49 protein-coding genes (1 of these 49 running past the window's edge) are annotated in these 57671 nt (G+C 67.1%); 24 read left to right on the top strand and 25 right to left on the bottom strand.

Translation table 11 applies throughout. The features are described 5' to 3' along the window. Window positions 1–706, bottom strand: the 5' portion of a protein-coding gene (locus tag VFC51_02285) for an alpha/beta hydrolase (GenBank protein ID HZT05831.1). Its footprint begins 62 nt before the window's first position; the window shows 706 of its 768 coding nt (coding positions 1–706); the start codon lies at window positions 704–706; its stop codon lies beyond the left edge, outside the window. Then, window positions 703–1893 carry an LLM class flavin-dependent oxidoreductase gene (locus VFC51_02280; GenBank protein ID HZT05830.1) on the bottom strand — a complete coding sequence of 397 codons (1191 nt, stop codon included), beginning with the start codon at window positions 1891–1893 and terminating at the stop codon, window positions 703–705. The genes VFC51_02285 and VFC51_02280 overlap by 4 nt, the downstream gene beginning before the upstream one ends. A gap of 122 nt (window positions 1894–2015) precedes the next feature. Between VFC51_02280 and VFC51_02275 the strand changes: the two genes are divergently transcribed. From VFC51_02275 to VFC51_02265, 3 genes are all read left to right on the top strand, one after another. Next, window positions 2016–2741, top strand: coding sequence for a class I SAM-dependent methyltransferase (locus VFC51_02275; GenBank protein ID HZT05829.1), 726 nt, complete (start codon window positions 2016–2018; stop codon window positions 2739–2741). Between the two features lie 315 nt (window positions 2742–3056). Further along, window positions 3057–4991, top strand: a complete 1935-nt coding sequence (locus tag VFC51_02270; GenBank protein HZT05828.1) for an ATP-binding protein — start codon at window positions 3057–3059, stop codon at window positions 4989–4991. 4 nt (window positions 4992–4995) lie between these two features. After that, a complete protein-coding gene (locus VFC51_02265; GenBank protein HZT05827.1) occupies window positions 4996–6144 on the top strand; it encodes a response regulator in 1149 nt (382 codons plus the stop codon). Window positions 6145–6202: 58 nt separating this feature from the next. Here VFC51_02265 and VFC51_02260 read toward each other — a convergent pair whose 3' ends face one another. From VFC51_02260 to VFC51_02245, 4 genes are all read right to left on the bottom strand, one after another. Then, a complete protein-coding gene (locus VFC51_02260; protein ID HZT05826.1) occupies window positions 6203–8761 on the bottom strand; it encodes a M1 family aminopeptidase in 2559 nt (852 codons plus the stop codon). An 87-nt stretch (window positions 8762–8848) separates the two neighbouring features. After that, window positions 8849–10288, bottom strand: a complete 1440-nt coding sequence (locus tag VFC51_02255) for a UbiD family decarboxylase (protein ID HZT05825.1) — start codon at window positions 10286–10288, stop codon at window positions 8849–8851. A 209-nt stretch (window positions 10289–10497) separates the two neighbouring features. Beyond that, a complete protein-coding gene (locus VFC51_02250; GenBank protein HZT05824.1) occupies window positions 10498–11013 on the bottom strand; it encodes a (2Fe-2S)-binding protein in 516 nt (171 codons plus the stop codon). Beyond that, entirely contained in the window at window positions 11010–11894 is an 885-nt protein-coding gene (locus VFC51_02245) for a xanthine dehydrogenase family protein subunit M (GenBank protein HZT05823.1), read from the bottom strand. Before VFC51_02245 ends, VFC51_02250 begins: the two co-directional genes overlap by 4 nt. 154 nt (window positions 11895–12048) lie before the next feature. On the opposite strand from VFC51_02245, the gene VFC51_02240 reads away from it, so the two are divergent. From VFC51_02240 to VFC51_02230, 3 genes are read left to right on the top strand one after another with little or no spacing between them, the layout of a single operon-like run. After that, window positions 12049–13806 carry an ABC transporter substrate-binding protein gene (locus VFC51_02240; protein ID HZT05822.1) on the top strand — a complete coding sequence of 586 codons (1758 nt, stop codon included), beginning with the start codon at window positions 12049–12051 and terminating at the stop codon, window positions 13804–13806. Beyond that, entirely contained in the window at window positions 13788–13994 is a 207-nt protein-coding gene (locus VFC51_02235) for a hypothetical protein (GenBank protein HZT05821.1), read from the top strand. Before VFC51_02240 ends, VFC51_02235 begins: the two co-directional genes overlap by 19 nt. A gap of 22 nt (window positions 13995–14016) precedes the next feature. Next, window positions 14017–15075: an LLM class flavin-dependent oxidoreductase gene (locus tag VFC51_02230; protein ID HZT05820.1), complete on the top strand. Its 1059-nt coding sequence runs from the start codon at window positions 14017–14019 to the stop codon at window positions 15073–15075. Here VFC51_02230 and VFC51_02225 read toward each other — a convergent pair. Further along, window positions 15044–16222 (bottom strand): acyl-CoA dehydrogenase family protein, encoded by a 1179-nt coding sequence (locus VFC51_02225; GenBank protein HZT05819.1) that lies wholly within the window; start codon window positions 16220–16222, stop codon window positions 15044–15046. The two genes, VFC51_02230 and VFC51_02225, sit on opposite strands and share 32 nt — an antisense overlap. Window positions 16223–16367: 145 nt before the next feature. Between VFC51_02225 and VFC51_02220 the strand changes: the two genes are divergently transcribed. Both VFC51_02220 and VFC51_02215 read left to right on the top strand, forming a co-directional pair. Continuing rightward, entirely contained in the window at window positions 16368–17516 is a 1149-nt protein-coding gene (locus tag VFC51_02220; GenBank protein ID HZT05818.1) for a hypothetical protein, read from the top strand. Between the two features lie 58 nt (window positions 17517–17574). Beyond that, complete coding sequence (locus tag VFC51_02215; protein HZT05817.1) at window positions 17575–18012, top strand: hypothetical protein; 438 nt, start codon at window positions 17575–17577, stop codon at window positions 18010–18012. On the opposite strand, the gene VFC51_02210 is transcribed toward VFC51_02215, so the two are convergent. The 5 genes from VFC51_02210 to VFC51_02190 form a co-directional block, all read right to left on the bottom strand. Further along, a complete protein-coding gene (locus tag VFC51_02210) occupies window positions 18006–19361 on the bottom strand; it encodes a heterodisulfide reductase-related iron-sulfur binding cluster (protein HZT05816.1) in 1356 nt (451 codons plus the stop codon). The genes VFC51_02215 and VFC51_02210 overlap by 7 nt on opposite strands. Then, on the bottom strand, window positions 19361–20626 hold the full coding sequence (locus VFC51_02205; protein HZT05815.1) for an FAD-binding oxidoreductase: 1266 nt from the start codon (window positions 20624–20626) through the stop codon (window positions 19361–19363). Before VFC51_02205 ends, VFC51_02210 begins: the two co-directional genes overlap by 1 nt. Window positions 20627–20653: 27 nt before the next feature. Continuing rightward, window positions 20654–22117 (bottom strand): FAD-linked oxidase C-terminal domain-containing protein, encoded by a 1464-nt coding sequence (locus VFC51_02200; protein ID HZT05814.1) that lies wholly within the window; start codon window positions 22115–22117, stop codon window positions 20654–20656. Between the two features lie 11 nt (window positions 22118–22128). After that, window positions 22129–22788 carry an alpha/beta fold hydrolase gene (locus VFC51_02195; GenBank protein ID HZT05813.1) on the bottom strand — a complete coding sequence of 220 codons (660 nt, stop codon included), beginning with the start codon at window positions 22786–22788 and terminating at the stop codon, window positions 22129–22131. Window positions 22789–22889: 101 nt separating this feature from the next. Then, window positions 22890–23558 carry a DNA-3-methyladenine glycosylase 2 family protein gene (locus VFC51_02190; GenBank protein ID HZT05812.1) on the bottom strand — a complete coding sequence of 223 codons (669 nt, stop codon included), beginning with the start codon at window positions 23556–23558 and terminating at the stop codon, window positions 22890–22892. A 211-nt stretch (window positions 23559–23769) separates the two neighbouring features. Between VFC51_02190 and VFC51_02185 the strand changes: the two genes are divergently transcribed. Next, the gene (locus VFC51_02185) at window positions 23770–24924 is read left to right on the top strand and encodes an ABC transporter ATP-binding protein (protein HZT05811.1); all 1155 of its coding nucleotides are present in this window, start codon (window positions 23770–23772) and stop codon (window positions 24922–24924) included. On the opposite strand, the gene VFC51_02180 is transcribed toward VFC51_02185, so the two are convergent. Further along, the gene (locus VFC51_02180) at window positions 24905–26398 is read right to left on the bottom strand and encodes an amidase (protein HZT05810.1); all 1494 of its coding nucleotides are present in this window, start codon (window positions 26396–26398) and stop codon (window positions 24905–24907) included. The genes VFC51_02185 and VFC51_02180 overlap by 20 nt on opposite strands. Window positions 26399–26594: 196 nt before the next feature. Between VFC51_02180 and VFC51_02175 the strand changes: the two genes are divergently transcribed. Next, window positions 26595–27023 (top strand): hypothetical protein, encoded by a 429-nt coding sequence (locus VFC51_02175; protein ID HZT05809.1) that lies wholly within the window; start codon window positions 26595–26597, stop codon window positions 27021–27023. Next, window positions 27013–27258, top strand: coding sequence for an Ada metal-binding domain-containing protein (locus tag VFC51_02170; GenBank protein HZT05808.1), 246 nt, complete (start codon window positions 27013–27015; stop codon window positions 27256–27258). The genes VFC51_02175 and VFC51_02170 overlap by 11 nt, the downstream gene beginning before the upstream one ends. A 61-nt stretch (window positions 27259–27319) precedes the next feature. Here the strand turns inward: VFC51_02170 and VFC51_02165 are convergent, their stop codons facing one another. After that, on the bottom strand, window positions 27320–28552 hold the full coding sequence (locus VFC51_02165) for an MFS transporter (protein ID HZT05807.1): 1233 nt from the start codon (window positions 28550–28552) through the stop codon (window positions 27320–27322). Between the two features lie 170 nt (window positions 28553–28722). Here VFC51_02165 and VFC51_02160 point away from each other — a divergent pair, with 170 nt between their 5' ends. Together VFC51_02160 and VFC51_02155 are read left to right on the top strand one after the other, a co-directional pair. Continuing rightward, window positions 28723–29457, top strand: coding sequence for a cyclase family protein (locus VFC51_02160; protein HZT05806.1), 735 nt, complete (start codon window positions 28723–28725; stop codon window positions 29455–29457). Window positions 29458–29564: 107 nt separating this feature from the next. Then, window positions 29565–30296 carry a YceI family protein gene (locus VFC51_02155; GenBank protein HZT05805.1) on the top strand — a complete coding sequence of 244 codons (732 nt, stop codon included), beginning with the start codon at window positions 29565–29567 and terminating at the stop codon, window positions 30294–30296. Between the two features lie 47 nt (window positions 30297–30343). Here the strand turns inward: VFC51_02155 and VFC51_02150 are convergent, their stop codons facing one another. Further along, complete coding sequence (locus VFC51_02150) at window positions 30344–30940, bottom strand: hypothetical protein (GenBank protein ID HZT05804.1); 597 nt, start codon at window positions 30938–30940, stop codon at window positions 30344–30346. A 35-nt stretch (window positions 30941–30975) separates the two neighbouring features. Here VFC51_02150 and VFC51_02145 point away from each other — a divergent pair, with 35 nt between their 5' ends. Both VFC51_02145 and VFC51_02140 read left to right on the top strand, forming a co-directional pair. Continuing rightward, a complete protein-coding gene (locus tag VFC51_02145; GenBank protein ID HZT05803.1) occupies window positions 30976–31296 on the top strand; it encodes a type II toxin-antitoxin system HicB family antitoxin in 321 nt (106 codons plus the stop codon). 178 nt (window positions 31297–31474) lie between these two features. Next, entirely contained in the window at window positions 31475–33628 is a 2154-nt protein-coding gene (locus VFC51_02140) for an ATP-binding protein (protein ID HZT05802.1), read from the top strand. 12 nt (window positions 33629–33640) lie between these two features. Here VFC51_02140 and VFC51_02135 read toward each other — a convergent pair whose 3' ends face one another. Next, window positions 33641–33856: a hypothetical protein gene (locus VFC51_02135; protein HZT05801.1), complete on the bottom strand. Its 216-nt coding sequence runs from the start codon at window positions 33854–33856 to the stop codon at window positions 33641–33643. An 80-nt stretch (window positions 33857–33936) separates the two neighbouring features. Here VFC51_02135 and VFC51_02130 point away from each other — a divergent pair, with 80 nt between their 5' ends. After that, window positions 33937–36054, top strand: a complete 2118-nt coding sequence (locus VFC51_02130; GenBank protein HZT05800.1) for a hypothetical protein — start codon at window positions 33937–33939, stop codon at window positions 36052–36054. Here VFC51_02130 and VFC51_02125 read toward each other — a convergent pair. Together VFC51_02125 and VFC51_02120 are read right to left on the bottom strand one after the other, a co-directional pair. Then, window positions 36051–36578 (bottom strand): PPC domain-containing protein, encoded by a 528-nt coding sequence (locus VFC51_02125; protein HZT05799.1) that lies wholly within the window; start codon window positions 36576–36578, stop codon window positions 36051–36053. The two genes, VFC51_02130 and VFC51_02125, sit on opposite strands and share 4 nt — an antisense overlap. 180 nt (window positions 36579–36758) lie before the next feature. Then, window positions 36759–38489 (bottom strand): peptide ABC transporter substrate-binding protein, encoded by a 1731-nt coding sequence (locus tag VFC51_02120; protein HZT05798.1) that lies wholly within the window; start codon window positions 38487–38489, stop codon window positions 36759–36761. A gap of 157 nt (window positions 38490–38646) precedes the next feature. Here VFC51_02120 and VFC51_02115 point away from each other — a divergent pair, with 157 nt between their 5' ends. Then, a complete protein-coding gene (locus VFC51_02115) occupies window positions 38647–39138 on the top strand; it encodes a hypothetical protein (protein HZT05797.1) in 492 nt (163 codons plus the stop codon). Window positions 39139–39166: 28 nt separating this feature from the next. Here the strand turns inward: VFC51_02115 and VFC51_02110 are convergent, their stop codons facing one another. Continuing rightward, window positions 39167–39538 (bottom strand): hypothetical protein, encoded by a 372-nt coding sequence (locus tag VFC51_02110; protein HZT05796.1) that lies wholly within the window; start codon window positions 39536–39538, stop codon window positions 39167–39169. Between the two features lie 176 nt (window positions 39539–39714). Here VFC51_02110 and VFC51_02105 point away from each other — a divergent pair, with 176 nt between their 5' ends. The 3 genes from VFC51_02105 to VFC51_02095 are packed head-to-tail and all read left to right on the top strand — an operon-like array spanning window position 39715 to window position 47011. Beyond that, window positions 39715–41895 (top strand): glycogen debranching N-terminal domain-containing protein, encoded by a 2181-nt coding sequence (locus tag VFC51_02105; GenBank protein HZT05795.1) that lies wholly within the window; start codon window positions 39715–39717, stop codon window positions 41893–41895. Beyond that, a complete protein-coding gene (gene cobO, locus VFC51_02100) occupies window positions 41892–42521 on the top strand; it encodes a cob(I)yrinic acid a,c-diamide adenosyltransferase (GenBank protein ID HZT05794.1) in 630 nt (209 codons plus the stop codon). The genes VFC51_02105 and cobO overlap by 4 nt, the downstream gene beginning before the upstream one ends. Then, window positions 42518–47011, top strand: a complete 4494-nt coding sequence (locus VFC51_02095; GenBank protein HZT05793.1) for a cobaltochelatase subunit CobN — start codon at window positions 42518–42520, stop codon at window positions 47009–47011. Before cobO ends, VFC51_02095 begins: the two co-directional genes overlap by 4 nt. A gap of 22 nt (window positions 47012–47033) precedes the next feature. On the opposite strand, the gene VFC51_02090 is transcribed toward VFC51_02095, so the two are convergent. The 4 genes from VFC51_02090 to VFC51_02075 form a co-directional block, all read right to left on the bottom strand. Beyond that, window positions 47034–47570: a carboxymuconolactone decarboxylase family protein gene (locus VFC51_02090; GenBank protein HZT05792.1), complete on the bottom strand. Its 537-nt coding sequence runs from the start codon at window positions 47568–47570 to the stop codon at window positions 47034–47036. A gap of 31 nt (window positions 47571–47601) precedes the next feature. Next, complete coding sequence (locus VFC51_02085) at window positions 47602–48609, bottom strand: protocatechuate 3,4-dioxygenase (GenBank protein HZT05791.1); 1008 nt, start codon at window positions 48607–48609, stop codon at window positions 47602–47604. A gap of 90 nt (window positions 48610–48699) precedes the next feature. Then, a complete protein-coding gene (locus VFC51_02080; protein HZT05790.1) occupies window positions 48700–49968 on the bottom strand; it encodes a Rieske 2Fe-2S domain-containing protein in 1269 nt (422 codons plus the stop codon). Window positions 49969–50040: 72 nt separating this feature from the next. Then, window positions 50041–51747, bottom strand: a complete 1707-nt coding sequence (locus VFC51_02075) for an ABC transporter substrate-binding protein (protein HZT05789.1) — start codon at window positions 51745–51747, stop codon at window positions 50041–50043. Between the two features lie 832 nt (window positions 51748–52579). Here VFC51_02075 and VFC51_02070 point away from each other — a divergent pair. Further along, on the top strand, window positions 52580–52966 hold the full coding sequence (locus tag VFC51_02070) for a multicopper oxidase domain-containing protein (GenBank protein ID HZT05788.1): 387 nt from the start codon (window positions 52580–52582) through the stop codon (window positions 52964–52966). An 82-nt stretch (window positions 52967–53048) separates the two neighbouring features. Here VFC51_02070 and VFC51_02065 read toward each other — a convergent pair whose 3' ends face one another. Continuing rightward, complete coding sequence (locus VFC51_02065) at window positions 53049–53924, bottom strand: arylamine N-acetyltransferase (GenBank protein HZT05787.1); 876 nt, start codon at window positions 53922–53924, stop codon at window positions 53049–53051. Between the two features lie 201 nt (window positions 53925–54125). Between VFC51_02065 and VFC51_02060 the strand changes: the two genes are divergently transcribed. Continuing rightward, the gene (locus VFC51_02060) at window positions 54126–54761 is read left to right on the top strand and encodes a cation transporter (GenBank protein HZT05786.1); all 636 of its coding nucleotides are present in this window, start codon (window positions 54126–54128) and stop codon (window positions 54759–54761) included. 396 nt (window positions 54762–55157) lie between these two features. Here the strand turns inward: VFC51_02060 and VFC51_02055 are convergent, their stop codons facing one another. After that, entirely contained in the window at window positions 55158–56072 is a 915-nt protein-coding gene (locus VFC51_02055) for a cupin domain-containing protein (protein HZT05785.1), read from the bottom strand. 455 nt (window positions 56073–56527) lie between these two features. On the opposite strand from VFC51_02055, the gene VFC51_02050 reads away from it, so the two are divergent. Together VFC51_02050 and VFC51_02045 are read left to right on the top strand one after the other, a co-directional pair. Beyond that, entirely contained in the window at window positions 56528–57205 is a 678-nt protein-coding gene (locus VFC51_02050) for a hypothetical protein (GenBank protein ID HZT05784.1), read from the top strand. Continuing rightward, on the top strand, window positions 57202–57671 hold a 470-nt coding region (locus VFC51_02045; protein ID HZT05783.1), incomplete at its 3' end, for a copper resistance CopC family protein. The genes VFC51_02050 and VFC51_02045, both read left to right, overlap by 4 nt.

Here is a 57671-nt window from a genome sequence, read left to right as displayed (position 1 = left end):
GGGCCGCGGACTCAACCACGACGCTGCGCGAGCGTGGCAGCTCGTCCGCATAGGCGCGGGCGTGCGCGGTGGACACCAGGCCATCGTGGGCGCCCCAGAGGATCAGCGACGGCATATTCGCGCGCCGGAGCCTGCCCCGGAGCTTCGGGGAGTAGGGAAACTGCCACGCCAGGCGCGCGGCGGCCACACGCGCGTGGAGAACGCCCGCCGCGCGTTCCGGAGGAACGACATTGGGGAGCCACTGGAGCGCCAGCGCGCCGTCTGGCTCACGGAACAGGAGCGGGCGAAGCGCAGGAGTCGGAAGCGCGAATTCGTCTGCCGGCAGCGCACCGTCGACGTGGAGGCCATATGCGTCGACGAGGATCAGGCGGCCGACGCGCTCCGGGTAGCGAACGGCCAGCTCGGCTGCCATCCACCCGCCCAGCCCGCAACCGAGCACCGCCGGACGATCGAGCCGTAGCTCCGACAGGAGATCGAGCAGCCAGAAAACCACGTCCTCGGGCTCATCGATGCCATCGAGATTCGTCGAGTCGTCGAATCCGGGGAGGGTCGGCGCGATCACGTGCGCGCCGCGCGAGAGGGCCTCGTGGCCAGGCGTCCACAGGTTTCCCAGCGTGTCATGCAGCCAGATGACGTCGGGGCCCAGGCCCGCTTGCAGGAGCCGGGTGGAGTAGCCGCCGATCTCCCGGACCGTCTCCTCCGTCACGCCGTGGCTCGTGCCAGCGCGGGCTCGATCGGGGTATCGACGTTGACGTCGCGCAGCGCGGGCATGACCTCGCTGGCGAATAGCTCCATGCTCGTGCGCGTCATCGCGTATGGCTGGTTGCCCACGGAAAAGTTGGGGAGGAGCGTCCCCAGCCCGGTGTGGCTGGCGATCTCTTTAATCCGGTCACGGACAGTAGCGGGGCTGCCCACGATGACAAAGCCCTCCTTTTGAATCTCCTCCCACGTCGAGAAGTTGCCCGGCCGCCCCTTGCGCCGCGCCTCGAGCAGCCCGAGCATGGATGCGACCGAGGAGTGGCCGGGGGGATGATTGAAGGTCTCCCGATTTCGGAGCAGGTTCTTGGCGTAGTACCAGAAGTGCGGCTCGTACTCCTCGACGGCGCGCGCATCCGACTCCGCGACGTAGATGCCCACGCCCCAGCCAATCTGCTCGTGCCGCGCCGTATAGCCCTCACGCTGGCACGCCTCCCGAAACAGCTCGGCCGTTCGTGCGCGCAGCGCGTACGGCGCGAGGGTTGGCAGCACCATGTACGTATAGCGCTGCTTCGCCACCCAGTCGATCGTCTCGTAGGAGCCCGAGCCCGGAATCCAGACCGGCGGGTGTGGTCGCTGCAGGGGCCGCGGCCAGACGTTCACGTACCGGAACCGGTAGTGCTTGCCCTCCCAGGCGAACGGGCCCGGCTCCGCCCAGGCTTTCAGGATCAGGTCGTGCGCCTCGTGGTAGCGCTCGCGCGCGTAGGTGGGGTTGACGTTGTAAGAGAAGAACTCGTTTCCCGTGCCGACGACTTGGCCGGAGACCACGCGCCCGCCACTGATCACATCCAGCATGGCGACCTCTTCGGCAACCCGAAGCGGATGGTCGTAGATGCTGAGCACGTTGCCGAGGATGACGATCTTGACGCGGGTGGTGCGCTGACTCAGGCAGGCCGCGATGATGTTGGGCGACGGCATCAGGCCGTACGCGTTCTGGTGGTGCTCGTTGACACAAACGCCATCGAAGCCGAGGGTGTCGGTCAGCGCGAGCTCGTCCAGGTAGCGGTTGTAGAGGTCGTGTCCGCGCTCGGCGTCGTAGAGGGTGTTCTCGCAGATCACCCAGGCGGTATCGTGCGTCTGCCCGAAGTCGTCGGGCAAGTATGGCCACGGCATGAGGTGGAACATGTAGAAGCGCACGGCTGACCTCCGGGATCGAACGGACGAGTCATGCGCAGTGTACCACCGTGTCCGGCGGCGCCGGCGCGTTCGGACTCCATGGGATATGATCGGCGACCAAAAGGACTGGAACGGAGGTTCAGATGCAGCAGCTCACGGGGCAGGCCTATGTGGAACGCTACGGCCACGCGTGGAACGACCCGTCCCTCGCCCGGGAATACGTGGAGCGGACCGATCGAGACGCAATGCAGCGGGCGGACGGCTTTCGGGTGATGGTGAGCCTGATCCCGTTCGCGCGAGAAGGATCCATTCGTGTCCTGGACGTGGGGACGGGTCAGGGCGCGGTCGCCGCCCTGGTGCTGGACGCGTTTCCGAACGCACGCGCCGTCGGGCTGGACGTTTCCGAGCCAATGCGCGATATCGCGAACGAGCGAATGGCGGCCTACGGAGAGCGATTTCGCTACCAGCTCGGGGATTTCATCGATGGAGATCTGCCCGCCGAGTTCCGCTCGTCGTTCGAAGCCGTGGTGTCGTCGCGGGCGATCCACCACCTGCCGGCCGAAAAGAAGCGGCGGCTTTACGCGGCGATCTACGGCGCCCTTACGCCAGGCGGCTGCTTTTTGAATCTGGACGGAATCCTCCCGAGCGACCCGTATCTGCGCGCGCGGTACCGCGACGCGGGGCGGATCCTGAGAGGGGAGCCCGTGGACGCCGACCCCGATCGGGGGAGCCGCGCGCCCACGCCTGGCCACTACTGGGACACGGTCGGCGAGCACCTCGGGTTCTTGCGGGATGCCGGCTTCGAAGCCGTCGATTGCTTCTGGAAGAGGCTTGGCATGACGCTGCTCGGAGGATATCGGCGCGCATAGGGCTGAGACTTGATGCGGACATGTATCGCCTGCGTTCTTAACTCGTTCTTATGGCACACATACGTCTCATTGCATGAGTTCGTAATGCTATCGTCACGCGACAATTGAGGTGTTTACGATTTTGTAATAACATTGCCCACGCAATACGGTGCCAACGACGCAGCATGTTCCGACGATAGTCACCAGCGTGCGGAAGGAGGGGTGACGGTTTGACGCCGCCAGCCTCACCCGTCGCCCGCCCGCCAAGCCAGCTGCCAGACCGGCGGCCCCTCGCGCGGCGCTGCGAAAGGACGTTTCGTGCGCATTAGAGCCCAAATGGCGATTACCATCCCCTCGCTCACGGTCGTCGCCATGCTGCTCACCGCGGCCGCCCTCATGTGGAACGGGACGAGAGCCCAGGTCGAGCAGGACGCCGTCGTGGTGTCGGCGGCGGTCGCGCAGCTCACGGACGAGGCGGACGTGGCGAGCTACCTGAATAACGTCGTGGCGACCGGTGCGGTGACCGCGATTCGCGTGGTGGACGCCGACGCCACCACGACCGCGATGAGCGGGCCACAGGCGAGCCTCAGCCCCCTGAGCGACTCGGATGCCCGGAGTCTCAACGACGCGATCACGCGTCGGGCGCCGGTGAGCCGGTTCGATGGCGGCACTGTCAAGGCGGCGGCGCCGCTGCTGAGCGTCCGAGGGGAGCCGCTGGGGGCCGTGCTCGCGACCCTTTCGCTGGGCCGCGTGGCCGCGGCCTTCGTCCACCAGGTCGAGCTGGCCGGCGGGCCGACGGTCCTCATGATTATCGTCGGCGGCGTCGTCTCGCTCTTCGTGGCCCGGTTCCTCAGCGAGCCCGTCGTCCGAATCGGGAAGGCCGGAGAGGCGCTGGACGCGTACACGTTCAAGCCTGACAGCGTGAACGATCTCGCCAAGCGGCCCAACGAGATCGGCACCCTCGCGCGGATTCTCCAGCGCATGGGCACGACCGAGGCGGGATGGCGTCGCTCCCTCGAGGCGCTTCGGCAATCTCGCGACGAGCTGGACCGCCGCGTGCAGGACCGCACGCGGGACCTCGCCGAAAAGAGCCGCCAGCTCGAGCTGGCGAACCAGCACAAGTCGGAATTTCTCGCCAACATGTCCCACGAGCTTCGCACGCCGCTGAACGCCATCATTGGATTCTCGGAGCTGTTGCTCGAGAAGAGCTTCGGCCAGCTCAATGAGAAGCAAGAAGTCTATCTTCGCGACGTGCTGAACTCGGGAAATCACCTCCTCGCGTTGATCAACGACATCCTCGACCTGGCCAAGGTCGAGGCGGGCAAGATGGAGCTGGATCGGACGTCATTTTCGGTGGTGGAGGCGCTCCAATCCGCGCTGTCGATCGTGCGCGAGCGCGCCGCCAACCACGCCATCACCCTGTCGATGAACGTCTCGCCCCAAGTGGACCTCGTCGAGGCCGACGAGCGCAAGTTCAAGCAGATCATGTTCAACCTCCTCTCCAACGCCGTGAAATTCACTCCGGACGCCGGGGCCATCACAGTCGAAGCGCAACCGGACGGGGACTATCTCCGGATCTCCGTCAGGGACACCGGCGTGGGAATCGCGGAAGCCGATCAGCCGCGGGTCTTTGAAGAATTCCAGCAGGTCGGCACCTCCTCACACGTCAAGCACGAGGGGACCGGTCTCGGCCTTCCGCTGGCGAAGCACTTCGTCGAGCTCCATGGGGGCGTGATGTGGCTGGAAAGCCAGCTCGGCAAAGGCAGCACGTTCTCGTTCACCCTGCCCCTCGTCCGTCGGGCGTCGGTGGACGAGCCAGCGGTTGCCGTGGAGCCTCCTCCGCTTGCGCGAGATGTCACCAAAGAGGTCGCCCGGGAAACGCACCCGGGGTCGCACCTCGTCTTGATCGTCGACGACGATGAGCGGAACGTGCGCCTGGCGCGCGACGCACTCGAGGTGCATGGCTTCCGCACGCTGGCCGCCGAGACCGCCGAAGACGGGATCGCCCTCACGCGGAGGCACCTGCCCGATCTGGTGCTCATGGACATCCAGCTCCCGGGGATGAACGGCATCGCCGCGGTCATGCACCTCAGGGCCGATCGCGCGACGGCGGACGTCAAGGTCGTCGCCCTAACCGCCTTTGCCATGAAGGACGAGCAGGAGCGGATCGCCTCCGCAGGCTTTGACGGGTATCTCACGAAGCCGCTGAACATCAAGGAGTTCCCGGTTCAGGTCCGAGAGCTGTGCAGCAGCCCGCGGCCGGTCGGATGACGTGATGGCCGAGACGGAATCACCTCGGGCGAAGATTCTCATCGTCGACGACGTTCCCGCCAACATCCGCATGCTGGAGGGGATTCTCGAGCCCCGCGGCTACGCGATCTCGACGGCGACCAACGGACGAGAGGCGCTCGACCGTATCACGAGCGATATGCCCGACCTGGTCCTCACCGACATCGTCATGCCCATCATGGACGGGTACGACCTGTGTCGGAAGCTGCGCAGTGCTGAGACGACCCGTCTGCTTCCCGTCATCATGATCACGGCCAGCGGCGAGCAGGAGAAGCTGAACACGATCGATGCCGGCGCGGATGACTTCATCGTCAAGCCCCTCAACCGCGCCGAGCTGCTCGCCCGGGTCCGCTCGTTGCTGCGGGTCAAGGACTATCAGGACCAGCTCAAGGCGAAGAGCCTGGAGCTGGCCGAGATCAATCGAACGCTGGAGCAGCGGGTGACCGAGCAAGTCACGGAGCTGGAGCGGCTGAATCAGCTTCGCCGCTTCCTCTCGCCACCGTTAGCCGAAGCGATCATGAGCGCGAATGACCAATCGCTCTTGGAGGACCATCGCCGGCACATCGCCGTCGTCTTCGCGGACCTGCGCGGGTTCACCGCCTTCTCCGAGACCGCGGAGCCGGAGGAGCTGATGGCCGTGCTGCGGGAATACCACGAGGCGGCGGGGGCGCAGGTTCGTCTCTTCGAGGGCACGGTGGGATTTTTCGCCGGCGATGGACTGATGGTGTTCTTCAACGATCCAGTGCCCTGTCCGGATCCCGCCGCGCGGGCCGTTCGTATGGCCGTCGGAATGCGACGGGAGCTGCAAGCGCTGGCGGCCTCGTGGCACAAGCGCGAATACGATCTCGGTTTCGGCGCGGGCATTGCCATGGGGTACGCCACCCTGGGCAAGGTGGGCTTCGAGGGCCGCTTCGACTACACGGCTATCGGCTCAGTGGTGAACCAGGCATCGCGCCTCTGCGCGGAGGCCGGCCCCGGGCAGATTCTGATCACCCAGCGCGTGCTCACCGACGTGGAACAGCTCGTGAACTGCGAGCATGTGGGCGACTTCGAGCTGAAGGGCTTTCACCGGAGCGTATCGGCGTACAACGTGGTCGGCGCGCTGGATCCGACGGCAGAAATCGTTCCCACCTGACGCTTGGCGAACCAGGATTCACCCTGGCGGCAGGCTCATCGCCTCCGGGGTCCAACCGCTAACGCCGCGCGAGAGCCTCGCCCAGTTGCGCCGCGAGCCGTTCCGCGGACGCTGAGTCCAGCCGCAGCCGCTCCAGCGCTTGCTGCGTGATCTCGTGGGTGTCGGACGCCTCCTTCGCGCGGAGGAACCCGTCCGCTTCGGACGCCAGCGGCCGCGGCGTCAGCTGCGCGATGCCGTTGATGATCCGCCCTTTCAGGAGCGCCTCGAGCGGGGCGATGTCCGAGTCCCACCGGTCTCGCACGATGGGCCACGCCGTCGCCCGCGCGTGCCGAGCCCCGAGGAGGCTCGCGAGCATGAGCCCCAGGTCCTGCGTGCGAATGAGCCCGGTGAAGCAGCCCTCCGCCGTGCGCGCGACGATGCTCGGGGCCTCGAACGCGGTGAGGCCGTCACGGAAACGTTGCTCTTCCTGCGCGTCGGACGCGGCGGACGTGCGCATCCGCTCGACGAACCGCTCGTACAGGCTGGCGTCGCCACCCGCCGCGGCAACGCGAATGGCCGCCGCGGCGACGTCAGGGTCGAGCCGCGAGCGACCGTCCAGGTGGGCATCTACGCGTCGACGAGCCTCCGCGAGGACTTCGGCGTCGCCCGCGACACGGCCAAGCATGCTGATGGCCGAGGCGCGCTTCTCGCGATCTTCCGTGGTGTCCGACGGCCGCGGGTCCCATCCCAGCGCTTCGAAAACGGGGGTGAAAAACCCTCGTACGAAGCGCTGGAAGGCGGGGCGGTCCTGGTCGTCGACCGCGTGGGTGAAGAGCCAGCCGATGGGGCCGGCGATGGCGTCGAGCACCGCGCGATCCTCCTCGCCTCGCAGCGCCTCGAAGAGCCCGAAAAGCTGGCGCAAGGGCGCCTTGCCGGCGCGGGTGAGGGCCCATTGGTTGTCGACCAGCATCAGCCGCTCCCCCGCGTCGAGCTGGCGAATCGAGCCGGCGAGCAGCTCGAGCGACCGGTCGTCCATGGCGTAGCGATAGAAGCCACGGGCGCCGGCGTTCGGGTGGTACCAGGTCGCGCCGGGAAGCTGCACGCGCGCACGCTCGCCGTCCATGAGGATCCGGTGTTCGTGAATCCCATCGCGCGTCCCATATTTGAAGACGACGGGGACGAGCCACCGCTGCGTTGTGGGCTGCGCCGCCGGATCGGCGAAGAACCGCGTTTGGTGGAGCGCGACGTCCAGCCCATCCCCACTTGCTTGCACGGTGCACGAGACCAGCGGGTGGCCCGGCTCGCGGATCCACGCGTTGGCGATAGCCGAGACGTCGCGGCCTGAGGCTTCGTCCAGCGCTCGCCAGAAGTCGTCGGCCGTGGCGTTCGACTCGGCGTGGCGGCGGAGGTACGCGCGTACGCCGTCGCGGAAGGCTTCCTCGCCGATGAAGCTCTCGATCATGCGCAGCACGGCCTGACCCTTGAGGTAGGTGATGGCATCGAACCGCTGGGCAGCCTCTTCGGCATTGCGGACTTCCATCGAGATCGGGTGGGTCGATACGAGCTGGTCGAGGTTGTACGCCGGCGTGGCCTCGGCAGCGATGTCGCGGCCGTACCCCCAGTCTGGGTTCAGGGCCGCCGTGGTCTTTTCACCCACGAACGACGCGAACGATTCGTTCAACCAGAGATCGTTCCACCACGCCATCGTCACCAAATCCCCCCACCACATGTGGGTCAGCTCGTGGGAGATGACGCTGAACGTCCGCTTCAACGCCGCTGTCGATGCCGTCGATGGGTCTGCCGCGAGGAGCTGCGTGCGATAGGTGATCGCGCCGGGGTTCTCCATCGCGCCGGCCTCGAAATCGGGAACCCCGATGGCGTCTAGCTTTTGATACGGGTAGGGGATGTCGGTGTACTCCTCCAGCCACTGGACGGACCGGACGTGGCTGTCGCGGGCGTACGTGCCTTTGTCCACGAGCCCTGGCGGCAGCCACACGCGTACCGGCAGCCCGGTGCGCGTGCGCGCCTCGTCGGTGCTGGCATAGGGGCCAACGGTGAAGGCGACGAGATAGGTCGAGATCTTCGGCAGCGGCGCGAAGCAGGTGAGCTGGCGACCGTCCGGGAGCCGTTCGGAGCGCTGGATCGGCGCGTTGGCGACGGCCGTGAGGGCTGGATCGTGCACCAGCTCCAGGGTGAACCGGGCCTTGAACTCGGGCTCGTCGAAGCAGGGAAAGGCCCGCCGCGCGTCCGTGGGCTCGAACTGGGTCGACGCGTAGCGCTGACCACCGTGGGTCGCGCGGTAAAGGCCGCGCAGCGCGTCCCGGATCTCGCCTCGCCACTCGATGGCGAGGGCATGCTCGCCCGCGGAAATCTCATCGGCGAAGCGCAAGGTCGCTGTCTCGGCCTCGGCGTCGTACTCGACGCCGGTCCAGTCGGGTCCGCCCGCCAGGCGAACGGCGGTGATGTCGAGGCCATCGCTGTGGAGCGTGACCGAATGGGACGGGCGGTCGAGGACGAGGTCGATCTGCTCGCGCCCGCTCACATCCCAGGTTTCGAGGTCCAGCTCGAAGTGGAGCGCGTAGTGCGACGGGCGCACGTCCTTGGCCAGGCGAAAATCCTTCTTGTTGCCAATCGCCATATCCTTCTCCGCCCCATCCGTCTTGGCGGCAAGGCGTCGGAACGGATGGGCTTGTCCCTTCAGTATGACAGTGGCGAGCGCCGCCTGCTATCGGCGGGCGGCCGGCGGCAGGAAGTCTGCCAGGTTGACGCGGTTCATAACCTCGGGCGGCACGAACGCTCGCTGCTCGTAAACGGCCGGCGCGCACGGTTTGGTGCAGTCGAGCCCCGCGCTGGTGCCGGTCGCGTAGCCGGTCGCGGTGGGGTCGAGGGACGTGGCTGGCATGGTCGGTACGACGATGACGTCGCGCGACCAATCGGTGCGGCTGCCGATTGCCCAGAGCACCTCTTGCTCGTCGAAGATGTCGACGTCTTCGTCGAACACGAATACGTGCTTGATCGACCCGTTTGCCGCCGCGAGGGTGGCCAGGATGGCCGAGCGGGGCTGCGAATCGTGGGTCTTGCGCATTTGGACGTACATGTGCGGCGGCGACGAAGGCGGGCGATACACGTTGAGCACCTGCGGAACGCAGCGGCTCACGACTTCATAAACGGCGCCCTCGCGGCGGAGCGCGCCGAGCCCGGCGCCCTCGTCCATGCCGCCGATGATCTCTGAGAACCAGTGCGGGTTCCGCCGATGCGTCACGCAGGTGACTCTCATATAGGGGTTGAGGCGCTGGCCGCCGTAGTACCGGGTGTACTCGCCGAACGGTCCCTCAGGCCGCCGTTCGCCGCGCGGGATGACTCCCTCGATCACGAACTCAGCGTCGGCGGGCACGAGGAAATCGTCGCCCAGCGTCTCTGACGGTACGAGGCGGAGAGGCTCGCCGATGAGCCCGCCGGTCGCGTCCCAGTGACTCTCGGGATAGCGGAGCTTGACGCCTGCCCCGAGATACATAGCCGGATGGTGGCCGATCCAGTAGGCCACCCGCATGTCCTCACCCCGGTCCTCGTACTTTTTCAGGTTCATCGCGTTGTGGCTCGAGGCGTTGGGGAAGACTCGGATCTCCTGTGGGCCGTAGAGCCAGCCCCGTTGGAGCGCGCAGTTGTCGATGCCAGAGTCCGGATCGTAGGTCGTGAGGAAGCCCATGGGAATGTACGGGCCCGGGTCCCATCCGGCGTGAACGAGCCCCGGCAGCTCGCGCACGTTGATGGCTTCGCCGGTCTTCACAACCTCCTTCACCGGTGCATCTTCTCGGCTGACCACGATGGGCTTGACTCGTTCCTCGCGCCGTTCGTGCATCTCGCGCCCAAGCCGCTCGCAGTCCAGCCCGACCGCGTACGCGCATCGCTTTCGGGTGGCGAACACGTTCATGACCACCGGCCACGGCGAGAGCGCCCCGTCGACAGTGCGGACCTTGTGAAAGACGAGGACGGGAGGCTCCCGCATCTCTTTCTGCGTCTTCACCGCGATGGCCGCGGCCTCCCACTGCGCGCTCACTTCCTGGTGAATGTGGATGACCTGGTCCGGGAACGCCTCTTCGTAGTCGATGAGAAAGGTGCGGAAGTCCTTCACCTGTCGCTCCTTCGCTGGCTCCAACTGTCGCATTCTACGGGGCTCCCGGACCCAACGCCAGGCGATGAGAAGCCGAAGGCGCCGTCGGTGATTCGGATCGTCCCTCCGGTGAGTTGGACCGAGTACGCCGACCCACCGATCACCGTCGCGCGATGACTCGGAGATCGAGCACTTCGTGGGAGTGCGGGTCGAAGCGCGGGATCGCGGGCATCCCCGGCGACGTTATCGGGCCGGCCGCGACGCTAGCGCGCGGGGGGCGAGGTGGTTGACCGCAGCGCTTTCGCTGCCGCCCGGATGGCGTCGACGATGTTGTAGTAGCCGGTGCAGCGGCAAAGGTTGCCGTCCATCCCGAGCTTGATCTCCTCGTCGGTCGGGTCCGGGTTCTCCTCGAGGAGCGTTACCGCCGCGAGGAGCATCCCCGGCGTGCAGAACCCGCACTGGAGACCGTGGTGCTCGTGAAAGGCCTCCTGAACGGGATGGAGCTTTCCGCCCCTCGCCAAGCCCTCGACGGTCAGGATCTCCGCCCCGCGGGCCTGGACCGCGAGCATGAGGCACGACTTGATGGGCTCGCCGTTCACCACCACGGTGCATGCGCCGCAGACGCCGTGCTCGCACCCAACGTGGGTGCCGGTAAGCCCGATATCCTGGCGGATGAAATCGGAGAGCAGCTTTCGCGGCTCGACGATCCGTTCGTATAGGAGCCCGTTGACCCGAAGCTGCACGGGCACACGCGGGACCGACGTCACGAGCTGGGTCATCGAACGCCTCCACCCTGGGCTCGATCGCGGGCGAGATGGAGCGCCCGACGCGTAAAAACCTCCGCCATCTCGCGACGGTACGCGGCACTTCCATGCACGTCCCCCTCGGGGTCACTGTCGGCCGCCGCCAGCCGCCCGGCCTCGGCGAAGAGCGAGGCAGATGGCTGCGCCCCAACGAGGAGCGTCTCCGCCCTTGACGCGCGCAGCGGCGTCGGCGCGATGCCGCCCAAACAGATCCGGCTGGCCGCAATCGTGCGGCGTTCGAGGGTCAGCGCAACGGCAGCCGATACGATGGCAAATGCGCCGTGCTGTCGAGTCAGCTCGAGGAAGGCGAATCCGGTGCCCGGCGACGGAGGAGGAATTCGTATCTCGATGACCATCTCGTTCGGCTCCAAAACGGTCGTCAGGACGCCGAGAGGGAAGTCCACGGCTTGAACGGTCCTCCTCCTGTGCGCGCTTGCGAGTACCAGCTCAGCATCGAGCGCGGCGGCCACGGTGGGGATCTCGGCAACGGGATCGGCGTGGGCGAGGCTGCCGCCGATCGTCCCGCGAAATCGAATCTGTCGATCGCCGATCAGCGGAACTGCCTCGGCCAGGAGGGGCGCCGCGCGCGCCACGTCGGGCGAGCGCTCAAGGGCACGGTGGCGGGTCATGGCGCCGATAGCGAGCCCGCCCGCCGTGTCCGCCTTCACGTACGCCAGCTCTCGGAGGCCGTTGATGTCGACGAGGTGACGCGGCCGGGCGAGGCGCATGTTGAGCAGCGGCATGAGGCTTTGGCCACCCGCCAGGATCTTCACGTCGTCCTCGCGGAGATCGTTGAGGAGGCCGAGGGCTTGGTCTACCGACTCGGGTGCGTGGTATTCGAATCGGGCAGGCTTCATTGCTGCTCCAGATGGCCCGAGGCACGGGCTTGGGGAAGGGCGCTGGCGCGAAGGCGCGGGCATTATAGCAGGGCGCGGAAGCGGCGGCGACGACGCGCCGGACCGATGGGATATAGTTCCCTGTCCAATTCTCTCATCGCCCGGGGGTATCGCATTGCGTCCTCTGCGCGGGTGTCCGGGTCGTCTGGCCGCATCGCTGATTCTTGGGATTTTCGCTGGCTGCGGCACGGTAGGTCCCGCAACCCCAGGACCGGAAGGCGCGGGTCCGGTCACCACGACACCCCCGCAGCACACGCTCGTCGTTTCTGTCAACAAGGAGCCAGCGTCGCTCGCGGCCTTCAGTCCCGCGGCAAGCGGACTCTCCACCGCGTTTCCGGTCCGGCCCTTCAACGCATTTCTCGAGCTGGTGGACGATCGCGCGGCGGCGCATCCGTATCTGGCCGAGAGCCTCCCGAAGCTCGGAACGGACTCGTGGGTTGTGTATCCGGACGGGCGAATGCAGACGACCTATCGTCTCAAGCCGAATGTCGTCTGGCACGACGGCGCGCCCTTCAGCGCCGCGGACCTCGTATTCGCCTATCGCCTGTACACGACCCCCGAGCTGGGCTTTGCGGCCGCCTCGACCGTGCCGATCTCCGCGATGGAAGATGTGGAGGCGCCGGACGATTCGACGCTGGTGATTCGGTGGAAGCGCTCATACCCGGGCGCGGGGGTCCTTCAGGTCGGCGGCTCGACCAATCTGGGGCTCCCACCCGTCCCCAGGCACCTCTTGGGCGACCTGTACGCCGACAGCCAGTGGACCACGCTCGCCAATCACGCGTATTGGACGGTGGGGTTTGTCGGGCTCGGCCCATTTCGTCTCGACCGGTGGGAGCAGGGATCATTCATCGAGGGCGTCGCCTTCGACGGGCACGTGCTCGGGCGGCCGCGGATCGATCGCATCCACATCGTGTTCATCGCGGATGCCAATGCCGCGGTCGCCAACGTCCGCGCCGGTACCGTGGATCTCGCAACGGAGGGATCACTCACGTTCGAGCAAGCCCTGGAGTTGAAGCGCGAGTGGGCGTCGAGCCACGCTGGCACGTTCCTGTGGACGGCGGCGTCGATCCGCCACTTCGTGTTCCAGTTTCGCCCCGAGCTGGTGAGCCCATCGGCTCTCCTGGACCTTCGCGTTCGAAAGGCGCTCATTCACTCCCTGGACCGCTCGGCCCTGAACGACGCCCTCTGGGGCGGCGAGGGGATTCTCCTCGACTCTATTTTCTCGCCCCGCGTCGAGTATTACCCGGCCATCGATGGAGCCGTGACAAAATACCCGTACAGTTTGTCGGCGGCTGACGGATTCATGACCGAGGCCGGGTTTCGCAAAGGTCCCGATGGCGTGTATACCGACGCGAGCGGCGCTCGGTTGGTGCTGGAAGTCCGGTCGACCGGCGGTGGAACGTCCGACACCGAGCGGTCGGTCGCCGCCAGCGGATGGCGGCAAGCCGGCTTCGATGCACAGGAAGGCACCCTGGCCGCGGCGCTGGCCCTCGACGCGCAGGAGCGCGCAAGCTTTCCCGCGATCAGCACGGCAGCGCAGAGCGCCACCGACACCACCATGTCCGCGGCCTTCACCACGCCTCAGATCGCGCGGCCGGAGAACCGCTGGAACGGGATCAATCGCGGCGCATGGTCCGACCCCGAGTACGATCGGCTCGTCGAGAGCTTCAATACCACGCTCGATCCGACCGAGCGGATCCAGCAGCGCGCCAGCATGGCGCGCGTCCTGAGCGATGAGCTGCCAGCGATCATGCTGTACTACAACCTGAATCCGGCCCCGTTCCTCGCTCGACTGACCGGTCCCGTCCCAACAACGCCCGACTCAACCGGCTACGTCGGGTGGAACATCCACGAATGGGAGATCCGCGACTGACCCGGCGTGGCGGCGGGGCCGCGACGTTGGTTGGCGAGCTGCCGATCCTCCCCACCTACTTCACGGCCGACCTGATCGCAGTGCGCAGCGGCGTGCGCGCGCTCGACGACATCGAGGGCCGACGCCATCGTGCCCGCGATCCCCTTTGGCTCGTGCAGGCGAACCTGCTACCTTTGGAACGTCAATGAGCAGCGTCGGATCGAGGCGGCCATGACTGGAGATCTCACGCTGAGCGCGGTCGACCAGTCGCCCGTGCGCAAGGGCGGAACGGCCGCGGACGCCCTCCGCGAGACCATTCGCCTGGCCCAGGTGGCGGACGAGCTGGGCTACGCGCGCTACTGGGTCGCGGAGCACCACAACAGCGGCGCATTCGCGGGCACGAGCCCCGAGATCCTGGTCGGCCAGATCGCCGCGGCCACGCACCGCATCCGCGTCGGCAGCGGCGGAGTCATGCTCTCCCACTATTCCGCCCTCAAGGTCGCGGAGCAGTTTCGCATGCTGGAGACGCTTTTTCCCGGACGGATTGACCTGGGCATCGGGCGCGCGCCGGGAAGCGATCAGCTCACGGCCGCGGCGCTGTCGTATCCACGTCCGCAGGTCGACATCCAGTACTTCCCCGAGCAGGTGGCCGATCTGCTCGGTTTTCTCCACGGGGTGGCGGATCCGGCGCACCCGTTCGCCAGGATCCGCGTTCAGCCTGGCGGAACGCCAGATTCGGTCCCCGAGGTTTGGCTTCTCGGCTCGAGCGACTACAGCGCTCAGCTCGCCGCGTTGCTCGGCCTTCCCTTCGCATTCGCCGACTTCTTCGGACACACCGCGGCGATCGGTCCGCGAGTCGCGGCCCTGTACCGCGAGAAGTTCCGACCCACCATGTTCGGCGATCAGCCGCGCTTGAACGTCACCGTGCACGTCGTGTGCGCGCCCACGGAAGAGGCGGCGCACTTCATCGGGTGGACCCGGCGATTCACCCGAGCAGCGCGCATGCTCGGGATCCGCGGGGGGATGCTCCCGCCCGAGGAAGCCGCGGCCTACCCGCTGCCGGACGAAGTGCGCCAGGCGATGGAAGAATCCGCCCGCGGTACCATCGAGGGCACGGGCGAGCAGGTTCGCCGCCAGCTCCTCGACGTCGCCGAGCGCTATGGAACGACCGACATTGGGGTCGTCACCAACTGCTTCGCGTTCGCCGACCGCGAACGTTCCTACCGGCTGGTGGCGGAAGCGTTCGGGATGGCCCCGGCTAGCCCCACCGAGGCTGCTCGTCGGGATTGATGCCCAGGTAGGTTTTGGCGACCAGCTCGTGGGTGAGCGCGGAGTTCGCCGGGTGGATTCGGCCCAGCCGCGCATCGCGCCACAGTCGCTCGAAGGGCGCCTGGCGGAAGATGCCGAAGCCACCGGCCAGCTCAAGGGCCTGGTCCACGACCCGCCAGCTCGACTCCACGGCGTCGTACTTCGCGGCCACGATCTTCGCTCCCCACATCGGTCCGTGGTCGACGCCGTTCGACCAGTCGTCCGCGATGCGGTCGAGGTGCGGACCGATTCCCTCGAGCTCGATCGCCATCTCCGCGACGTTGTGCTGGACTTCCGCGTGATAGTGCAGCGGACGCGATAGCCCGATGGACGTGCGCTTGCTCACGCCTTCGATGGTCATGTCGAACATCCGCTGGGCCAAACCGTAATACACGTTGGCGAAGCCGAGGAGCGCCCACGCGAACAACGCACCGACGAATTGGTCGATCCCGGCGCCCCCCGCGGGCACGACCCGGGCGATGTATCGGTCGGGAACGAACGCGTCTGTGAGGATGGTGTCGTCGCTCTTCGTCGCCCGCATTCCGAGCGTGTCCCACGTCTCGCGAATCGTCAGGCCGGCGGTGTCACGAGGGACGAAGGCGTGGACGATCTTGGGGGCCTTCGGGTCGCTGGCGTCCATCGCATGGACCCCGAGTCGCGTCCAGACAGGCGTCAGGCTACCAAACGACTTGTGCCCAGTGATCCGATAGCCGCCATCGGTCCGTTCGGCCGTGCTGGTGGACAGGAGGACTGGCAGGTCGTTGCCCGATTCCGCGTGGCCGGCCGCGAAGACCTCCCCGTTGCCCGCTTCCTGCAAGAAGGGTTCCATGGATTGGTCGCCCATGCGCAACACGTCGGCGAACACGCCGGTCCAGTAGATGTGCATGTTCATGGCGAGCGCCGTCGGCGCGGCATGGTAAGCCAGCGCGCGCTGCTCCTTGCACACCTGGGCGAGCGACAACCCTTTTCCGCCAAACTTCTCTGGGACCGCGATGCGCAGGTAGTCGGCTGCCCGCAGCTCGTCGAAGTCCTCCTGAAAGAATCGGTTCTCCCGGTCGTAGATGGGCGCCCGCTCGGCAAACCGTGTCAGCATCTGATCGCTCAGGATCTCGGCTTTCGGCGGTGGCATGATCGTTCCCTTTCTCTCCGATGGCGGACGTTCCAGCCGCAATGGAGCGATAGGATACGATGAATGCTCCACCGGTTCCAGGCGAATGGAATCACTCGATGCAGCTTTCACAGATTCGTTACCTCAGAGATTGGGGGTTGCCGTCGTGGACGCCCAAACAGTCTTGCAAAACGTGGGGTCGATCGCCGACGAGTTCGCGCGCGATCGGTCGAGTCGGCAGCTTCGACGCGATCTGGACCGGAGCGACTTCGACCGTCTGGCCTCGGCGGGCTTCCTGCTCGTCGGCGTTCCCCTCGAGCTTGGCGGCATTTGGGACGGCGCGTCGCGCTCAACGCGACCGGTTTGCGAAATCCTCCGTTCGCTCGCCCGGGGCGACTCGTCGGTCGCCCTGGTGTCGGCGATGCATCCGGCCGTGCTCTCCTTCTGGCTCTCCACGAGTCGCGCGCCGGAGCCCTTCGCAGAGGCGTGGGCTCACCAGCGCCAGATGACAGCAGAGCTAGCGCGGGACGGCGCATGGTGGGGGACCATCACGTCGGAGCCGGGGAGCGGCGGAGACGTGGCCGAAACGAAGGCCATCGCCGAGCTGGCTGATAACGGATCGGAATATCTTCTCACGGGCCAAAAGCACTTCGGGAGCGGATCCGGCATCACCAGCTACGTACTCACCAGCGCCGTTCCCCAGGGTGAGACGGAGCCCGATTGGTTCTATCTCGACGTCCAAGGCCGGTCGTGGGATGGGTCGACCGGGATGCGGCTGGTGGCGCCGTGGGATGGACACGGGATGACGGCGACGCAAAGTCACGCCTTCGAGTTCACCAAGTTCCCGGCCACGCGGTTCGCATGGCGGGGCGCCTGGCGATCGGTCATGGAAGCGACCGGCGGTTTCGTCGGCTGTTGCTTCACGGCCGTCATCGTGGGCATCGTCGACGCGGCGCTCGGTCTTGCACGGCGGCGTCTGGAGGCGAGGCGAGCATCTCTTCGCGCTGTCGAGCGCGTCGAGTGGGCCCGAGCGTCCGTCGAGGCATGGCTCGTCGAACAGGCGTACGAAGGGATGCTGCGGGCGATGGAGGCGCGCGGAGCAGCGCCCGAAAGCGTGAACTTCGGCAAGCTCGCGGTCGCGGAGCTGGCGGAGTCGGCCCTTCGCCGCATCTGCCGCGTCTTCGGGGGAGGCGTGTATGCGCGCCAGTCCCCCTTCGGGTTCTGGTTCGAGGATGTGCGCGCGCTCGGGTTTCTTCGCCCGCCGTGGGGCCTCGCCTACGACCGCGCGTTCGAGGACTCCTGGACGAGCGGGTAGGTAGAACGTTGCCGGTTGGCGCACAATGTCGGAGGCAACGAAAGGAGGGAGCTTCGCCATGTTGAGCAGGGTACTCGGCTCTGTCTTGGGACTGTTGGTGCTCGCTGTTCCCACGTCGCTTGCGACGGCGCAGGGGGCGCCGGTCGCGTCAGGAAATTCCGCCCTGGGGACCATCCTCGTCGATCAACACGGAATGACCCTCTACACGCTGTCATCGGATCAGCCGAGCGTCAGCACGTGCGCCGGCGGCTGCCTTGGACTCTGGCCGGCCGCCACCGTGGACGATGCGACTGCCGACACGCTTCGCCAGGGTGCGCCCGCCGATTGGCTGGACCTGAGCAGCTTCCTACGCGACGACGGCGGCGGAAACCAGCTCACCTGGGGCGGCATGCCCCTCTATCGTTTCTCGCGCGACGCAGCTCCCGGCGACGTCACCGGGAACGGAATCAACGCTTTTGGCGGAACCTGGGCCGTGGTGCAGCTCGCCGGTCAATAAGTCCGTGGGCTTGTTTCTTGGGAGGCCTCCCCCCGTGGGAGGCCTCCCGTCGCGTTCCGACGTTTCTCAAGACGGCCGCCGCGGATGGACGCGTCCAGAATCTGGATCGAGTGGAGCACGGGCGGATCCGCGCGGACCCGGTCCAGGGCAGCGCGGAGCTGGAATATACATCCTGAATTCCCGGTGGCGACCGCGTCCGGTCTGACGGAGAGAACGTCGCGAGCCTTTCGGTCCCCCAGCAGGCGCGCGGCCATCGGCTGCAACAGGTTGTAGACGCCGGCCGAACCGCAGCAGATCGCTGGGTCCGGGACCTCGACCAGATCGAGGTCCGGAATGCCACCCAGCAGGGCGCGCGGCTGATCGCGTACACGCTGCGCGTGCTGCAGATGGCATGCGTCGTGGTAGGCGACGCGCGCCGCGATTGGGTGCCGGGGGGCACGAGGCCCAAGCTCCACGAGCAGCTCCGTGACGTCGCGGCAGGCCGCGGCGAACCGCTGCGCGCGCTCCGCGTAGCGCGGATCGTCCTCAAGCAGTCGGGCATAGGCCTTGACCGCCGAGCCGCAACCGGCCGCGTTGCTGACGACGGCGTCGACCTGAAGTCCCTCGAACGCGTCGATCATGGCGCGCGCCATGGCGCGTCCACGTTCCTCTTCTCCGGCGTGGAGAAGCAGCGCGCCACAGCAGGGCTGCCGCGCCGGCGCGACGACCTCGCACCCCTCCGCCGCCAGCACGCGGATGGTGGCCGCGTTGACTTCAGAGAGGTACTCCCGCTGGACGCACCCCAACAGGAGACCGACCCGTCCACGACGCTCGCCCTTCGCGGGCGTGACCTCCGGTGTCGGGACTGGCCTGGTCAGGGGGGGCAGGAGGGCATCCAGCGCGCGGACCGTGCCCGGGAGCATCTCCAGGATGCGCATCCGCTTGGCAGCCGCCCGAATGCCCCCGCGAGCGTAGAGCACGAGGAGCGGGCGGAGCGCGCGAAGTCGGTCCGGCCGCGGAAACAGACTGAAGATCACGCGCCGAACAACGCGCTCACGCCACGACCGCCGCACCCCGCGCGCAACTGCGCCGCGCGCGAACTCGAGAAGCTGCTCGTAGTCGACGCCGGAAGGGCACGCCGTCATGCAGGCCATGCAGCCGAGGCAGGTGTCGAAATGGTGGGCCCACCGTGGCGTGATGGCCGCTTCGCCGTCGTCGGCGAGCTTCAGGAGGAAGATGCGACCTCGCGGCGAGTCGGCCTCCTGGCCCCAGAGCCGGTAGGTCGGGCACGCCGACAGACAGAACCCGCAGTGAACGCACGTGTCGATCAGCGCTCGGGGACCGGTCGACGGTCGGTCTGGCGCCGTCATCAAATCCCGCCAACAAAACGGCCCGGACTGAGGACGCCGCGCGGGTCGAGCTGCGCCTTGACCGCCCGCATGAGGGGCAGGGCATCGCCCGGTGCGCCCCAGGCGTCGACGCCCCGGGCCTCCGGTGGTCGGCGCAGAATCACGAGAGATCCACCGCGCTCCTCGACTGCGCTCCGAAGGGCCGCCAGAAGGGGAACGATCCTCGATCCTTCCGCACGAACTGCGACCAAGCCGAGCCCATGCGCCTGGATCACCGCGCGCCACGTTGCGCTGTATTCCCGCTCGATCTTGCCCAGGATGGACGCCACGATGGAGATGTCCGTCGGAAGCACCGAGATCTTGACGATGGCCGGGTCCTGGATCGCCCCTTCGGCGTTCTGGTCCCACAGGCGCTCGCGCGCCTGCCACGCGTGCGTCGGACCGGCTGCCGCGCGTATCGCGCCGCACAGTCCGGAGATCTCTTCTTCTTGCTCCCCGACGCCCTCGGTCGTGCCCTCCAGCAAGACGTCAGCTTCTGCCCCGGCGCCGGTTGCGAGGCGGATCTGGACGGCCGACGGCGTCAGCGGCGAGGCGCGAATACGGGCTGCGATATCGGCTATCTCGGCCGCCGAAGCGGGGCCAATGGTGAGGGTCCGCGTCTCGTGGGGAAGCGGGTGCAGGCGAAATGTCGCGCGCGTGATCACCCCCAGCGTTCCGAAGGCGCCAGTCACGAGCTTCGGGATATCGTAGCCCGCGACGTTCTTCACCACCTTGCCGCCGCTTTTCGCGACGGTCCCGTCCGCGAGCACGACGGTGGCGCCGATGACGAGATCTCGAAGTCCTCCGTAGCGCAGACGAAGAGCGCCGGAGTCGTTCGCGGAGAGGATGCCGCCCACCGTCGCCGTCCTCGGCCACAGCACGTCCACGGCCAGCCGCTGGCGATGCTGGGCCAGTCGTCGCTGGAGGTTCTCGACGGTACAGCCGGCCTCGACGGTCACCGTCAGGTCGGACCAGGCGTGCTCGAGGACCTGCGATAGTCGTGCCGTTGACAGGACCGCGTCGACGCGCTGGGGCGCGTTTCCCCACTCCAGCTTCGTTCCTCCGCCGCGCGGAACGACGGCGAGGTCGCGCTCTTCGGCGAGACGCAGCACGGCCGCGACCTGTGTCTCGTCCGCTGGATCGAGGAGGACTCCCGGCCCAGCTTCGAGGTCCAGGGCGCCTCGCTCGCGGCAATGGGCCGAGCCGAGGACCTCACGGCAGCGTCTTTCGAAGTCGGCGAGAGCCATGCGAGAGGGACCGGCGGCGCCCATGGCTCAGAAGCGCTCGGCCACGCCGGCCATCTCCAATGGGTGCGGCCGGAACTCGCCCGGCGCCTCACCGCAGAGGCGGGGGCGGGGGAAGACCTTCGTCGGGTTCGCGAGACGAAGCGGGTCGAAGGCGCAGCGCACGCGCTGCATCACGTCGAGGTCCGGCTCCGCGAACATCTGCGCCATCATCTCCTTCTTCTCCTCGCCCACGCCGTGTTCGCCGGTGATGGAGCCTCCTTGTGCGATGCACAGCAGGAGGATTCGTCGGGAGAGCTCCTCAGCAGCGCCGAGCTGGCCGGGGACGCGCGCGTCGTACAGCACCAGCGGGTGGAGGTTGCCGTCGCCGGCGTGAAACACGTTCGCGACCCGGAGCCCCGCCTCCGCGCTCAAGCGCGCGATTTCGTCGAGCAATGCGGGGAGCGACGTGCGGGGGATGACGCCGTCCTGCACGATGTAGTTGGGAGAGATCCGCCCGACCGAAGCGAAGGCCGCCTTCCGGCCTTTCCAAAACAGGGCGCGCTCGTCGTCTGTCTGGGCCACGCGGATCTCGACGGAGCCCTGCTGCCGACATAACTCCGCGACGCGAGCGACGTGGGCGTGCGCTTCCCGCTCCGGCCCGTCCACCTCCACCAGCAGCAGCGCCCCACAGTCCGGATAACCGGCGTGGACCGCGGCTTCGGCCGCCTCGATCGCCAGCCGGTCCATCATCTCGATCGCGGCCGGGAGCACACCCGCCGCGATAATGGCGCTCACGGCGGCGCCGGCGTGGCTCGTCGAAGCGAAGGCCGCGAGGATCGCGCGCGTGCAGGGCGGGCGCCGCACGATACGCAACGTGATCTTTGTCGCGATGCCGAGCGTTCCCTCGGACCCGACGAACACACCCGTTAGGTCGTAGCCCGGTCGGTCAAGGGCCTTTCCCCCGAGGTGAGCCAGTGACCCATCGGGCAGCACAACCTCCAGGCCCAGCACGTGGGTTGTGGTGAACCCATACCTCAGGCAATGCGCTCCTCCCGAGTTCTCCGCGACGTTACCGCCGATGGTGCAGACCGACTGTGACGACGGATCGGGGGCGTAGAAATAGTCCCGCCCGGCGACACGACCCGTGACGTCGAGGTTGACCACGCCCGGCTCGACGACGACCCGGGCATTCTCGAAGTCCACCTCGAGAATCCGGTTCATCCTCGCCAGGCTGACGACGATGCCGTCCGCGACGGGAAGTGCGCCGCCACTCAAGCCCGTGCCGGCGCCGCGCGCCACGAACGGGATCCGTTCCCGGCAGCACACGCGCAGGATCCCTTGGACCTCCGCGGTAGACCGAGGGAGCAGGACCGCGCGAGGGATGGCGCGAAAGTTCGTCAGGCCGTCGCACTCGTAGGCCCGAAGGTCCTCGGTCGCCGTCAGGATGCCCCGCGGGCCGACGACGGAGCGAAAGGACCGGATGGCCTTCGTGAAGGTGGCAGCGGAAGCCACAATCCCTCCGATCACTGGGCCGCGGCGGCGTCGGGAGACGGGAGGGCACGCCCAAAGAAATCTCGGGCGATCTCGATCAGGACCGGCTCGAAGCCGAGCCAGAAGTGATCGGCCCCAGGCACAATGCGGAGGCAACTCGGGTCCGGGAGGCGGCCGGCGTACGCCTCAGCGTCGCCCTCGACCAGGCGATCGCGGTCCCCGACGACGACGAGCATCGGACAGGCAAATGGATCGCGGGTCGGCAGTCCGTCGCGAAGGGGCGGCGCGACGCACAGGAGCGCCGCGATGTCCGGCGCTTCGCGGACGGCCGCGAGGGCCACCCGGCCGCCAAACGAGTATCCTGCCAGGCCCACCCGGGTGATTCCGGGTTGCGCGGCGAGGAACGCGAGGGCGCCGAGCAGATCCTTGGGCTCGTCGGCGCCGTTGGTGCGCCGACCTGTGCTTCCACCCACGCCGCGGAAGTTGAATCGCAGAGAGGCGAGGTTCGCCTCGTGCAAGCCCTGGCATATCGCCGCCACGACATTGTTGTGCATGCTTCCGCCCATGTCCGGATTGGGGTGCGCGACCACGACGCCCGCGGTGACTTGCGCTCCGTCCGGAAGCCACAGCTCGCCCTCGAGAAGGAGCGCGTCATGGCCCGTGGGCGGGAAACAGACAGAGGTGACCGGCACGAAGACCTCCGGATCGGACTCGGCTCACGCCATTCTAGCCCGCTTCCGCCATGCCGGCCCGAGTTGAGCGGCCCGAACGCGCCAGCCCCGCGGTCGAGCGTCTACGCGCGTGCGGGACGGAGCGCGCGTTGGGCCTCGCGCGTTTGCCGAAGGAAGTCCCAGAGGATCACCGAGGCGATGCTCCGATAGGGACGCCAGACCTCCGCGCGTCGCTCGGCCTCGGACGGCGAAGGGGCCTCCGTCACACGGTCCAGCACGCGGATCGCTTCACGGAGCCCGAGGTCGCCACCGGAGAAGACGTCGGGCCGGCCCAGGTGAAACAGCTGGAACATTCTTACCGTCCAGACGCCAACGCCGGGCAGGGCCACCAGGCGGTGCTCAATCTCGTCGTCGGTGAGTTCCTCGACATCATCCAGCGCGCCGTGTATCGCCGCTTCGGCGAGGGCGCGCACGTACCGAATCTTCGCCTGGGAGAGCCCAGCGGCCCTGAGGTCGTCCGGCGTCAAGGCGAGCACGCGCTCTGGGTGGATCTCGCCGCCGCATGCGTCGGAGAGCTTGCTCACGATGGACCGACCGGCGTAGATGGAGACCTGCTGGTGAAGAATCGTGCGAACAAGCGCCCCAAAGGGCGTCGCCATGACCTCGATAATGCGGTCGACCGGCTCGGCCGGTGCGACGGCATAGAGACCGGGGTCCTGTGTCCGCCATGCAACCCGCGCGGCAGACCACTCCCGGGTAAACAGCTTCACGGCCTGGACGATCTCGGCCACGCGCGCCTCACCTCCACGCGGCTGCGGACGGCTGCCCGAGGTATGGTGGGCGCGATCCGGGCGGGGTTATAGTCTGCCGGCGTCGCTCTCTGCCAGCCCACCCGGTAACGATGAGGGCGCGCGGTGCGCCGGCTGGGTCCGAGCAATGGTGCGAGGACACTGAACGCGACGCCGTGGCAGTGCGTGTGGATCTCGGCACCCTGGGGTACGAATGAGCGTGAACGCGCCGCCGCGCCCGCAGCCGCATGCGAGCACGAATTCGGTCCTCACGCTGCGCGACGTGGCGAAGACGTTTGGCAACGTCCGCGCCGTGGACGGGATATCCCTCACGCTCGAACAGGGCGAGCTCCTCACGCTGCTCGGGCCGAGCGGCTGCGGCAAGACCACCACGCTCCGCATGGTCATTGGGCTGGAGCGGTGCACGGCTGGTGAGATCGAGTGCATGGGCCGCGTCGTCGATTCACGGGAACGGCGGATCTTCGTCCCGCCCCACAAGCGGAACATGGGGATGGTGTTCCAGAGCTACGCCATCTGGCCCCACATGTCCGTGTTCGAGAACGTGGCGTATCCGCTTCGCGTTCGTAGGATTCGGGGCGCAGAGGTCCGGTCGCGGGTGACGCAGGCCCTGGGGCTCGTCGGGCTCGGAAGCCTGGGCGACCGGCCGGCGACGATGCTGAGCGGCGGCCAGCAGCAGCGCGTCGCCATCGCTCGGAGCCTCGTTTTCGAGCCCGACATCCTGCTCCTTGACGAGCCCTTCAGCAACCTGGACGCGCGGCTGCGCGAGCAGATGCGGGTCGAGCTTCGGCTCCTTCAGCGCCGCCTGGGGATCACCGTGCTGTTCGTGACCCACGACCAGATCGAGGCCCTCAGTCTCTCGGATCGCATCGCGGTCATGGATGCCGGTCGTATCGAGCAGATCGGGGCGCCGCTCGATCTGTATCGTCGCCCGGCCACGCCGCGCGTGCGCGATTTTCTTGGTCAGACCGTCATGGTCAAGGGGCGGGTCGTGAGCGCGGACGCCGCCGGGACGGTCACGGCCCGCCTCGGTTCGAATGGCACGTCGGGTGTGGTCCTGACCGGACGCTCGGCGGGCGGCGACCTGCGCGCCGGCGAGCCGTGTACGCTGGCTATCCGACCGGAGCACGTGTCGGTCCGACCGTCGACCGACGCGCTCGACGGCGAGGCCAACCGCGTCATCGGCCGCATCGAAGCGCTGCTCTTCGTCGGCGAGCGGTTCGAGGCGAGAGTGGCCCTTCCGTCCGGCCAGAGCGTCAGCGCGTACCTGCCCGCCAGCGAGGAGTGGCGCCAGGAGCAGGAAGTCGCCCTCGCGTTCCCGGCGGATCGGCTCATTCTCTGGCCGGAGTAGCCAGGTCCGGCGCGCTCGCGGGGGGCGGGATAGGGCCTCGAAGCCCCTCATACGCGTGCGCGATGCGAAGAAGCAGCCCCTCGGAGAACGGCCGCCCCAGAATGCTCAGGCCGAGGGGGATCCCACCTGCGAGCCCCATCGGGACGGTGAGGGACGGAAAAGCGGTGGCGGAGCTGAGCCCATTGTTGGACCCGCGGCCGCGCCGAGACTCGGCCGACGTCAGGATGTCGTCGGGCACGAGGGGCGGAAAGTGGTCAGCGGTCGGAAACATGAGCGCGTCCACGCCCGCGTCGGCCATGACCTTCAGCACTTCGCGGCGCAGCTCTCTGCGGTTGACGAGCGCGGCAAGGTAGGCGGGGCTGTTGGTCGTATGGCCGATGGCGTCGGCCAGGAGGGCTCGTTGGCTCGGCATCACCAGACCGTCCGGCGCCAGTACGATCTCCCGTAAGGAGCGGACGGGCGCGTCCGGTATCTCGGTGAGGTACCGGTCCACTGCCGCCTCCGACTCCCCGACGCCACTCGCCTGCTGTAGCAGCTCCACGACGCGGCCCATGGCGACCGGATCGACGATCTTCATCCCGGCCTCGATCATGGCGCCGATGGCACGGTCGAAGGCTGAACGCACCTGTCCGTAGTCGTCGGCGGACGGATCGCTGTTGGCGCTGAGCCGCTCGCGCACCACGCCGATCCTGACCTCGGCGGGGACGTCGTCGAGCAGCGCCGTGTAGCTCGGGGGGACTCGCCCCACGCTGTACGCGGTCGTCGAGTCGTTCGGATCGTAGCCCGCGATAACGTCCAGCAGGACGGCGGCGTCGCGGACCGTGCGGGTCATTGGGCCGAGCGTATCGCGCGACGGCGTGCCGGGCAGCATTCCGAATCGACTCACGAGCCCGACCGTCGGTCGAAGGCCGACGAGCGCGTTGTGGGAGGCGGGATTTCGAATCGAACCGCCCGTGTCCTCCCCGATTCCAACCACCCCAAAACGCGCCCCCACGGCGGCGCCCGTTCCGCACGAGGAGCCACCCGGCGCGCGACGCGTGTCGTACGCATTGCGGGTGTAGCCGAAGGCGGAGCCGTGATAGCCAGGCTGTGCGAATTCGCTCATGGTGTTCTTGGCGAGAATGATCGCCCCTGCCGCGCGGAGCCGGGCCACGACAGTGGCATCGCGGCCGGATCGATAGTGCTTAAAGAGGGCGGAGCCAAATGTGGTGGGCATGTCGGCCGTCTCGACCTGGTCCTTCAGCATGGTGGGGATGCCGTGGAGCGGGCCGGCCGGCCCGGACCGGCGGAGAAGCGCGTCGAGGCGGTCCGCCTCGTCGAGAGCCGCCGGGTTCAGGGTCTCAACGGCCGTGAGGCACGGGCCCGACCGATCGTACGCGGCGATCCGGTCCATGTGCCACTGAACGACCTCACGAGAGGTAATCTTGCGGTCGCGCAGGGCGCGAAGAATGGAGTCGATCGTCGCGTCGAGCATCCGCGTTCCTGACGGGGTGGGCCTTGGCCGGGAACCGATCATAGTGGCGCGCCGGCGGAGCGGTCAAGACACCGCGCCCGTTCCTGGCTGCGCATGTTGACCGGCTGGCCCCTCCGGTGTTACAAGGCCCGAGTGGCGACCCCGCGCGTTCTCCGCGCGAGTGACGCGATTGCGCGATTGATGGAGGTGGGCGGACATGCCCGAGCCAATTCAGCGATTCCGGTACCGGGGCCCGAATGCCGAGGGCGGTCGCGACAGCGCGCCGGGGCGCAAATCGTTTCCCATGTGCGAGACAGATAACGTGGTCAGCACGGTGCAGATCTTCCAGAAGGGCGTCCACAACAACCTCCATCTCCACTTGGTGGAGGACGGCTACTGGCTCGTCCTCGGCGGCCGCGCCCGGTTCCACGGCGAGGGGGACACCATCATCGCGGAGCTGGGAAAGTACGAAGGCGTGCTGATCCCCGCCGGTACCAAGTACTGGTTCGAGGGAGTAGATGACGAGCCCCTCGAGATCCTTCGGGTGAACTACCGAGTCCGCGAGGGCCCACGGCGCGTCGATCACGACTTCGCAGGCGACGGGGCCCAGGCCGCGGCAGCGGTCGCCCGACGCGATGGTGCGTGACCTGATGCCGAAGAGTTCCGCTGTGGCGAATTCGTCGAGCCCAGCGTCCACCTCGGGTGAGCCGGTGCCCACGGCATGCGCTCCGCTGCACGGTTGCCGCTCGACCCGGATCTTCTGCCTGCCGACGTGCCGCTACGATACGCGGGTCCTGGATCGGAACCGGGTCGTCTTCACAGACGCCGACGCCGCGCTCGGCGCCGGCTACCGCCCCTGTAAGGTCTGCCGGCCGGTCTGAGCCATCCCGCACGGTGCACTCTCTGAGCGGCGTCGGTGCGCCACGCCATCAGAGAGCGCGACTACCTGGCAAGCGCGGCCGGGGGCTGCGCGCGCTCCCCCGCGGGGCCCACCGCGATGGCGCGGCGCCTCGTGTCGGGCCCGAGCGTGCCCATGATTGTCGCGACCGTGCCCAGCGCCACGCCCACCGCAACAAACGTGAAGCCAAATCCGAGCCGCTCCGCGGTGAATCCCACGACGAGGGGGGCCGCGGCGGTTCCCGCCTCTGCCAGCAGCGACCATACGCCGAGAAACGCCCCACGGCGGTTCTCTGGCGCAAGATCCATCGCGTAGACCTGCGAGACGCCCGTGCACACGCTCTCGCCAAGCCCGTACAGGACGACGATCGGTGCGAGGTGGCCGAAATCGCCCCCAAGGGCCAGGAGCGCCGACGCCACCCCGTACCCCACAAGGCCGGGCACGAGCGTGCTCTTGCGCCCAAACCGATCGACGAGCATGCCGTTCGGAAACGATACGGCCAGGGACGATACGCCCGCCACCGTGATCAGGGCGCCGATCTCGCCCGTCGTGAAGCCCCGGGTCGTCTTCAGGTAGAGGGGGAACAGCGAAGCGAAGATCCCCTGGCTCATCATCGCGACCGCGAAGGTCACGAGGCTGATGATGACGAATTGGCGGGTCAGGAAGATTCGAAGCGGCAACCGTTCGCGCTCCGCGGCGGGCGCCCGCTGCATGGCAGCCGCGGCCTCGGGCCGGGTCTCGCCGATGAGGAGCCCCATCGCCACGATGATCACGACCTTCGTCAGCGCATTGAAGACGAAGATCGAGCGAAGGCCGAACGCGGACGCGAGCGCGGCTCCCACGACAGGCCCGAGGACGAATCCCAGGCGTGTCGACATCGACCGCAGGGCGACCGCCCGCCCGCGATTCGTCTGAACGGTCAGGTCGGCGACCAGGATCGATGCGCCAGTGGTCCAGACCGCGACGCCCAGGCCGCCCACGAACTCGAGGAGCAGATAGGCCGTGTAGCTGTCGGCAAAGTACTCGGCAAAAAGGGAGGCGCCGCGAATCGTCAGACCCGCGATCAGCATCGGCTTTCGTCCGAATCGGTCCATCAGGTAGCCGGTGATTGGGCCAGAGATCAGGTGCGAGACGGAGTTGGTGGACGTGATCAGGGTAACAAAGAGAACAGGAACACCGAATGAGGCAGCGAAGAGGGGGCGGGCCAGGTTGTTGGCGCCGGTGCCGAAGCTCCATAGAAAGAAAACGGCGAAAACGGGGAGCCCGCGAGGGCTCAAAATGCTCCGCATCGTTGGCCAGTGTACCATCGGCCAGCGTCGACAGTTGGGGAACGGGCGGCCGCCCTTCGACGGGCCTGACCTGAGCGAAGCGGTGGGTCTCAGGGCGAACGGGTTTGGCGGGACGGATCGAATCCCGGATAGTTACCGGAGACAGGGAGGCGCGTGAGATGGATGCGAACTGGATCGATATCTCGGTCCCGCTCCACGACGGCATGGTCCACTGGCCGGGGGACCCGCCGGTGCGCATAACGCGCGTTCAGCACATCGGTCGTGGCGGCGCCGAAGCGAACGTCTCGTCCATGACCATCGGGACCCACACGGGGACCCACATGGATCCGCCTCTTCACTACGTCCCGTCGACGGCCAGCCTGGACCAGATGCCGCTCCACGTCGGCATCGGCCCCGCGCGGGTGATCGAGATCGCCGACCGCGTCGCCATTACCCCGGACGAGCTGGCTCGGCACACGGTGCAACCGGGAGAGCGGATCCTCTTCAAAACGCACAACTCGACGTGGTGCTGGGCGGACGACGCGTTCGTGGAAGACTACGTCTACATTACGCCGGAGGCCGCACGCGCGCTCGCGCGGGCCCACGTCTTGCTGGTCGGGATCGACTATCTGTCGGTGGGCGGGTACCACGCCGACGGGGCCGCGACGCACCGGGCGCTGCTGGAGGCCGGTGTTTGGATCCTCGAGGGCCTCAATCTCTCGCACGTCCAGCCGGGCCCGTACGACCTCGTCTGCCTCCCTCTCCGGATCGCCGCAAGCGACGGCGCGCCTGCGCGCGCCGCGATCCGCCCCCTCCGGCGCGAGCAGGATGCAGAAGAACGTGCGGGAGCCGTTCGTGCTGAGCCCTTCGGTTTCACTCAAGGCAGGCCAATTGAAGCACGCCGCGCCCTTTGACTGGATCAGGGCGAGCGGTTCTTGAGCAGCCTGCCTGGGCCGGGCCGCCGATTGCACGTCCGGGGCTGTATCCTTTCGGCGACAAACTCCCTGGAGATGGCGCCTTGGTGCGTCGTGCGCCGTCACGGATCTGGAGGCCGGTGGCCTTCGGGCTCGCGGTCCTGCTCGCGTCGGCGGCGTGTTCCCTGGGCAGCTCCCCCGCTGGCCCCGGTAGGCCGAACGGGGGATTGAGCGACCGCGCCGCGGCATCTCCGGTGCCGTCGCGCTCCCCCATCCCCCCACCTCCCGGCTCCGTGCGCGTCACGATCGTGACCGAGCAGACGGCCGCGCGGTACCGTGCGCAGGCTGTCATCATCGGTCGCTCGTTCCCCACCGAGATCATCGGCGAGACCCGCGACGTCAGCGGCTCGCTCGTCATTCGGCCGGACGGCAACATCGCCCCCGATCAGTCCAGGATCGTGGTGAATCTCCAGTCCCTTGCAAGTAACGACCCCCGCATCGACGACTACGTGAAGGCGAATACGCTGCAGACCGACCAATTTCCAGAGGTGATCTTTGCCCCACGGATCGCGAACGGCATCAAGAGCCCCCTCCCCACGGAGGGTCCGGTCAACTTCCAGCTCGGCGGCGATCTCACGATTCGCGGCGTGAGCCACCCGATGTCGTGGATCGTGACCGGCGATGTCAACGGCGACGTCGTGCAGGGCAGCGCTCGCGCAGTCGTGTCCTTTGACGATTTCAGTCTGCCGCTTCCCGTCGCGCCCAACGTCGTGAGCGTCGATAAGCGGCTAACCCTGGAGATCGCCTTTGACGCGACCAAGTCCGCGTTCGGCGAGTAGGCTGCCCGGCGGAACCGTGGGGCGGGAGCGTGTTCGCGCTTGTTCTTTCAGCCGAACTTCCCGCCAGCCGCCGACCAGAGGGCCAGTCCGACTGCCTGAGCCTTCCAGTCTGCGCCCAGGACAGCCGCCCGCTCGCGTAGCGCCTCGGCGTATCGAACATAGTAGGGGACGGTGAACTTGGGCTCGCCAAGCTGACGGACCGCCGCGCCCACCAGCTCGTCGAGGAAGGGGTAGAGGTCTGGGCAAAAGGCGGCCAGCGCGGCGGAGGCGGTGGCCGCCCCAACTCCAGCCAGCTTCGCCAACCGCACAACGGGGAGGCGGGGGTCCGGGGCCATCTCGAACGCCTCCATGGTCGCGGTGCGAACGTCGGCATCGCGATTGCTCTGGACGAGCGCCAGATTTCGGGCGCGCCATTCGCCGCGCGTCATCTTCCATCGTGTGAGGCGAACCAACTCCGCGCGCTCCAGGAACGGCGGCGACCGGTCGGCGATGGACCGGGGCAGCTCGCCGCGATACCAGTCGTCCAGCTCAATCAATCCGGCAATGTGCTGTGCCGCGACGACGGAAGGGTATTGCTCGAGCGCCGCGGTCCAGCGCTCGGGATCCGGCTCGCTCCACAGCTGTTGCGCGTCCGCGATGCTCATTTCCAAGACCTCGTCCACAAAGTAGAATACCCACCATGACGCTGGATGAGTATCTCGCTGTCCCGTACCTGCTGACGATGGAATCCGTGTGTAGAGCGGACGGCGAGTGGGTGCGGCGGGCGAGCTATCCGGAGCTGCCCGATTGTGTCGCCGAAGCGGATACCCCGATCGAGGCGATCGAGCAGGTCGACGAATTGCGCAGGCGTCTGATCGTGGAGATGCTGGGCCGAGGCGACCCGATCCCCGTGCCACGGCCCCCACTGGTCTCCGCGGTCCGTCCGCTGGACCCCGACCGCCTCGAGTTCGCTCGCTGGCTCGTCCAGCAGCGCCGGCTCACGGACGAGTCGACCGGGTAGCGACTCTCGCGGCGGGCCGAGCGGCCGGCTTGGCGTCGCCGAACCCGTGGATGGAGCGACACGTCGTGGTCACGCCCATTACGTTGCATCCCAGCTTCGGGCACCAGACGCTGACCGGATGAAGAGCCCGCGGTTCGCGAGTCTCAGGGCACGCCTGCTCCTGCTCATTGCAGGGGCAATGGCCCCGATGATCTTGTTCGTTCTCGTGACGGGCGCTACACAACGCCAGGTTGCCTTCCAGCAGATCCACGATCAGGCGCTGCGTGAGGCCCAGTTCGTTGCCGGGGAACAGGCCCGCCTTCAAGACTCGGCCCGAGAAACGCTCGCGGTCCTCGCGCAGCTCCCGGCCGTGCGAAGCGAGGATCGGGACGGATGCGCCGCCACGCTGGCGCGAATCCTGGCGCTAGAGACCCTGCCCTACGGAAACTTCGGTGTTGCCGATCCTTCTGGCGCAGTCATCTGTAGCGCCGTCGACGCGGGGCGCGACGTCAGCGTGGCGGATCTCGAGTACTTCCAGCGGGCCGCGACGACTGGGCAGTTCTCGGTCGGCGAATATCGCGTGAGTCGGTTCACCGGACAACCGTCACTGACCTATGCGTATCCGCTGCTCGATTCAGACGGCGCAACGAGCATGATTCTCTTCGCCACGATGAACCTCACGTGGCTCGGCGGCGCTGCCGCCAAATCTTCGCTTCCGGACGATGCGACGCTGAGCATCGTCGACCGACGCGGCGTGATTCTCGCGCGATACCCCGACCCAGAGGGCATCGTGGGGGAGCAGGACGCCCGAGCTGACGCAACTTTCGCGCTCCTCGCGAACCAAAACCGGGCAAAGCTCGAGGGCATCGGGCCGAACGGCACCGAACAGCTGATCGGCGCCGTTCCCACCACGAATGGGTCCGCGTACATCAGCGTCGCGATTCCCGCGGCGGGGGCAACGAGCGGGGCCGCGCGCATCCTCCTCACGGGGTTCCTCGCCGTCGCGGCTGTGGGGGTGGTGGCCATTGCCGCCTCCTGGCTTATTGCCGAGCTTGCGATCTTGCGTCCCGTTCGGTCCCTGGTGAGTGCGGCGCGACGCCTGGGCAGCGGCGACCTGGGTGCCCGAAGTGGGATCCCCTACAGCCTCGGCGAGCTGGGAGAGCTGGCGCAGGCCTTTGACCAAGCGGCCGAGGAGCTGAAAGACCAGAGCGAGCAGATGCGCCAGACGCAAAAGCTGGAGGCCCTCGGCCTCCTCGCGGGGGGCATCGCTCACGACTTTAACAATCTGGTCACCGGCATCATCGGATTCAGCGGCCTCGTTCTCGCCAAGCTCCCAAGCGATGACCCGCTCCACACGTTTGTCGACCAGATCCAGGCGGCGGGTGAGCGCGCGGCAAACCTTACTCGCCAGCTCCTCGCGTTCAGCCGCCGGCAGCCCCTCGAGCCCCAGGTGCTCGACCTCAACACGGTCGTCGCTGAGCTGGAGCACCTGCTGCGCCGCGCGATCGGCGAGGACATCGAGCTGGTCACGCAACTCGACCCCGAGATCGGCAACATCGAGGCGGATCGCGGCCAGATCGAACAGGTGCTCGTGAACCTCGCCGTGAATGCCCGCGACGCCATGCCCCAGGGTGGGAAGATCACCATCAAGACGGGGACCGCGGTCCTCAGCGAGGAGTACGTGCGCCAGCATGAAGGCGCGCAGGTGGGCCATCATGTGATGCTCGCCGTCACGGATACCGGAATCGGGATGGACGCTGAGACGCAGAAGCGAATCTTCGAGCCCTTCTTTACCACCAAGGAGCCGGGGAAGGGGACCGGCCTGGGGCTCTCGACGGCGTACGGCATCGTCAAGCAGAGCGGCGGGACGATCTGGGTCTACAGCGAGCCCGGCCACGGCACCACGTTTCGCATCTACCTGCCCCGGGTCGACCGGCCGGTCACCATGGCCGGACGGCAGGGGGCCCCGGAGCGGCTACCCGAAGGAACCGAGACCGTCCTCCTCGTCGAAGATGACAAGATCGTGCGGACGTTCGCCACGACGGTCCTGCAGTCTCTCGGCTACCACGTGTATGTAGCGTCGAATGCCATGGACGCGCTCGCCATCCTGTCCCGTCGCCAGGACTCGATCGACCTCTTGATCACGGACCTGGTGATGCCCGGGATGGGCGGGCGCGAGCTCGCAGAGAAAGTGACAGCGCAGCGCCCCGCGATCCGGGTCCTCTTCATGTCGGGGTTCGATCCCGAAACACGCATCGGTCAGCGCGCTGTGCCGTATGGCAAAGTGTTCCTCGCTAAGCCCTTCACGGACCTGGCGCTTTCGCAGAAGGTGCGGGAGGCCCTCGTCGGGTAGCGGGATGCGGGGCTACGTCAAGCCCTCGGCGTGGGTCCCTAGGTACTCCGCGATGATCTCCTCGAACGGGACTTCACGCTCGGCGCCAACCGGGATCTCGGGATTGTCCAGCGAGTCGATGTAGCGCACCTGGACGTTGATACTTCCCGGGAGCACTCGCTGCACTTCCGCGATGCTGCCGTCCGATAGGGTGTACTGCGCGCCGGGCTTCAGGTGGCTGGGGTTCATGAGACATACTCCGCGCGGCAGGGTGACCGGCTGATGATACACGTGGGCCCGCCGCTTCGCGGTGACGGATGACCCATCTCATGCCGACGATCGGGGAGCGACAGCGTATTACCGGGCTGGATCGATGGGCGGCTTGGCTCGGCGCAACCGTGTCGGGCGCCTCGCTCACGCTGGTCCTCGTCGCGGACTTCGGATGGTTTGGTCCGCTCCTCGCTGGCGCCGCTGTCAGCATTGTCGCGGTGGCTACGGCGCTGTGGTGGCGACCGCCGATCGATCCTCGGGGCTTTCGCCCGGGCCACGACGCGGCAATCGCCGCCGCAATCCTGGCGGTCGGCTGCGCTCTCATCGCCCCGGGATCCGAAAACATCGTCGGGCCGCGCGATCCAGCGGTGTACGTCGCCACCGGCTTCGCGATCTCGCGCTGGGGTGGAACGACGATCCACGATCCCGCCCTCGCCGAGCTGGCGTCCGGTCTGCGTCCAACCGAGGTGAACGATTGGTTCTTCGAGAACGTCCTCAACCACGCGCGCATCCGGTTCCCGACGCAGCTGTTCATCCGCGACCTCGACGGCGGGACCGTGGAGGGCGGCTTTCTGCCCGTTCTCCCCGTGTGGATCGCGCTGGCGGCCAGTGTGGCCGGAGTCGAGGGGGCGCTGCACGTCTCCGGCGCATTCGGGGCCCTCGCCCTCGCGTACGCGATGTTGGCCGCCGCGGCGACGTGCGGCCGTCGTACCGACCCCCGGCCGTCATGGGCTATCGTTGGCGTCCTCCTCGCCACCTCGTTTGCCCAGGTGTGGTGGGCGCGCGAGCCAATGGCGGAGCCGGTGCTGGGCGCCTTTACATGGATCAGCGCCTGGAGTGTCATTCGGTGGCGAACTGAAGGGTCGAGTCGATGGGCGGGGTTGGCCGCGCTCAGCGCCGCCGCGGCCCTCCTTGCTCGGGCGGACGGTGTGCTTCTCGTGCTCGCGGTCGGGCTCCTCGCACAGGGTAGTCCGAACGACGGGCGCCGATGGTTGGCATTGATCGGCGGCGCCGGCCTCGTCGCGGCGATTGCCCATTATGCGCTCGTCGCGCCCATCTACGTGGCGACCACCTACAGCGGCTTCACCGCGACTCGCGGAGCGATCGGCATCGCGGCGGCCGCGGGTCTGGTCGCCGCGATCGTGGCTACGCGGTCGGCAGGCTGGAGGCTGAGAGACCTCCCGTCCCGCCACGCTCGGGCGTGGCTTGGAGCGCGCAGAGGTGTGGCGCTCGCGGTCGCCGTCGTTGGCCTGGGCGCGGCGCTGATCGGCGTGGCGCCGAACGCAGGCCGCGACCCAACCGAGGGCGCCGGGTCACCCATCGCCTGGGTGGCCGGGTATGTACCCTGGCCGATCCTCGTTCTCACGGCCATCGGGCTTGCTGTGACCGGCTGGCGCGGCGCCCCGCGCCAGCTCATGCCCGTCCTGATCATTGCCGGTCTGCCGGCCCTGCTGTATCTTCCGGACCCGCTCGTGACGGGCGACCATCCGTGGATGGTACGCCGGCTGGTACCAGCCGTCGTGCCGCTCATCGCGATGCTGGCCAGCGTCGGCGCCACCGCTCTGTGGCGCGCGCCGGGCTGGTCCGACGCCGCGGCTGGGTCTTCTTCCCCTGAGACGGGCGGCGCTCTCGTGGGCTCCGCAAACCGACAGCCACGCGCCCTGGCGGCCGTGGCGCGCGAATGGTGGACCGGGGCGCGCGTGCTCGGATGCCCGCTCGCGGCGATCCTCTTCGGGCTGGGCGTGGCGATGGGCGTCGTTCAGGACCGCGACTTCGTCGGTCCGCGCCACGCTTCCGGGACGATAGCGGCGCTCGACGCGATTGCCAGGGCGGTCGAGCCGGGCGCCGTAGTCGTCTTCTCCGCCGGTCCCACAGGGATCCACGCGGCGCTCCCACTCGACCTCGATCTCGGCGTCGACGCCTTCGCTCTCCCGACTGGCGCGCTGACGCCCGCCATTTCCGCGTCCATGGCACGACTGGCGGCGAATGGACGGCCGATCTACTGGGTCCAGGAGGGCGGCATCACCCCGACGCTCCCGCCAGGGGTCACGGCGGCGCGCGTCGCCGAATTCCACCTCCGATACCGATCTGCAGACAATGGTCCCGTCCCCCCGCCGCTGCGCTTCAAGCGCGTCGACGATCTCGTGGTCCTCGACCGGCTCGTTTTTCGCGACTAGCGATAGGATGAGAACGACTTGGGGACCGGGGTTCCGTAGGTTGTGAAGGTGATCGGCGTGGGGGGAGCGGCCTGGGTCGCGATGACGGTGTATGGCGTGTCGCTGGAATCGCCGCTCAGACTGTCGACCACCACGGTGTACGTTCCCACGCCGAGATTCGTCACCGGAACCACCTCATCCTGCGTCCCGCCATTGTCGGACGAGCCGTACAGAGATCCGTCGGGGCCGTAGACGGTCAGCTCGTAGTCGCCAGCCAGGTTGGTGAGCGTGACGGTGAAGTCGGTCGTGTCCGCCACGTCGAGGAGCCACGTGTGCTGCGTTGAAGGGTCCGTCAGCGCGGCCTGAAACGGCGTGTTCATGCCCATCGGGCATCCCGAGTCTGAGGGCTGTGTGCAGTCGTCCTGGGCCTCCGCCCTCGGATCGGCAATCAGCACCGCGTTGGCGAACATTCCGATGGCGAACGCGCTCAAGCCAGCCAGGACAGCGAGACGAGCGGACAGTGAGCGTGGGAACGGCGAGGACATGGAGTTCTCCTGAGCCAGTGGTTTGGATTCCGTACCATTACCTGCCCACGGAGTCGGTTCGGGGCCGGCGGCTGACGTGGTTCAGCCCAGGTGGGCAGTTCCCTATTGTAACGGTGGAGTATCGCAAAGTCCCGCGGGCCCTGGGCCCCGCGACGCGTCACATCGCTGTACCAAGCGTCGCTATCGCACGTCCCACTGCTCGGCGTTCCAGGCTGGCGTCGCCTGGGACCCGCCAGCCCCGACGTTCAGGAGTCGATTCCCGATCATGATGGGTCCGGCATTGTAGAAGAGGCCGATGGGGATCACCTGGTCCGTCATGTGGTGGACGATTTGTGCCAGCACCTGTTCGCGATCGGCCTTGGGGACGGTGACGTAGAAACGCTCGATCAGCGCGTCCAGCTCGGGGTTCTGGTAGCGCATCCGGTTGCCACCGCGGTACTGGTTCTCCGGCAGCGCAGACTCCGGGCCGTAGTAACGGGTCAGCGAGTCGGGCGTGAGGTCATTGGGCTGGCGGACCTCCTCGAACGCGGGGAAGTTGGCCCGGTACTCCCGATCTGCTGCGCGCTGGCGCGGGACGACGACCGGGTCGACGGACACGCCCAGATGCTGCCAGTTATCGGCAATCGAGAGCATGGTCTTCTCCTGCAGGTCGTCCCCGCCCGTGGTTCGGATCTCGAGCCCCAGCCGCTGTCCGGCAGCGTCGTGAAAGAAGCCATCGCCTCCCTTGGCGTAGCCCAGATCCTGCAGCGCATCGCCCGCTTTGCGCACGTCGAAGTCGTACTTCACGATGCTGGTCGAAATCACGTTGAACTCCGCCGTATTTGGCGAAACGTAGCTATGCGCCACGGCGCTCTGCCCCGCCTGAAGGGTGTCAACCATGGCCTGCCGATCGATCGCTTCGATGAGGGCGCGCCGGAATCGGACGTCCGTGACGATTGGCGGAGTCGGGTTCAACATCTGTGGATAGGCCGCGAGCCAGCTATTGAGAGAGACGGCCATCTTGCCATCGGGCCACTGATCGCGCACCTGGGTCGCCTGCTCGAGCGAAAGGCCGCGGCCCATCGTCAGCTCCACTTCGCCGGCGAGGATGCTGGCGATGATGGCGTTCGGGTCGGGAATGAATCGCAGCTCCACCTCGTCGATCTTCGGCCGCCCCAGGATGTAGTTCTGATTCGCGACCAGGATGGCATAGCTGCTGCGGGAGAAGTCGCGGAGCTTGAACGGGCCGGTTCCGACGAAGTCCTGCGTCCAGTAGGGCACCTGGGTGAAGTTGGCCTTGTCGTCCGTGTAGGCGTGCTCCAGGAGGTGCTTCGGCAGCGGCACGGCAAAGTTGTAGGTGAACATCGCGTCGGCCTGGATGAATGGCTTGGACCAGCGCACGATCACGGTTGACGGGTCAGGCGTATCGACGCCGTCGATGCTGGCGTAGGCGGCGTTTCCCAGCGCGGGAATGTCTCGATCGGTCCCCACCTGAACGGTGAACGCGAGGTCGTCGGAGGTCACGGGTGTGCCATCATGCCAGAGTGCGCCGGCTCGGATCTTCCACGAGGTCTGCATCCGACCGTCGGGGAAGAGCTGCCACTGCCCGTTGTCGATCGACGGCACTGCCTGAGCGAGCTGTGGCCGCAGGCTGCCCTTGTCGTCGGGCTCGGTCAGCCCAGCGTTCACAAGCTGCTCGAGGGCGTCGACCCCGGGGATTCCTCCCGAACCGGCCCGGCTCACCGCGTAGCTGAATGTGGTCGGATCGCCCATGATCGCTGCGACGACGCGCTTTGGGCCGGTCGACTGGGCCGGTGCGCCGGTCGCGGCGCCGCCGGTCGACGGGACACTGCTCGGAGTCCCGCAGCCTGCAACGAGGAGGAACATGAGACTCGTGAGCAGCGCGAGTCGACGACGTGGAAGCTTCTCCATCGGCCCCTCAGCGAAAACCCGCCCGCATGCGCAGCGCGGTCGACCTTCGATCTGATGGTAAGGGTCCCGGGCCGGCCGAGTCAACGGACGATCGACGCGCGTGATAGGCTGAAAAGAGACCCAGCAGCGAGAGCGCCACACGGGGTGGGAGGACCAAATGGTGAAACAGGTCTTCGCGGGAGTAGCCGCCGGCGCGGTTGGCACGGTGGCCCTGAACGTCAGCACGTCCATCGATATGGCCTGGCGGGGACGCCCGCCCAGCGAGGTGCCCGCTAAGGTCGCGGACAAGATCGCCGGGAAAGCGGGTTTGCGCCTGGTGACGGACGAGGAGGCGTCGCATCACGAGCAACGTCGCTCGGAAAAAGTGAAGAACCGTCGCGAAGGGTTGGGCGCGCTGATGGGGTATGGAGTCGGTCTTGCGCTCGGAGCTCTTTACGGCTCAGCGCGCGCGATCGTGCGGGACGTGCCCATCCCAGCCGCGGGCATCCTTCTCGGCGGCGCGGCGATGGCCGCGAGCGAGGTGCCGGCCACAACCCTCGGCGCGACTGAGCCATCCGAGTGGGGATTGGCAGGTTGGACCGCCGACGTCGTCCCCCATCTGATCTACGGGTTGAGCACCGCGCTCGTCTACGAGGCGCTCGCCGCCTAAGGGCGACCGCCCGCGCGGCGCCGCCCAGTCACCACTCGCGGCTGCGGCCGTCGTCGATGCACGCGCCGGGCGTCATCACCATGCGGAGGAAGTTCTCGCCCACCGGTGGACTTACGAGATGGGACAGCCAGTGCTCGCGGTGCCCCTCGGGAATGCCAAGGGCGGTGGAGATCGAAAGATGGATCAATGCATCGTCCGGACTGATCCCGAAATTCAGCATCCAGCCGCCTGGCCCGCGTAGGCGCCCGGCGCTGTCGGTCCGGAGGATCCGACAGTCCGGATCCCCCCGGTATCGATCGAGAACCGTGCTCCGAAACCAAACGGGGAGGAGGTCGTACTTGCCGGCGTCAATCGCCCGCTTGACGAGCTCGCGATAGTTCGGACTTTCCGTAGCCTGCATGGGCATCCTTTCACCGGAGTTCGAATACCGGGGGCTTTGCGATTCTACCGCGTGACCGTTTTCTGCTTCATTCTCCGACAGTGTAGTATCCAGCGTTCGCGCGACGCGCGTGGGTCGTGCGTCAGGGCGAACCCGCGAGGCTTACCGCCCCGTTTCGGCGCCGAAAGGGCATAGGCATGCCGATCGAGATCAAAGTCGGAACCACCGGGCTGACGATCAGCCAGGACCGCACGTTCATGGTGACCGACGAACGCGGCGAGATCGAGCCCGCCAGCGAGCAGGGTGTCTTCGCCGGGGACACGCGGTTCGTCAGCTTCTACAAGCTGTACATCAACGAGGAGCGCTGGAATCTCCTCACGTCGAGCCCCGTGAGCTACTACGCCGCTCGTCTGCACTTTGCCAACCCACCGATCTCAACGGAAGATGGCGAGATCGGAACCAACCAGGTGGGACTGACGGTGACCCGGACGGTTGGCGATGGAATCCACGAGGATCTCGATCTCGTCAGCTTCGCCGACCACCAGGTCCGCTTCCAGCTTCAGGTGGCGTTACTCTCGGACTTCGCGGACCTCTTCGAGGTCAAAGGACACCGATTTGTTCGCCGTGGCCGCACCACGACGCGCTGGTACCCCAGTCGGGCGCAGCTGGTCACGTCGTACAGCAATCGCGACTTTCACCGGCGTTTCATCTACCGGCTGTTGAACTGCGATTCAGAGCCCGACTACGCGAATGGGCGGGTCGTATTCGAGGTTACGTTATCGCCAGGGGAATCATGGCACGCGTGCGCGCACTACGTCCTGGTAGAGGGCGGCAGAGCGCGCCAACCGCTCTATACCTGCCACGCGATCGCGAACACGGGCGACACCGCGATGGACCGGCTCCAAACTGACTGGCGGGCGATGGCAACGCGGTTGAATTCCAGCAACGAGCACGTGTATCGCGCCTACACTCAGTCCGTCGAGGACATGGGCGCCCTGAGACTCTATGACGAGGATTTTGCGCCGGACGTGTGGCTCCCGGCGGCCGGCGTCCCGTGGTTCGTGACGATTTTCGGCCGGGACACGCTGATTGTCAGCATGCAGAATATGCTGATCTATCCCGCCCTGGCACGCGGAGCCCTGGCGAAGCTCGCCGAATACCAGGCGACAGAGTTCGACGACTGGCGCGACGCCGAGCCCGGGAAGATTCCCCATGAGCTGAGGGTCGGCGAGCTGGCCCACTTCCACAAAATCCCTCACACCCCCTACTACGGGACGGCCGACGCCACCATCCTCTATCTCATCGTGCTGCACGAGGCGTGGAAGTGGATCGGGGACACTGCGCTGCTTCGTGAGCACCGGCAGACCGCGCTGCGCTGCCTCGAATGGATCGATCACTGCGGGGACGTCGACGGCGATGGATTCCAGGAATACCGCTCGCGCTCGCCGCAAGGATATGAAGACGTGGGATGGAAGGACGCGGGCGACGCCATCGTCTACCCGGACGGGCGAATGGTCAGGCAGCCGAAAGCCCTCTGCGAGCTCCAGGGATATGTGTTCGACGCCAAGCGGCGCATGGCCGAGGTCTTCGACGTGCTGGGCGAGCCGAAGCGGGCCGAGCGGCTCAGGGCGGACGCCGCCGAGCTCAAGCGGCGATTCGACCAGGCGTTCTGGTGTGAGGACATCGGCTTCTACGCATTCTGCCTAGACCCGGAGAAGCAGCCCGTGAAGACCATCGCGTCCAACGCCGGCCATTGTCTCTGGAGCGGAATCGCACTGCCCGAGCGCGCCGAGCGCGTCGTGCGCCGACTCATGCAGGACGACATGTTCAGCGGATGGGGAATCCGCACGCTGACGTCCCTCAACCCCTCCTACAACCCTTTTTCGTATCAGCGTGGGTCGGTCTGGCCTCACGACAACGGAATCATTGCGCTGGGATTCAAGCGCTATGGATTCTCGGAGGAGGCGAACCGGGTCGCCCGCGACATCTTCGAGGCCGCGCGCTACCATGCCAGCTATCGACTGCCCGAGCTGTATAGCGGGCTTCCACGACGGACGACCAGCTACCCGGTCCAATACGCCGGAGCGAACATCCCGCAGGCCTGGGCGGCGGGGTCTATTTTTCACCTGGTCCAGGCGATCCTCGGGCTGCGAGGAGACGCGCCGGCCGGCAAGCTCTACGTCGCTCCAACGCTGCCGCGCTGGCTTCCCGACCTCGAGCTGTGCGGGTTGCGGATCGGACAAGCGCGGGTGAGCCTGCGATTCTGGCGTGAGGAGGACGTCAGCCGCTGGGAAGTCATCGAGCAGGACGGCCCCATCGAGATCGTAGAACAGGCGTGGGCGCCCGAAGCCCCCGCGACGACGGGGGCGCCGGGATGAGCCCCGAGATCGGCGCGCGCCCGGATGCGCCTCTCGACGACCTCTCGGACACCGGCCGCGCCCGAAAACGGGAAGAGCAAGCGGCCGTCCGGGCGCATCCGAATCGTCGCGCGAAAGGGCTCGTGCTCGTCAATACGGGGAATGGCAAGGGAAAGACCACGGCCGCCTTGGGCGTCCTCCTCCGCGCGTGGGGGCGCGGGATGCCGGTCGTCATGCTCCAATTCATCAAGGCGAAGACGGCGAATTGGGGCGAGATTCGGGCTGCGCGCAAGATGGGCGTCGAGATCATCCCCCTCGGCGACGGCTTCACCTGGACCAGCAAAGACATCGATCGCGATCGCGCGCTGGCGCAGGAGTGCTGGCGCCAGTGCCGCGAGCGCATCGAGAGCGGGCAGTACGATATCGTCATCATGGACGAGATGACGTACTGCTTCAAATTCGGCTGGCTCGACGTCCAGGAAGTCATCGGCGTGCTCCGGACTAGACCAGAGGGCCAGCACGTGATCATCACCGGCCGGGACGCGCCGCCAGAGCTGATCGAATTTGCCGATCTGGTGACGGAGATGCGCGAGATCAAGCATCCATACCAGTCTGGGATCAAAGCGCAACCGGGGATCGAGTTTTGACCCAGCGCCGCATCGTGCGGAATCTGGTCACCCGGTCGGATGGCAAGCTCGTCAACGTCGCGCGCAAGCGCGGTCAGCTCTTCGTTTGCGCCATGGGGTGCTGCTGCGGCGACACGGTCCACGGCGCGGCGCCGGTCCCCACCGACCTGTACCACGCCGAGTGGGAGCGGCGACGCCTCCGGCCGCACGTGCACCTCTCCATCGGTGGCTGCCTGGGGCCCTGCACCCTGGCGAACGTCGTCATGCTGCTGTTCGACGGTCGGCCTATCTGGTTTCAGTCGTTCAATAGCGAGCGGCTGGTTCTGGATCTCTACGACTACATCGAGAGCATGGTCGCCGCGCAGGCCTATCTGCCCCCCCCGCCGGAGCTGGCCCATCTTCAGTTCAACGCCTTCGGCTGGGACGCCGATGGCCACGCGCACCCCATGGTGGCGTCGCACGCGGCGGGCGACGGCCCCGGCGGGTTTGTCTTCCTGACGCACGCGGACACCGACCTTCTCGCCTTGTCGCGGGTCGTCCCGTCCCTCGGACCCGAGTTCCCCGCGGTTCGCGGGTTCAACATCGCCCATCTGAAGGATGAAGCAGACGCGCGAGCGTTCGTGGATGCCGTGGTGCCGGGCGCCGACGTGGTCATCCTTCGGCTGCTGGGTGGGAGATCGAGCTTCCGGGGCGGATTCGAGCGCGTGGTGGAGCGGGCCGGCGAGGACGACCAATGGCTGGTTTGCCTTCCCGGAACCAGTACGCTCGATCCGGAGCTGACGGCCGCCTCGAACGTCGGCGCCCCCGTCGCACACGAAGCGCTGGCGTATCTCCAGCTCGGCGGGCTGAAGAACGCGGAGCACATGCTCCGCTTCCTCAGCGATCACCTGTTGACCACGGGCTTTGGCTATGACCCGCCGGAGCCACAGCCACGCCACGGCGTCTATTACCGGTCGCCGGACGAAGACGGCGGGACACCCGGCGCTCCCGTGGTCGGAATCCTCTTCTATCGATCCCACGCCCTGTCTGGAAACACCGAGTTCGTCGATGCGCTGATTGGCGAGGTTGAGCGGCGGGGCGCCCGCGCCATCGCCGTTTTCACCTCCTCACTCCAGGATGACGGAGACGAGACGGATGAGGAGGTCGGGCGCGTCCCAGCCGCGCTCCGCTACTTCTTGGAAGACGGGCGCGCATCCATCGACGTTCTCCTGACGACGACGAGCTTCGCCGCTGGCGTTGCGGATCACACGGCGAGCGCGGCGGACCCATTCGCGACGCTCGGCGCGCCGGTGGTACAGGCCGTCGCCGCCTCGACCTGGCGCGACCAGTGGGAGGATTCGACGCGCGGCCTCTCCCCGGTCGACACGGCCATGAACGTGGCTATCCCGGAGCTAGACGGACGGATCATCGGCCCGCCGGTGAGCTTCAAAGTGCATCCACCGACCCTCAGCGGCGGGGCGATTGAGTCACCAGGTCAGCTCTACGGGCCCAATCACGACGGCGTCGTGCGCGCGGTCGGCTTCGCTTTGCGGATCGCGGCGCTCCGGCGCAAGCCGAGGAAGGAAAAGCGGATCGCCGTGATCATCACGAACGCCAACGCCAAAGCATCGCGCGTTGGCGCCGCGGTGGGGCTCGACACGCCCGCCTCGGTCCTCCGGATCCTCGAAGCGATGCGGCAGGCGGGCTATTCGGTGGGCGAGCTTCCGGAATCGGGCGATGCCCTGTTGCACCAGCTCATCGAGCGGGGGTCGTACGATCGCGAGGTGCTCACCGCGGACCAGCTCCGCCATATGCCGGTTCACGTGGCCGCGGCGACGCACGCGCGCTGGATCGCCGAACTACCCGAAAATCGCCGGGCCGAGACGACTGACCAGTGGGGGCCACCGCCGGGCGCGTATTACGTCGACGGCGAGCGCATTGCCCTCGCGGGCCTCGTCTGCGGAAACGTCTTTGTGGCGATCCAGCCTCCTCGAGGGTACGGCATGGATCCGTCCGCCATTTATCACGCGCCGGACCTCCCCCCGCCGCATCCCTATCTCGCGCTCTATCGATGGCTGAGCGAGTCCATCGACAACGGCGGATGGGGCGCAGATGCGATGGTCCACGTGGGCAAGCACGGTACCCTCGAATGGCTTCCGGGGAAGAGCGTCGGGCTCTCCAGCGCGTGCTACCCGGACCTCATGCTCGGCGACCTGCCGCTCGTCTATCCCTTCATCATCAACAACCCAGGTGAGGGGGCGCAGGCGAAGCGGCGCGCCCACGCGGTGCTCGTGGACCATCTCACGCCGCCGATGACGACGGCGGAAGGATACGGCGAGGTCGAGGAGCTGAGCCGTCTCGTCGACGAGTACTACCAGCTCGAGCAGCTCGACCCCGAAAAGCTGCCGCTCCTTCAGCAGCAGATCTGGGATCTCATCAAGCGCGCGCGGCTCGATTCGGATCTGGCGCTGCTGCTGAATCGGGACTCCGCCACCCACACGCACCCCTGGGACCCGCAGGCCCACGAGGACGGCGTGCCCTATACCATCTCCGACATGGGCGCCCGGGACTTCGCCCACCTCATCGAAAACGTCAACGGCTACCTGTGTGAATTGACGAGCGCGCAGATTCGCGACGGACTTCACACCCTCGGTCAGCCGCCGGCGGGCGCGCAGCTCATCGATACCCTCCTCGCCTTGGTGCGTTTGCCCAACGCAGGGGTCCCGAGCTTGCGCGACGGAGTCGCCCGGTGGTTCGGGCTCGACCTCGCGCACGTCCTCAGCGACCTGGGCGCCCGAGTCGCGTGGCCCCGCCCCGAATCGTCGCAACCTGGCCCCGCGACGGACCCAGGCGACCTCGAGCAGCGTCGACGCGGCGATGGAAGCCCGTCTCCCATTGCCGATCTCGAGGCAGCTGTCGGGCGGGCCCTTCCCACGAATGCGGACGTGCTCGAAGCGATCGATCTGATCGGGCGACGGCTCCTCGAGGCGCTTGCCGCGGCTGAGTTCAACCCCGGCGCCATCGAGCCCACGATGCACGCTTCGCTTGGTGGCGTCATGCGCGCGCGTCCCCAGGCCCTCGGCGGCGACGAGGCTCGCGGGGCGGATAGCGCCGCGGCGTCCATCGCGACGACGCTGCGCTTCGCGTGCGAAACGCTCGTGCCCAATCTCCGACGGACGGATGAGGAGATCGAGAACCTTCTTCGTGCTCTGGAGGGCGAGCATGTGCCCCCGGGGCCCAGCGGCGCGCCAACCCGGGGCATGGCGCACGTCCTGCCAACGGGCCGAAATTTCTTCACGGTGGACCCGCGCAGCTTGCCGAGCCTCGCCGCGTGGACCGTCGGGAGCCAGCTCGCCGACGAGCTGCTCCGTCGCCATCTGGACGAGGAGGGACGATACCCGGAGTCGGTCGGCATCTCGGTCTGGGGGACGAGTCTGATGCGCACCCACGGCGACGACGTCGCGGAGGTCATGGCGCTCATCGGGGTACGGCCGCGCTGGCAGCCCGAGAGTCGCCACCTGGTCGGCTTCGACGTGATTCCCCTCGATGAGCTGGGGCGCCCCCGCATCGACGTCGTCTGCCGGATCTCGGGCTTCTTCCGGGACGCGTTCCCCGATCTGATCGCGCTCCTGGATCGGGCGTTCCGCACGGTTGCCGCGCTGGACGAGCCGGTCGAACAGAATGCCGTCCGAAGGCACGTCCTGGCGCAGACGGAACGTCTGGTGGGCGGCGGCGCCAGCCCGGAGGAGGCGGCGCGCCGGGCCGCGTACCGCGTCTTCGGATCACCTCCGGGGGCCTATGGAGCGGGCATCCTTCCGTTGATCGACGAGCGCAACTGGCAGACAGACGCGGACCTCGCCGAGGTCTACGTGAACTGGGGCGGGTTCGCGTATGGAGTCGACGTGGACGGGGTGGACGCGCGGGCCGAGTTCCGCGCCTCCCTTGCATCGGTCGACGCCGCCGTGAAGAACCAGGACAACCGGGAGCACGACATCTTCGACTCCGACGACTATTTCCAGTACCACGGCGGCATGATCGCCGCCATCCGCGCGGTGTCGGGCGTGAACCCGCGTCGGTATTTCGGGGATAGCGCCGACCCCCAGCGCCCGCGCGTCCGCGACCTTCGCGAGGAGTCGGCGCGCGTCTTCCGGACGCGAGTCGCGAATCCGAAGTGGATCGCGTCGATGAGGCGACATGGCTACAAGGGCGCGCTCGAGCTGGCCGCGACGGTCGACTATCTCTTCGGTTACGATGCGACGGCCGGCGTCGTCGCCGACTGGATGTACGCGCGCGTCGCCCAGGCGTACGCGCTGGACGGCGAGACGCAGCGGTTCTTGCGGGACGCGAACCCGTGGGCGCTCCGGGACATCGCGGCGCGCCTGCTCGAGGCGATGGACCGGCGTCTTTGGCGCGACCCGTCCCCCGATCTCCGCGACGCGCTCCAGGCGGCCTATCTCGCCGCGGAATCCGACGTGGAGGCCCGATCGAGCGCTGGGCGGGGCGTGTCACCCACTCCCGTCGCGAAGACGTGACGCGTCGCGCGTCGGTGCGCGCCTAAAAGGTCGGGCTCTCCTCGGGGATCTCGAAGGCCTGGATCACAAAGCCGATGAGGCTGTACTGGCCCATCAGCGTGACCAGCTCGATGAGCTGGCGCTGGCCCAGCGCCTTCAGCGCCTGGTCGAACTGCTCTTTCGGAAGCGACTTCGTCCGGCTCAGGGTCCGGACGGTGTCGACGATCACCCGCTCTCGCGGCGTTAGCGCGTCCGTCGGCCCCTGCTGGCGGAGGACCTCGACCGCCTCCTTCCGCGTGCCGGCGTTCTGCGCGCGAACTTCATGGCGAGCCCATGCGAACCGGGCGCCCATCTCTCGGACGGTGGCGAGAATGATGAGCTCGCGGTCGGGCGCCGGCAGCTCCGCCTGGTTTCGAAAGTACTCCTCGATTCGATCGACGCGATCCGCCAGTGTCGGGATGTTCATGAGGATCGACGAGGGCCCGCGCATGCCGCCGGTTCGGGCAGCGGCGATGCGGTCCCAAATCGCCTGGGCATCCGCGTTCAGCGAATCGCGGGTTGGAGCGGGCAAGCGGCTCACGACTCCTCCACCAAAACTCAATTGCGGCGCGTTAGACCCAGCGGGCGAAGCCCATGGCGCAGCCCGTGCCGGCCAGGGACCGGTAGCAGGGCACGTAGTCGATCAGCTCCATGTTGAGGTCCGTCTCCTCCAGCGCCCCGGCCACCACGATCCAATTTCGAATCTCGGACGTGCCGGAGTTGAAGTACTCGACGGGAAAACTCGTGAGGGAATCGCCGTCCTTCGCCTTCAGCGCGGCGACGATATTCTGGTCCAAGTCCTCTTCGATGACGAAGTGACTGAGCCCGCCGGAGGCGATTAGCGCGACGGTCGCGTCCTCCTCCCAAGACTCAATGGCGCGCCGCAGGGCCTTGCCGAGCGCGTAGCACCGTTTCAGCGTCGGCTGGTTGGGTGGGTAGTAGGTGTTGAGGAAAATGGGAACGTTGGGGATGACCTCGTCCTTCATCAGACGCCGATACACGTAGCTGAAGGCGTGGCCGACGCCGTGATCGCCGTGCTTCCCGCCGGGCAGGCGGCGCGAGTGAGCCGGGTCGAAATGCTCCTCGATGAGACAGTCGATAATGTGGCGCCCGAGAGCCGGCTGGCAGGGATTCGCCGTGCGCTGGGCGGGATAGCGGCTCAGCTCGGGGCGCGAGGCGCCGTATTCGCCGCCGATCCGGTTCGGGGGCGGCGGAACCGTGTCAATCGTCTCTCCCCAGTACACGCAGAGCGCGGGCATGTTGTCCTCGAGGAAGCATTCTTCCTGATCGTCGCCCAGGATGACCGCGACGTCCGGGTTCACCTCCTCCAGCGTGCGCGCCAAGACCTCGATGCTTTGCTGGCACGTGTTGAATCGATGCTGCGCCGTTTCCGGCGAAAGCTCCTGTTCGAAGTGGCTGGCCGCGCGCTCTTCCACCAGCTCGTCGAACCGATACGTCTTGCCGTGGAACCACAACGCGGGGTTGTTCTTGTCCGCCTCGGCGCGCCGCCACCACTCCTCCGGCGGCAGAGCGAGCTGCGGAGCATGGGAGCTGCCAATGCCTAAGACGACCTTTGCCATAGCCTAACCTCCGGAGGCGGCGGCGCCGCCCATGTGCTCGCATTCTACACGCCCTTGGCGCCCACTGCTCGCGACGGCGGCCCGCGCATCTCACGCGCCAACAATCGCGGAGGACTTGCCCTCACGCGTGCTCGCAAGGGCGCGCAGGGTCGATTCGTCCCGCCAGTAGTTGTGCCAATCGAGAGAGCTGGGCAGCACCACGTCGTTGCGCACGAAGATGTCGAAGTCGGCGGCTGCCGCGGGGTCCCGGATCACGTGGGGCGGGTCTCGCCCTTCCTCCACGTCGCGCACAGCGGCGAGCATGCGGCGGCGCATGGCGATGATCGCCTGGTCCGTGTAGCCCAGGTGCTCCTGCGTCCGATCGAAGATCGGCCCTTCGCCCTCGGTCGCGCAGGTGTCGTGCAGGACGAAGTTCTTGCCGAGACCGCTGAACGCCCATGTCTTCATGGATTCCCGGTCCTGAAGATAGCGATTCGCGCGGTTTCGCATCATGTGGTAGGTGTCGTCCACCTCCGTCTGCCCCCAGCGCCCGCGCGCGAGCGGCGTGCCGCGATTGAACCGGATCCCGTAGCGCCAGTGGTGCGTGTCGTCGATGGGCACGTGCCAGTTGACGCTGTACCCCTCGCTGTCGCCGGCGACGGCGCTGAAGTTTGGAAACACGAAGTTCGTGACGCGGACGTACGTGCGCTCGTCGTCAACCCGGCGCACCGCGTAGATCCGCACGCCGAAATTCGTGTCCTCCGTCTCGATGTACGGCGCGGTGACGCGCCGGTTCAGCGTCTGGTTCACGTCGCCGGGCACCGACAGGCGGTGGAGGAACGAGAGGTGCTGCGGGTCCACGTTCCCCTCGTTGCCCTGAAGATAGTTGCAATCCTGGAACACCTTGCTAGACGTGTAGAAGCCATCTGGCGCGTTGAGGAACTCATAGGCAGGGAGGATTGGCGCCTCGCCCGGGCCAAGATAGGCAAGGATGATTCCCGCCTTCTCCACGCACGGATAGGCGCGATGACGAATCCGCTCGAAAAACGTCGAGCCCGCGGGTTCGCCTGGCTGATCGAGACATCGCCCCCCAACGTCGAAGAGCCACCCGTGGTAGATGCATCGGAGGCCTCCATCTTCCAGACGGCCGTAGCTGAGATCGGCGCCGCGGTGCGGACAATGGAGCGCAAGGAGCCCGATCCGGCCCTCAGAGCGAAACAGGACAAGGTCCTCCCCCAGCAATCGGATCGGCAGCGGCGCGCCGCCATCCGGTAGCTCTTCGGAAAGGGCCACTGGCTGCCAGTAGCGCCGAAGGAAATCGCCTCCGGGTGTGCCGGGACCCGTCCGCGTCAGGGCATCGTTCTCTTCTCGCGTCAGCATGGCTCCTCCCCAATCCGCGCGTGCGCCGCTGGGGACGCATCCATCGCGCACCCAGCGGCGCCCTGCTCAGCTTCAGTTCAAATCCCACTCTTGCGCATTCCACGCCACCGCGCCCTGGGACACGGGGGTGACGTGGCTGACTCTGCCGCTCACGAGCATCGGCTCTGCGTCGTAGAAGAGATCCATCCAGACGACCTGGTCGGTGATGTGATGCACGATGTCTCGGCCGATGTCCATTCGCTGGTCCCAGGGGATCGTGGTGAAGTACGCGTCGACCATCGCATCGAGCGCGGGGTTCATGTACCTGGAGTAGTTCCGGCCCAGGTAGTTGGTCTCGGCCACCCGCGACTGGCTGGCGTAAAGATATTTGAACGGCTCGGTGTCGCTGGGCTGGCGCTCCATGTCGAAACCGGGAAACGTCGCGCGCCAGGCGAGATCGCGCTGTCGCTGGGGTGGGATGACGACCGGGTCGACGGCGACCCCCGCCTTCTGCCAGAAGTCGGCCATGGCGTACATGATCTTCGTGTTGATGTCGGTCGAGACGGTTCGGATCTCGACGGTCACCTTTTCCCCATTTGCTCCGTGATACATCCCGTCCGGTCCCTTCGACAGGCCCAGCGACTCGAGTAGCTGAGCGCTCTGCCGCTGATCGAAGTCGTACCGGATCGCCGCGGACTGCAGCTCTTTGAATTCGGGCTCGCTGGGGTCGAGGAAGAAGTGGGCAACCGGTGACGTTGCGCCCGGAAGGAGTGTGTCCGACATCTGCTGGCGGTCCAACGCGTGGTACAAGGCGCGGCGGAACCGGACGTCGCTGATGAGGAACGGGCTGGCGTCCATGAACTGCGGGTGGGCCACGAAGCGCTGACGGTAGCGGATCTCCATCGAGCCCGACCAGTGCTCTTTCACCTGCAGCGCCTGTTCCAGCGACAGATTCCGCGCTCCGAGGTTCATGTCGACGGCGCCGGCCATCATATTCGCCGCGAAGGTGTTCGAATCCTCGACGAATCGCACCTCGATCTGGTCCAGCTTGGGCCTGCCAAGGACGTACTGATCAAACGCGGCGAGCAGCATGTGGCTGCCCTGCGCCCATTCCTGCAGCCTGAAGGGTCCGGAGCCGACGAACTCCTGGCTCCACGCCGGGCTGTCGGTGAATGAGGCTTTGTCGCGAAGATAGGCGGGCTCCAGGGCGTGCTGGGCCATGGGCAGCACCAGGTTCTGAGAAAACATCGCGTCCGCCTGAATGAACGGCTGCTTCCAGCGGAGCACGACAGTCCTGCTGTCCGGAGCGGACACCGACTCGATCAGATCGAACTGCGCGTCGCGAAACTCGGGCAGGTCCCCGTCCTGCACGACCCTTGTGGTGAACCGAAGATCATCGGACGTGACCGGGGACCCATCATGCCACGAGGCGCCGGCGCGCAATCGCCACGTGGTCTCCATATGGCCGTCCGGGAAGAGCTTCCACAATCCATTCTCCACGGTCGGCACCGCCTCGGCGAGCTGCGGGCGGAGGGCCCCGACGTTGTCGGTCACGGTCAGCCCGGCGTTCACGAGCTGCTCGACCTCGGCTCCACCCGGAACCGACGGAGAAGAATCGATCTTGATACTGAACGTCCGGGGCTCGCCACGGATCGCGATCGTCACCTTGCGCGGCTCTGCGCCAGAGCCAGCCGCCTGCCCGCCGCTTCGCGAGGTGTCACGGGAAGCCGGTCCGGCGCACGCCGTGAGTGCAAGAAGAATCGCGAAGAGGACAGGACCGGATCGGATGAGACCACCCATGCTTCCCTCGCGTGACGGGCTCCGCGGCCGTACTTCGTGCATTGTATCGGGCATCCGGCGGACGAGCGCAGAGCCCGACGCCCGCGAGCCTCGGGCCTTGACGCTTGATATTAGTCTGTGCTAAATAAGGGCGCTTCTATCGACTAATGATCTGGATTCGCACCGACTTGGAGGGTGGAATGGAGTTCTGGCAGCGCTCGACCGTTCGCTGGCTCTTCGTCGTGGGAGGGCTCGTGCCCATGCTGGCCATGGCGACGATTGCCGTGCGCGCGCGTGGGCTGGATCAGGCGCCGAAAACGATGAACCGCGAGTACTGGATTCAGTCCGAAAACGTCGATTGGAACATCGTACGCACGGGCAGAGACATGATGACCGGCGACCAATTCGACGCGAAGGACACGACCTTCAAGGCGATCGTGTACCGGGCTTATACGCCCAACTGGGCTTCGCCGTTGCCCGACGATCCGAACGTTATCGGCGACAACGACGGCATTCCAGGCCCGACGATTCGGGCCAACGTCGGCGACACGATCGTCGTTCATTTTCGGAACGAGGATACGTACTACGGTCGCGCACACAGCATTCATCCTCACGGGGTGCGCTACACGGCGGCGTTCGACGGCGCGTATTCGGACGCGGACCCCGACAAGCCCGGAACCGCCGTGCCGGTGGGTGGCTCCTTCACATACACGTGGAGCGCAAGTTCGGACTCTGCGGGAATCTGGCCTTATCACGATCACGCGGCAGAGGGTCTGGACAATCAGGCAAAGGGGATGTTCGGCGCCATCGAGATCGTCGGTCCCAGGATAGCCGCCCCGACAAAGAATTCATCATGTTTTTCACTGGAATGGACCGGGATGCAACGGGGCTCGGACGCGACTTCGACGTCATCAACGGGCGCGCGTACATGGGGAATGTGCCGACTCCGCGAACGACCGTTGGCGATCGCGTCCGCCTTCGCGTGCTGGCTCTGGGAACCGAATTTCACATGGTCCACCTCCACGGGCATCGGTGGCAGACGCCTGCGGGACCCGAGGACTCGTCTCTGCTCGGGCCAAGTGGGTCGCTCACCATCGACTTTGTCGAGGACGAGCCGGGAACGTGGATGTTCCACTGCCACGTGGCCGAGCACATGGAAAACGGCATGATGGGAGACTACGTCGCGTTGCCGCGGGGGCAGGCGCAAGGGGATCGTGCGCCCGCGCCGATGGAGATGTGAGTCTCGCGCCGCTCGCCCTGGCTCGGCCGGGCGATCGCCACGGATCCCGACCGCGTGCGGCCTAGAGCGCTCGGCCGATCCCTCAGTCTTCCGTCGCGGACCCGTCGCCGCTGGTCGCGGCCCATGGCGGAGGCGGCGTCGGCCGATCGGGTGGCAGGCGACTCACGATCTCCTCGCTCATCCCGATCTCGTCGATGAGGAGCCGCGCGCGCTCCTGCGGAGAGAGGGGCTGCTGCGTGACCGCGCCCGTCGCCGTGATGGTCACCCGCCGCCCAAGTCCCGCCCCGACGACGGCGTCGCGCCGATTCACGCGCGCGGAAAGCGCATAGTTGAAGAGGCTCCAGCTGCGTGTCGACTCGTGCATCCGTCGGAACTCGTCGGCCGACGCACCGAGGCGCTCGACTCGGCAGAAGATCCGTTCAGGGGCGGTCAAGGGGAGCCACGCCACGTTCCAGCGACCGTCGCGCAGCTCGCACCGCACGCCCCACGCAGGATGCGCGGTCGCGGTGGCCCCCGCCTCCTCGAGCCGGAGGGGCTCGCCATGGAGGATCGACGCATCCACGAGGTAGCGCGAGCCGTCCAGCTCGACCACGACGGTTCCATGGTTGGGTGGAGTATTGGGCGACCGCATCATCGTCGCGATGCCGCGCGTGGCGGCGAAGCCCAGGGTGTTGAGCAGCGCAAACAGCGCTCCGTTACCCGCCCAGCAAGTGCCTCCGGTCCCGTGCCGCAGCCAGCTATCGAAGAAGTCATTGGCGTCGTCCCCGGGAAATGGCCCGCCACATTCCTCGCCGAGGTGGATGAGCTTCTTTACGTTGTCAAACGGCACCCGCTGGCACCAGGCCCGGTACACGGCGCTCAATCCTTCCAGGTTCGGCGCCGGTTCCGTTGCGACGCCGAGCTTCAGCAGCACGCGCTCGACGATGTCGCGTGACAGCACGTCGGCGGGGCCGATCATGGCGCTTGCTCCACGGTCAGAGTACGGCAGGGCGTCCGGGGCCACTTCGTTTGCCTGGACCATAATACTCCGGTCTCGACGCCGCGCATGCAGGCCTTTCCGCAGCCCTCGGGGGCCGGGCGGGCGAAGTGCCGATCGCCGATCACCGTATCAGCCTCGTCGTCTACTATTCTCTCGGCGACCTGACCAAGGAGTGCGACCGTGTCCCACGTCCGAAAACCTCTCGTGGCCGCTGCCGCACTGAATACGGCGATCTTCGCTGTCGAAGGTATCGCTGGTCTTCACGGTCACAGCCTCAGCCTTGTCGCCGACGCCGCCCACAACTTTTCCGATGAGCTCGCCCTGGTCTGTCTGACCCTTGCCTACATTGTGCCCGTTGGCATGTCCCGCAACTTTCAACGGTCCGCGAATCTGCTCAACTCGGTGGGCCTCTTAGTGGTCTGCGCGATGATCGCCGGGCAGGCTTTCGATCGCGCGCTCAATCCCGCACCGGTCAGCGGGCTGCTCCCCATTGTGGTCGGCGTCTTGTCGGCAGCGGCCAACGGGGGTGTCGCCCACATGCTGGGCAGGGTGCGGCATATGAGCGCTGCCATCCGGCTCGCCTATCTCCATAACCTGGGCGACGTGTACGTCTCGATGGCGCCCGTGGCCGCTGGCATTCTCGTGATGGCATTCGGATGGAGCGTTGTCGATGCCTTCGTCGGGGCAGGACTGGCAGCCTGGATCGCCTGGGGTACCATCCAGGAAGTGCGAACGTCCGCGCAGACGCTCCTCTGGCCGGAGAACGCGGTCTGCCTCCACGAGCCGGACGACGTGGCCCATGCCGTGCCCGCCTAGAGCCTGTGTGACAGCCCGGGTGGCCAGAGCGAGGCGACGGAGCAGGCCCATGGCTCCATCGCCAAGTGCATCCACGCCTTGCTGCTCTCCGGGTACTCCGCGTAGCCGCGTAGTCCTTCGCGAGTCCCCGGGAACGGCCTAGCCACCCGAAGGCCCGTTCCAACACCCACCGGGCCAAGGCACGGATGATGAACCCGAGCGCATCGACGTGCAGATGCCGCTTGCGCGACATTCAGGCAATGCGCCCCGTCATGGCCTCGAGGCTCCTCTTTCGGCGGTCTTCACCGACTGGCGGGCGATCACCAAGCCGCACTGGCAAACGGCCGGCTTCAAGCGCGTAGCCGACGCCTCCACGAAAGGCGTGCCGCACGAAGCAGCGAGACTACCGTTAACCCATCACTCATCCCTGTCCTCGGCGTCTGCGCTGCCTGTTCCGCTTGGAAACGCCTGCGGCCTGCCACTTGCGATGAGATGGGTCGTGACGACTCGTGTCTGCTCCGTCGACCTGTTGGCGCTGGCGCGAATCTCGCCCGGTTGATTCCGGATCGCCTCGCCCGCAAGGACCGTCGTCGTCGCGCTTTTCATCGACGTAAGTTCCCCGTCCGTTACGAGGATCAGCTCAGCGCCGGGATGGAAGTGAGGTGGCATTTGGTCGCCGGGCGAAAACTCTGTCCAGCTCTGGTAGACGTCGATGTGGCCACTGACATTGAGGATTTCCATGCTGGCGGTGTACGGTACGGTCACGTCGGGTGCATCGGGACGGGAGCTCGGGATGGGAAGATTGACCGCGGCGGGGACACCTCTGGGCACCAGTCGGGTCTGGAGCCAGCGCGCCCGGACCGCTCCGTTGTTGCCTGCTTCCTGGCCTTCCCAGGCCGGTTCGATGAATGAGTCCCCCGGCCCATAGACCACCGGCTCCGCCTTCTGGCCGTCCACGATCGGGATGTTGGTGATCTCGCCCTCGAGGATGGTGATGAACGTGTGAGCCTCGAGGAGACTGTCGTCCGCGCGTGGCGGCTGATTCGAAGCCGGCGGTCGCGCGCTTGCCCTCCCATAATCCCGCGCCGCAGAATTCCTGAGGACGGATCTATTCGTGGAGATTTCGTGCGGAGGCTCGCGCGCGTTGCTGTTTCCGCCGAGTTTCGCCGTCGCGCTCTCCGGGGGGCGGTGGTGCCGATACTTCTGTTCCCCATTCTCGTCGTGGCGCTGGACCATCACGGCGCGGAGCGCATCCCAGGCCACGCGCACGCCGTGCCGGATGGCGAGCCGCTCCCCCCTCATCTCCACGGCTACCAGGTTCCCCACGTCCATCTGGCGACCGCCACCCCTGTTGCCTTGCCTGGTGCGCCAGCGATGGTGCCGGCGGTACCCCTGGCCATCCTGACACTGCTCACTACCCAGGCGCTGTCGGCTCCGCTGCCAAATCTCGCATCGGTGGTCCGGGCGCGCGGCGAGGGCATACAGCGCGACCGGCGCCGCCTCTTCAATCAGATTGACATCCGTCCACTAACTCCTCCGCCGCCGGCCTGATCGCGCGACGCGCCTCCCCCAACTGGGCCATGACCACGGCGCGGTTGGCGCGGATCGTCACGGCGGGGACTCTTCTCCCTCCGGGACGTCAAGAGCCGCACCGGGGCGGCTGGGGACAGGCCCCAGCTCCACCGGACGGTAAGGGCACGATCGAGAGATCTGACCCACCAGCACGTAAGAAGCGAGCTCCACGGGCCCCCCGACTGGGGCGCCGAGGGTCAAAATTGGAGGACATCGTGGAATTCCGCCCTTTGAGTTGCGCCGCGGCGGTCGCGGCAGTCGTCCTGACCATCGCGGAGGTCATACCTACGCCTGCTCTAGCCCACGAGCGACGAGCAGTCGGTCCCTATTCATTCATTGTTGGGTTCAACACGGAACCGGCCATCCAGGGCCAGCCGAACGGCGCCCAACTGACCGTCACGGTCCCCGGCGAGGAGAATCGACCGGTGGAGGGCTTGGCGGACTCGCTCCGAGCGACCGTCGCCTTCGGCGGCGGGCAGCCGAAAGAGTTGAAGCTCCGCCCCGTGTTTAGCCACCCGGGCCAGTACGTGGCCGACTTCATTCCGACGAGGAGCGGGACGTACATTTTCCATTTCACGGGCAATGTCGAGAGCGAGCCGATCGATGAGGAATTCGAATCCGGGCCAGGCCGCTTCAACGATGTACAGTCCGTGGAGGCCCTCCAGTTCCCGGACCAGATTCCCCTGGGGAATGACGTGGCGCGGAGCGCGCGTCAAGCCGCGGAAGCAGCGGCCGCGGCGCAGTCCGACGCCGGGGCCGCGCGCAGCCTCGCCGTCGTCGGCGTGGCTCTGGGAGCGACCGGCCTCGTCGTCGCGGCCGCTGCCGTGATAGGACTGCTCGCTCGGCGGCCCGCCCACGCGGCCCCCGTCGAGGGGAGCCCCGAACACTCATGACGTCGGACGGGCCGCTCGCTTATGGACGCGTCGCGCGGAGGCTCCGGGTATCGGCATGGCGAACTGCTCCCCTGTGGCTCGCGATCGGGCTGGCGCTTCTTTCCGCCCCGCGGGTAGCCGATGCGCACGCCGAGCTGATCCGGTCGGACCCGGCCGCCGACTCGATCCTCGAGGTGGCCCCAAGGCAGGTGGAGCTGTGGTTCTCTGAAGAGCCGGAGCCGCGTTTCAGCGAAATCCAGGTCCTTGACCGAACGCAGCGGCGGATGGACCGCAGGGACTTGAGACCTGACCCTTCGGACCGGCTCGGATTGATCGTCGGGGTCGGTGACCTCCCCCACGGCACCTTTACGGTGACGTGGAAGGCCCTGTCGGCAGTCGATGGGCACGTCACCCGCGGCGTCTTCGCCTTTACGGTTGGACTCGATCAAGTGCCGACTGCGCCGGTGCTGGCCAGCGCGGCCGAAGG

The organism is Chloroflexota bacterium (assembly GCA_035652535.1).
GTDB lineage: Bacteria > Chloroflexota > UBA6077 > UBA6077 > SHYK01 > DASRDP01.
This window is presented reverse-complemented; position numbering and strand designations above follow the sequence as displayed.

Bases quoted from the DNA above. Each gene is read 5' to 3' on its own strand.
- VFC51_02110 (HZT05796.1), bottom strand. From the start codon at position 39,538: ATGCAGGCTACGGAAAGTCCGAACTATCGCGAGCTCGTCAAGCGGGCG.
- VFC51_02150 (HZT05804.1), bottom strand. From the start codon at position 30,940: ATGAGCATCGCGGACGCGCAACAGCTGTGGAGCGAGCCGGATCCCGAG.
- VFC51_02250 (HZT05824.1), bottom strand. From the start codon at position 11,013: ATGACCCAGCTCGTGACGTCGGTCCCGCGTGTGCCCGTGCAGCTTCGG.
- VFC51_02130 (HZT05800.1), top strand. From the start codon at position 33,937: ATGCCGACGATCGGGGAGCGACAGCGTATTACCGGGCTGGATCGATGG.
- VFC51_02245 (HZT05823.1), bottom strand. From the start codon at position 11,894: ATGAAGCCTGCCCGATTCGAATACCACGCACCCGAGTCGGTAGACCAA.
- VFC51_02125 (HZT05799.1), bottom strand. From the start codon at position 36,578: ATGTCCTCGCCGTTCCCACGCTCACTGTCCGCTCGTCTCGCTGTCCTG.
- VFC51_02140 (HZT05802.1), top strand. From the start codon at position 31,475: ATGGCCCCGATGATCTTGTTCGTTCTCGTGACGGGCGCTACACAACGC.
- cobO (HZT05794.1), top strand. From the start codon at position 41,892: ATGAGCCCCGAGATCGGCGCGCGCCCGGATGCGCCTCTCGACGACCTC.
- VFC51_02270 (HZT05828.1), top strand. From the start codon at position 3,057: ATGGCGATTACCATCCCCTCGCTCACGGTCGTCGCCATGCTGCTCACC.
- VFC51_02260 (HZT05826.1), bottom strand. From the start codon at position 8,761: ATGGCGATTGGCAACAAGAAGGATTTTCGCCTGGCCAAGGACGTGCGC.
- VFC51_02205 (HZT05815.1), bottom strand. From the start codon at position 20,626: ATGGCTCTCGCCGACTTCGAAAGACGCTGCCGTGAGGTCCTCGGCTCG.
- VFC51_02080 (HZT05790.1), bottom strand. From the start codon at position 49,968: ATGCTGACGCGAGAAGAGAACGATGCCCTGACGCGGACGGGTCCCGGC.
- VFC51_02225 (HZT05819.1), bottom strand. From the start codon at position 16,222: ATGCCACCGCCGAAAGCCGAGATCCTGAGCGATCAGATGCTGACACGG.
- VFC51_02145 (HZT05803.1), top strand. From the start codon at position 30,976: ATGACGCTGGATGAGTATCTCGCTGTCCCGTACCTGCTGACGATGGAA.
- VFC51_02135 (HZT05801.1), bottom strand. From the start codon at position 33,856: ATGAACCCCAGCCACCTGAAGCCCGGCGCGCAGTACACCCTATCGGAC.
- VFC51_02235 (HZT05821.1), top strand. From the start codon at position 13,788: ATGGGAGATCCGCGACTGACCCGGCGTGGCGGCGGGGCCGCGACGTTG.
- VFC51_02075 (HZT05789.1), bottom strand. From the start codon at position 51,747: ATGGGTGGTCTCATCCGATCCGGTCCTGTCCTCTTCGCGATTCTTCTT.
- VFC51_02180 (HZT05810.1), bottom strand. From the start codon at position 26,398: ATGCTCGACGCGACGATCGACTCCATTCTTCGCGCCCTGCGCGACCGC.
- VFC51_02255 (HZT05825.1), bottom strand. From the start codon at position 10,288: ATGCGACAGTTGGAGCCAGCGAAGGAGCGACAGGTGAAGGACTTCCGC.
- VFC51_02065 (HZT05787.1), bottom strand. From the start codon at position 53,924: ATGATCGGCCCCGCCGACGTGCTGTCACGCGACATCGTCGAGCGCGTG.
- VFC51_02170 (HZT05808.1), top strand. From the start codon at position 27,013: ATGGTGCGTGACCTGATGCCGAAGAGTTCCGCTGTGGCGAATTCGTCG.
- VFC51_02160 (HZT05806.1), top strand. From the start codon at position 28,723: ATGGATGCGAACTGGATCGATATCTCGGTCCCGCTCCACGACGGCATG.
- VFC51_02175 (HZT05809.1), top strand. From the start codon at position 26,595: ATGCCCGAGCCAATTCAGCGATTCCGGTACCGGGGCCCGAATGCCGAG.
- VFC51_02115 (HZT05797.1), top strand. From the start codon at position 38,647: ATGGTGAAACAGGTCTTCGCGGGAGTAGCCGCCGGCGCGGTTGGCACG.
- VFC51_02070 (HZT05788.1), top strand. From the start codon at position 52,580: ATGTTTTTCACTGGAATGGACCGGGATGCAACGGGGCTCGGACGCGAC.
- VFC51_02105 (HZT05795.1), top strand. From the start codon at position 39,715: ATGCCGATCGAGATCAAAGTCGGAACCACCGGGCTGACGATCAGCCAG.
- VFC51_02230 (HZT05820.1), top strand. From the start codon at position 14,017: ATGACTGGAGATCTCACGCTGAGCGCGGTCGACCAGTCGCCCGTGCGC.
- VFC51_02120 (HZT05798.1), bottom strand. From the start codon at position 38,489: ATGGAGAAGCTTCCACGTCGTCGACTCGCGCTGCTCACGAGTCTCATG.
- VFC51_02215 (HZT05817.1), top strand. From the start codon at position 17,575: ATGTTGAGCAGGGTACTCGGCTCTGTCTTGGGACTGTTGGTGCTCGCT.
- VFC51_02185 (HZT05811.1), top strand. From the start codon at position 23,770: ATGAGCGTGAACGCGCCGCCGCGCCCGCAGCCGCATGCGAGCACGAAT.
- VFC51_02275 (HZT05829.1), top strand. From the start codon at position 2,016: ATGCAGCAGCTCACGGGGCAGGCCTATGTGGAACGCTACGGCCACGCG.
- VFC51_02210 (HZT05816.1), bottom strand. From the start codon at position 19,361: ATGACGGCGCCAGACCGACCGTCGACCGGTCCCCGAGCGCTGATCGAC.
- VFC51_02265 (HZT05827.1), top strand. From the start codon at position 4,996: ATGGCCGAGACGGAATCACCTCGGGCGAAGATTCTCATCGTCGACGAC.
- VFC51_02085 (HZT05791.1), bottom strand. From the start codon at position 48,609: ATGGCAAAGGTCGTCTTAGGCATTGGCAGCTCCCATGCTCCGCAGCTC.
- VFC51_02055 (HZT05785.1), bottom strand. From the start codon at position 56,072: ATGGACGTGGGGAACCTGGTAGCCGTGGAGATGAGGGGGGAGCGGCTC.